This window comes from Bacillus sp. G1(2015b) (genome assembly GCF_001482475.1).
In the GTDB taxonomy this organism is placed as follows: domain Bacteria; phylum Bacillota; class Bacilli; order Bacillales; family Bacillaceae; genus Bacillus; species Bacillus safensis.
The window spans coordinates 172149-229495 of sequence record NZ_LKIC01000012.1; the positions used below are offsets into that span (position 1 = coordinate 172149).

Sequence of the window (57347 nt, forward strand, 5' to 3'; positions counted from 1 at the left end):
ATAGGAACCAATGGAGATTGATTCACCAGTCGATATCCTCCATGTCTGCCATTTTCAACGTAAAAAGCTAAGCCCATTGACTCTAGCTCTTCCATATCTCTTAAAGCCGTCCTTTTAGAAATGCCAAATTCGCATTGTAAATCCTTTAACTGAAAAGAGTGTTTATCACTTAAAAAAATAAGTTCTTGGTTTAATCGTTCTGATTTTTTCATTTGTTTCCCTCTTAAAAAGGTGCCTTCTATTGTCACCTTTATCATTTATACTCAGCTTATCAAAAGAAAAGGAGCATGTACATGCAAACATTAATTATTAACGCGCACCCAGATTTCACTCATCGAGAAAGTTATTCAAACAAACTGCAAACACTATTTTTAGAACAGTTTAAAGAAAGGTTTCCTCATGAAGAACCAACCATTTTGCATTTATATGGAACTGAAATTCCTCGTATCGAAAAAGAACAGCTGCTAGGTATTTGGGATAAGCAAGCATCCGAACAAACATTAACGGCTGCCGAAGAAAAAATCGCCGCTGCGTCATCTGCTTTATTGGCTCAATTCAAAGCACATCATCGAATTGTGATCGTGTCACCTGTTCATAATTTCAATGTGACTTCACGATTGAAAGATTATATAGATAATATCTTTATTGCGAGAGAAACGTTCAAATATACAGAAAGTGGTTCTGTTGGTCTGATGACTGACGATTATCGTGTACTTTTACTTCAAGCAAGCGGCTCAATTTTCACAAATAACGATCGATATACACCTCTGGAATTTTCACATCATTACCTAAAAGAAATATTCCAAAACTTGATGGGCTTTCAACAATTTCATATTGTCCGAGCACAAGGAACAGCGATTTTAGAGCAAGATGCCATCTTACAATCCGCATCTGATGATATGACGAAAACCTTAGAGGAGTTTTATGCACCTAGTTAACTTCTATTTAATCAAAAAGACCCAAAACGAAAAATCGTGCATTTTTTGATAAAAATCACCTTTTTCGTTTTAGGGTGCTATAAAATCTTTCAGTTGATGTACATCGGCGAGACCCCAAGCACTGCGACTTCATTTCAATTACGACATACTTTATTTATGCCACATTCTCAACTGCTAGTAAGACTATTTTTTATAACCAATACTGCCGTTTCACGCGGATGGCTAAGAGGAAAATGATGGCCATACGGAACTAAATCAACCTTACCAAGATGCGATGGAGCAGAATAGCCTTTGTCATACTCCCCCCAAATCATGTGAAGATTATGCTTTGTTGCTTCATTGAAATCACCGTGATCGTTTTTCAATAGTAAATGGCTAAGCTGAACCGTCGTATTTAAAATTCTAGGAGAAGTAAAGCTGTTTCTGATTTTTTCAATATAATGTTCAGGGATACTCTCCGTCCTTTCAAACAAACCATTACTTAATAAATAGCGCTCTATCATTTTAGAAGTTGCTAATTTTAATGTCCATTTGTTCATCCATTGTGGAACATTTAGCGATTTAGCATTTTCTTTAGCAACAGGCGGCTGAAGTAAAGTGATTGAATACTTCTTATCTATGTACCCTTGTCCCAATGCTTCAAGTAAGATAAATGCACCGAATGAATGACCAATGAGATGTGCACCATTTGTCGCTTTCTCCAATAACTTTTTCACTACATTCAAGTAGATATCTAGAAGGTTTTTCTCTCGTTTAAAAGGAGATCGTCCCAAGCCAGGAAGATCCAAGATCCATACAGGTTGACCCGTTTTTTCATGAAGCTCTTGCGCTAAAGGAAATAAATCCTCTCCATCACTCAATAAACCATGTAATAAAATAAACGGTTTCCCTTCTCCTTGTAATTGGTAAAGGGTGTTGTTATCGCATAATGTTCGCTCAAATACATGATAATGCTCACCATGTTGATCCATCATTCGATAATCCAGATCAGCTACTACGGCAGGGATAAAGTTCATGACACTCGTCTTCTTAAACCAATCCCCTCCCATTATGTTTTTCACTGAAGCATTTGAAAATGTTCGTTTAGTCATAAAATTGAGTCCATCAGAAGGAATGTTTGTTATTTTACTTACTCCACTTTTCATTATTGTTTTCATAAGCGGCATTGGGACAGAGATTTTGGGTGCCCTCATATTCATACTTTCCGACATCACACTTAATAATTCAGCAATGTTCGGATCGTTCTCTTTGTCTTCAACAAGTGTATATGTTTGAATAGCCGGCTGTTCGATCCTGAGAACCTGCACAATAAATTTTGCAAACTCATCGTTTGAAATCAGTGGCAGCCTATATCCCTTACCTCCAGGAATCACCGGCATGAGCCCTCTTCGTATACTCGTCACAAGCAAACCTAATCCTGCTATCTGCTCTGTACTCCCTGTTTTACTACTGCCGACTATAGTTGGCGGATTAATGACAGACAGCGGATAACCTAGTGCTGTGGCCTGTTGACGGATATAAAGGTCTGCTAAAAATTTTGTTCTCTCATATGGATTTTTGATTTTCAAATAATTGTTTCCTTCTTTAAACACATCAATGGCAATCCTGCTATTTTCATCATCAAAGGGACTCATATAACCGACAACATGAATAAAATGCTGCAAGCCCTTCAATTGATGAATACTTTTAGCTAATTCACCAATATATTTGGCGCCATTTAAAAAGACGGAAGCTGCCTCGTTACTTGTCGCTTGAATATCCATGGGGCCTCCTGCGTGAATCAGCACATCCGTTTTCAACACCATCTCCATATCTTTAGCACTTAGACCTAAATCTACTTTCGTTAAATCACCTTCAATAAAGTGCATCACTTCCTGTTTTAAAATGCCTCTTTCTTGAAAAATACGTGTTGCTTTACTTTTCGACCTCACTAAAAGAAGAATGTTCATATCCTCTTTGGCTAATTCTTCGACTAATTGCTTTCCAATAAAGCCTGTTCCACCTGTTAAAAATACTGTTTTCATATAAAGTCTCCCTTTTAGTACTACTTAGTACTAATTTGATGTAAAAAAAATGCTTCTTTATCGAAGCAAGTTAAATAAATGATCTGCTGTTTTTGTGATGACAGTGGCATCCTTCAATGTTTCTGAAATAAATAACGCTCCTTCAAGATTTGTAATAAAAAGTGATGCCACCTCATCAATATGAATCGTATTTCGGAATTCCCCGCTCTCTACCCCTTGTTTCAGTAATAGAGAAACTTTCTTTTGTAATCCTGTGAAAAAAAGACCTATTTTTTCTTTTATTTGCGTGGCCTGTGCAGGACTTTGAATATAAAGAGTAATAAATGGACAGCCGCCCTTATACTCTCTCGACTGAACGCCTTGTGATAATTGCTTTAAAAACAGTTGGATACGATCTTCAACTGAAAATTGGGTCTGAGAAATTACGTCGTCTATTGCAGCTTGATACATGTCAATCCAATAATCAACGACCCCTGCTAATAATTCCTCCTTATTAGAAAAGTGATAATACACATTAGACTTTGACACTTTGCTTACACGTACCAATTCATCCATACTTGTATAAGCAAACCCTTTTTCCAAAAATAATGTTGCAGCTACTTCAAGCACACGTTTTTGATTCATTAATTTTACCTTTGTCATAATTAGAACTATACAGTACTAATTTGAATGTTGCAAGTATTTATGTTCGTTTAGAAAAAAGTTAATTCCACAGAAAAATATGATGGCTTTAATGATGATGATATTGGAGGGGTGGACCTGGCTTCACGAATTAAATACATCTGTCGTTTCATCATGAATGTGAGTAAGAGCCATTTGTTGAGGATGATGAACACTGGATACTTCTCCACATTTACATAAAAAAACACAACGCCATGAAGGCTTAATTAACAAGTGGTATCACTCGAAATTAAATGCCTTCAAAAAGCGTTGTGTATCAATGTTTTTTGTTAACCAATAGAACCTTCCATCTCAAATTTAATCAAACGGTTCATTTCAACGGCGTATTCCATTGGCAGCTCTTTTGTGAATGGCTCGATGAAGCCCATGACGATCATTTCTGTTGCTTCTTCTTCAGAAATTCCGCGGCTCATCAAGTAGAATAGCTGTTCTTCTGATACTTTTGATACTTTCGCTTCGTGCTCTAATGAAATGTTGTCGTTTAAGATTTCATTGTAAGGAATTGTATCAGATGTTGATTTGTTATCCATGATGAGTGTATCACACTCGATGTTTGAGCGTGCACCTTCTGCTTTGCGTCCGAAGTGAACGATTCCGCGGTACGTTACTTTACCGCCTTGTTTCGAAATTGATTTTGATACGATCGTTGAAGATGTGTTTGGTGCAAGGTGAATCATTTTCGCACCTGCATCTTGGTGCTGACCTTTACCTGCAAGGGCAATACTTAATGTCATACCACGAGCGCCTTCACCTTTTAGGATGACTGCTGGGTATTTCATTGTCAGCTTAGAACCGATGTTTCCATCAATCCATTCCATTGTTGCATTCTCTTCACAAATCGTACGTTTTGTCACAAGGTTGAAGACGTTGTTTGCCCAGTTTTGAATCGTTGTATAACGGCAGTAGCCGCCTTTTTTGACGATGATTTCAACAACCGCACTGTGAAGTGAGTTTGTTGTGTAAACTGGAGCCGTACAGCCTTCTACGTAATGCACATGTGCGCCTTCGTCAACGATGATCAGTGTACGCTCAAACTGACCCATGTTTTCAGAGTTGATACGGAAGTATGCTTGAAGTGGAGTATCTACTTTTACGCCTTTTGGTACGTAGATAAATGACCCACCAGACCATACAGCCGAGTTAAGCGCAGCAAATTTGTTGTCAGTCGGAGGAATGACTTTTGCCCAGTGCTCACGGAAGATGTCTTCGTTCTCTTTTAATGCGCTGTCTGTATCTTTAAACACAATTCCTAGATCTTCAAGATCTTGTTTCATGTTGTGATACACAACTTCAGATTCATACTGAGCAGATACACCTGCTAAATATTTTTGCTCTGCTTCTGGGATACCAAGCTTATCAAAGGTTTGTTTGATTTCTTCTGGTACTTCATCCCAAGAACGCTCAGAGCGCTCTGATGGCTTTACGTAGTACGTAATTTCATCAAAGTTTAATGCATTTAAATCTCCGCCCCATTGTGGCATCGGCATGTTGTAAAAGTGCTCAAGAGATTTCAAACGGAAGTCGAGCATCCACTGAGGCTCTTCTTTCATACGAGAAATTTCTTCAACGATCTCTTTTGTCAGTCCGCGCTCTGAACGGAAAATGGAAACGTCTTTATCAGAAAAGCCGTATTTATATTCACCAACATCTGGCATTTTTTTAGCCATCCATTTTCACTCCAATCTTATGATTTGCCGTTATCTTCGGCAGATGCGCCTTTTTCAAGCGCCTTCCAGGATAATGTTGCACATTTGATGCGGGCTGGGAATTTTGCCACTCCCTGCAGCGCTTCAATGTCACCAAGATCAATGGAATCGTCGTATTCTTTTCCTTGCATCATATCGGAGAAAATCCGAGACATTTTCAAAGCAGTTTCAATATCTTTCCCTTTAATCGCCTGCGTCATCATTGAGGCAGATGCCATCGAAATCGAGCATCCTTCTCCTTCAAATTTCGCATCAGTGACTTTTTCGTCTTCAATTTTCATCGTAAGACGAATACGGTCACCACACGTTGGGTTGTTCATATCGACGACAATGCTGTCGTTTAACACACCTTTGTTTCTCGGATTTTTATAATGATCCATAATCACTTGTCTGTACAGTGTGTCTAAGTTTACATTAAAAGACATTCGTAAAATACTCCTTTGTCTTACGGAGCGCTGCAATGAGTAGATCAATCTCTTCTTCTGTATTATACAGGTAGAAGCTTGCTCTTGCAGTCGCTGATACACCAAGCCATTTCATGAGCGGCTGTGCACAGTGGTGTCCAGCACGAATGGCGACACCTTCCGTATCCAGAACAGTTGACGCATCATGCGGATGGACGTCGTCTAAGTTAAACGTCACAAGCCCAGCTCGATGCTGCGGTCCATAAACAGTCGCACCGTCAAGCTCCTTAAAGCGCTCAAGCGCGTAAGTCGCAAGCTGATGCTCGTAACGGCTGACTTCCTCCATACCAATGTCATTTAAGAAGTCAATTGCTTTTCCTAGTCCAACTGCTCCAGCAATAATCGGTGTTCCCGCTTCAAATTTCCACGGCAGCTCTTTCCATGTGGAATCATATAGATCCACAAAGTCGATCATTTCACCGCCAAACTCAGCAGGCTCCATATTATTCAAAAGGTCCTTCTTCCCGTAAAGCACACCGATGCCAGTCGGTCCACACATTTTATGCCCAGAGAATGCGAAAAAGTCACAATCTAGATCCTGAACATCAATTTGCATGTGCGGAGTGCTTTGTGCACCGTCGACGACAATGATTGCCCCATGTTCGTGGGCAATTTTGGCGATCTCTTTAATCGGGTTGATGGTTCCTAATACGTTTGAGACATGTGTGACAGCGACGATTTTCGTTTGATGTGTAATTGTTTGCTTTACATCTTCAAGCGATAGCGTGCCGTCTTCCTGTAACGGAATGTATTTCAATGTGGCGCCAGTTGCTTTCGCTGCTTGCTGCCAAGGGATGATATTCGCATGATGCTCCATATGCGTAATGACAATCTCATCGCCTTCTTTGAGGTTGGCTCTAGCATAGCTGATCGCCACTGTGTTTAGTGCAGTTGTTGTACCTCTAGTAAAAATAATCTCCTGGACAGATGAAGCACGGATGAATGCACGAACTTTCTCTCTCGCACCCTCGTATGCGTCCGTTGCTCTTGTGCCAAGGGTATGAACACCCCGGTGGACGTTCGAGTTGTAAGACCGGTAATACTCATTCATTGCATCAATGACCACTCTTGGTTTTTGAGAAGTCGCTGCACTGTCCAAATACACCAAATCATGTCCGTTCACTTGCTGATGAAGGATTGGAAATTGCTCACGAACGTCTTTGATATTCATTATTTTACTTTCCTTTCAATTACAGAAATCAGCTGCTTTTTAACTCCTTCAATCGGCAGTTCTTTCACAACTGGATTTAAGAAGCCGTAAATCACAAGTCTTTCTGCATCTTCTTTGGAAATTCCGCGGCTCATGAGGTAGTACAATTGAATTGGATCGACACGTCCAACAGAAGCAGCGTGCCCTGCTGTCACATCATCTTCATCAATTAATAGAATTGGGTTTGCGTCACCGCGTGCTTTCTCACTGAGCATGAGGACACGTGATTCCTGCTCTGCATTTGACTTTGTTGCGCCATGCTCGATTTTACCAATTCCGTTAAAGATAGAGGATGCTTGATCCTTCATCACACCATGCTTCAAGATATATCCTTCAGAGTTTTTACCAAAGTGGATGATGCTTGTTGTGAAGTTTTCTGTTTGGTTTCCTCGGCCGACAACTACTGATTTCGTATCACCGAATGTACCGTCGCCCATCAGTTTTGTGATGTTTTCAGACACAACGTCTCCATCATTCATCAGGCCAAGCGCCCATTCGATTTTACTGTCACGGCCATTTGCCATTCCACGTCTGTTCACATATACTGTGACACCTTCTGCAAGGTTATCTACAGCGCCGTATGTGACGCGGGCGTTTGCGCCTGTGAATACTTCAGAAACGATATTGAAGATTGCTTCTTCTGGTTTTGCTGTACTGATGTAGTTTTCTACATATGTCACAGCACTATGATCGTCTGCTACGACGATGACATGGTTGAACAATGTCGTTTCGTCATTTTCATGAAGATAAACAGCTTGAATTGGTGCTTCAAGCTCAACGTTTTTCGGAACATAGAGGAAAGCTCCGCCATTGACTAAAGCAGCGTGTAAAGCTGTTAGTTTATGCTCATCCACTTTCACTGCATCTGTCATGAAGTATTGTTTCACTAAATCTCCATGCTCACGAATCGCTGTATGAAGATCAGTGAAGATCACACCTTTGTCTTTCGCTTCAGCTGAAAGAGACAAATAGGCCGGCGTTTGATCACGCTGAATGTAAACTGTCTTATCTGTGTCCTCTAAATCAATAAGAGATTTCACTTCTTCTGGAAGCTCTTCTAATGATCCAAACGGTGCACTTTCGACTGTATGCTGTTTGAAATTCGTTAAATTCCATTTTGAAATATTCGTTTTGTCAGGCTTTGGCATTGGGAGGTCTTCTGCTTTTTCAAGAGCCTGTAAGCGAAGGGAGCTCATCCATGCCGGTTCCTGATGCTTCTCGGAGAAGCTTTTGACATAATCTTGATCTACTGATAATTTCGTTTCTAATGTCATCAATAATCCTCCTAACGCTTACGCTTCTTGACCAACAGTTTCGTCTTCAATTCCTAACTCTTTTTTAATCCAATCATAGCCTTCTGCTTCTAGACGCTGCGCGAGTTCTGGTCCGCCAGATTTCACGATACGACCTTGCATCATGACATGAACGTGATCTGGTGTGATGTAGTTCAGTAGACGCTGATAGTGAGTGATCATTAAGCAGCCGAAGCTTTCGCCGCGCATTTTGTTAATTCCTTTAGAAACAACTTTCAGGGCATCGATATCAAGACCAGAATCGATTTCGTCAAGGATGGCGATCTTTGGTTCAATCATCATTAATTGAAGAATTTCGTTGCGTTTTTTCTCCCCGCCTGAGAAACCTTCGTTTAAGTAGCGCTGTGCCATATCTGGATCCATTTCAAGGAACTCCATGTTTTCGTCCATTTTGCGGATGAACTTCATAAGAGAGATTTCATCGCCTTCTTCTCTGCGTGCGTTAATAGCAGAACGAAGGAAGTCAGCATTTGTAACACCACTGATTTCAGATGGGTATTGCATCGCAAGGAAAAGACCAGCTTGAGCGCGCTCATCTACTTCCATTTCAAGGACATCTTCGCCATCAAGCAAGATGCTGCCTTTTGTTACTTCATATTTAGGGTGACCCATAATTGCAGCAGATAAAGTAGATTTACCTGTTCCGTTTGGTCCCATTACTGCGTGGAATTCTCCACCTTTTATCTCGAGGTTTACACCCTTTAAGATTTCTTTCCCTTCAATCTCAACGTGCAAGTCCTTAATTGTTAATGTCGAAGCAGTCATATATCGATACCTCCAAAATAATCATTATTCTCAATTTATTCTCATTCTAATTTTATAACAAATTAAAACTGAATACAACACATTCACGATAAGCGTGAGAGGATGCTCTCAAAATTCTAACAAAAAAAGCAGGTAGATAAAAGGATTTATGTCGAAAAGACTGTTTTCATAAAGAAAGGGCGGGAAACTGTTCTCCCCGCCCCTCAGCTATTATTAGCCTCTTATATTCATTTTTGCGAGCTGTCTTTTCTCATCTCGATAGGACTGCTCTCGTTTATATTCCACTTTCATCCTTAAGTCATGGTCTCTTTCGTACTCTGCATAGCTCATGCCATGAGCTTGATGCATGGCCTTTTCCATCTCGGCGGTATAGTCCAATCCCAGTGTACTATGGTCCGAACAAATAATAAACCATTCCCTTCCTTGAGTGTAGCTTTATTGTAGCAAACGTATGCGGCTTCACTCAAAAGGGATATGACGCTCTATGACGTCATATTTTCTCACACATTCGGTTGAGAAGTACTCAACTCCTTGATATGGAAAAATACCTTGTTTTCCTTCTTTTAATGCGTCTGTCCTCCAAATTCATCAATACATTGCTGAACGACAGTGATTCCTTGGCTTAGTGCTGCCCCGCCGCCAAAAGCTGCCGCCACGCTCACAACCTCTAGCAGATTCTCTTCTGTCGCCCCTTGATCGAGCGCTCCCTTTGTATGATAAATCATGCAGTATTCATCCTGCGCATGAATACTGATGCCGAGGGCAATCATTTGTTTTTCCTTTTGCGTTAATGAATCGCTTTGAAAGCACTGCTCCGTAAATTCATTAAATTTCTTTCCAACCACCGGCATTTTCTTCTGGAATTCACCCATTGCGGTTTTATAATCAGTCAGTGATTGCTGCATGGATCCGCTCATATGCTGTTCATTCATTTTGATTCCATCCCTTCAGGTCATTTGTACGTTTTTATTATGAGCGAGATTTGAAAAAATACACAAAAAACCTCGCTTTGATAGAAGCGAGGTTGAAATGTTGTTATTCAGATACAGGCAATACTGCACCGTCATATTTTTTGTCGATGAATTCTTTGATTTTATCAGAGTGAAGAACTTCCATTAATGCCTTGATCTTATCTGATTTTTCGTCACCTTTGCGAACCGCAACGATGTTTGCATATGGGTTGTTCTTTGTTTGCTCAAGTTCGATTGAATCTTTTTTCGGATTCAATTTATTTTGGATCGCATAGTTGACGTTGATAAATACAGCATCGCCTTCACTGTTTTCATAAGCTTTCGCAGTTAATTCAGGCGCGATTTTTTTGAATTTTAGGTTCTTTGGGTTTTCTTTAATGTTCTTTACTGTTGCGTTGATTGTATCAACCTTTGGATCAAGCTTGATGACACCAGCATTTTGCAGAAGGGCAAGCATACGGCCTTGTTCAGCTACGTTGTTTGTCATGATGATTGTTCCGCCGTTTGGAATATCTTTTACTGATTTGTATTTCTTAGAGTAGATACCGAAAGGCTCAAGGTGAACCGCACCAGCACTCACTAGGTTATAATCTTTGTTTGATTTATTTTCTTCGTTTAAGTAAGGGATATGTTGGAAAAAGTTCGCATCCACTTCTTTTTCAGCTAACGCTTTGTTGTACATTTTATAATCGCTAAGCACTTTCACTTTTAAATCGTAGCCTTTTTCTTTTAGAAGTGGTTTTGCTTCTTCAAGAATTTCGGCATGCGGCGTTTTTGATGCGGCAACCGTAATGGTTTTGCTTTCACTTGCGTTATTAGATGAACCGCACGCAGCTAAAATACCTGCAAATGCTAGAAATAGTGCACTTAAAATCAATTTCTTCATGAATAAATCCTCCCTTAACGTTTATCAATTTTATTTGTAATCAAATCACCGATTATTTGAATAATAAAGACGATGATCAGAATAAATACAGTGGCTACAAGTGTGACATCTGTATTACCAGATTGGTACCCTTCCACATAGGCGAGGTCACCAAGTCCGCCTGCTCCAATTGCACCTGCAATCGCAGTAGAGCCAATTAGAGCAATGGCTGTTACGGTAATACCTGAAATAAGGGCTGGCAATGATTCTGGCAGCAATACTTTGAAAATGATTGTTGACGTTTTTGCTCCCATTGATCGTGCTGCTTCAATGACTCCTTTGTCTACCTCACGCAGTGCAATTTCGACAAGACGTGCATAGAACGGAGCTGACCCTATGACAAGGGCAGGGAGTGCTGCATTAGGACCAAGAATCGTATGCATTAAGAATTTCGTGAACCCTAGTAAAAGAATAATTAAAATGATAAAAGGAATCGATCTGAAAATGTTGACGACAGCGCCGATGACAGCATTAATCGGTTTATTTTCCCAAAGACCGCCTTTACTCGTTAGAAAGAGTAATAGTCCAAGGATAATACCAATGGCAAAGGCAAATGCCAATGAAATCAGTGTCATATACACCGTTTCACCTGTTGCACTCCAGATGACGTCTAAATCAACGTTCGGAAACCATTTCTCAAACATGTGTCATCACCTCGATTTCAACCTGTTTGCTTTGGATATAGGCGATGGCTTTTTCTACCTCAGTCTCTTCTCCATTAATGTGGATAAAGAGTGTTCCAAACGCGCCTTCCTGCGTTTGAGAAATCTTCCCTTGAAGGATGTTCACATCAACATGAAACGATCGAATGATTTCTGTGATCAGTGGCTGCTCGGCAGAATCACCGATAAAGGACAACCGTACGACCTGACCTTCTTTTACTCGCTCTAGGACGTGCTCGATTGTTTCTTTCGCTTCCTCTGGTTCCGCAAGCTGTTTCACAAATCGCTTCGTCATTTCTTCCTTTGGCTGTCTGAAGACGCGTAATACTTCGCCTTCTTCAACAATACGTCCATTTTCCATGACTGCGACGCGATGACAAATTTTGCGAATGACGTGCATTTCGTGTGTAATGAGCACAATCGTGAGCCCTAGTCGTTTATTAATATCGGCCAAAAGCTCAAGGATTGAATCGGTCGTTTGCGGATCTAGCGCAGATGTCGCTTCGTCACATAGAAGAACCTTTGGATCATTCGCTAATGCTCTCGCAATGCCGACACGCTGTTTTTGCCCGCCGCTAAGCTGAGACGGATACGCATTTTCTTTTCCTTCTAAACCGACCAATTTAATCAGTTCATTCGCACGCTCTCTCCGTTTCGATGTCGGTACACCTGCGATCTCAAGCGGGAACATAATGTTTTGTCTCACCGTTCTTGACCAAAGTAAATTAAAGTGCTGGAAGATCATGCTGATTTCTTGTCTTGCTTTCCGAAGTTTCGCATTCGATACTTCATTGATCCGGTTGCCTGCCACTTCAACAATTCCTTCTGTTGGCAGCTCCAGACCGTTTAATAGGCGAATAAGCGAGCTTTTTCCTGCACCGCTATACCCGATAATTCCGAATATTTCACCTTTATCAATATCCAAGTTGACGTCTTTCACGGCATCAACATTTCCGCTTTTTGAATGATACGTTTTTGATACATTCTGTAAATGAATCACAGTCTGATCACCTGCTTTCTTGCTGAATCTATAGGTTTCCATCACATACGTTATTTATTCTTCTTTCTGTCATGACTCTAGCCTGACGTCAGGTCAGTAAAAAAGACCTAACTGCAACGCAAGCAGAAAGGCCTTTTATGTCAATTACGCCTTTCTCTCATCTTTCAAAGCGCTGCGGCTTTGAGTGAATTGGCACCAATTTCAGCTATGCTGACGGTTGCCGGGTTTCATAGGGCACGTCCCTCCACCTCTCTTAATAAGAGAAAATATGTTGTTTTATGTGATGTTCATGTTTTTACTAACGTAGAATATCATGCTATCTGAGATATGTCAACGCTGTAAATCGCTAATTTCCAAGTAAACAACTACGTTATCATTTTTCGAAAAAAACCGTTCGTCAGCCAAAGCACTGCCTCTAGTCTAAGGAGCGCACGGAATGACCCTTTGACTTTGACTTGTCCTCTGCTGATTAACTGCTGTAAGGACATATCTCCATCTAATAATTGTAGAATCTCTTTCCTCTCGCCATAAAAGATGAGATCCGATAACTCAATTGCAGGTAGTTTCTTCACTTCACCACGTTCATCCACAATCAATGTACAAGAGTCAGTTTCCGCCTCAAATGTAATCTTCAAGGATGATGATGAGAGCAGCGGTTTTAATAATAAACGCTGCCCTGTGTTACCATGGGCTTTCACATTTTCCACATGTATAACCTCCCTGTCATTTGGTTATACATAACATTTCTCTACAAACATCTTCTTGTCCTTTATAAATAACTCGACAAATTTTCAAATGAATTTCTTGAAATATGACAAAAAACCGCTTTATTTAGCGGTTTCAATCATTTCATGAAGATATGGAACTGAGTGAAAGGCATAGCCTTTTTGCACCAATTCTCCTTTTTTAAACAGTAGAAAGCAAGGAACACTCTCGATCTCAAATGCTTTTGCAAAGCCTGGTGAATAGTTTAAATTGTTTTCGTAAAATGGTACATCCGGCTGCATGGCGTCTACGACTGCCAGCATTTTCTTTGCCAGCTGGCATGTTCCGCAAAACGGTGTATATAAGTATAAAAGAAATAAATCGTCCTCTATCTCTTTGAATTCGTGTTCTTCAATCTCTTTCATAATACGTCCACCCTCATAAATATTTCGAATGAACATCAATGTTTGCAGCTAATAGGATAGATGCAATGTGGGCTGACGGTGAAGCGGCCACTTCGCGGTACGTTCTGTCGACAAAAAGATGAAGTGCTTCAGGGAATTCTTTTCGAAATTGCTTCCGCAGTTTGTCGCCTGCATCGTCACTGTCTGCTAATATGTAAACGTCTTTCCCCACTAAATCGTCCACAAGCTGGTCCAGCTTCGATGTACTGATCGTGCCATTGGTGCAAATGATGGTAACAGGTTCACTTATGACTTCTTTCAGTTTTTGTTTGTCTGTTTTACCTTCTACAATGATGACCTTTTCTATCTCGACATTCATCACGATCACCCGGCCCTTTTGACGTTGATTCACTTCTTCCTTAGATTACAATCTTTCATTCAGGTTGTAAAGATTGGGCGCCTCGTCATCAAAAAGACTGCAGTTTTTGTTCACTGCAGTCTCCTCTGTGATTAGCACCACCCATTTTCATCGTCACAGTCTACATATTTTTCTGTCCCATCGGTCAATGTATCCGTTAGACGATAAAAACGATTTTGATCATAGGAATATCCCGATTTCAGCTCATATTGGTTTTCACTAATCATTGTGCCAATCTCTTCATTTTGATGATAAAGCACCATGCCGCTTTCTTTGAATCGTCCAGTGACATGCTCTGTTATATCCACCTGTTCTTTTTGAAAAGACAAATTGGACACCCCCCATAAAGGTAGAGTGTCCAATTTCACATGAATTAGTCTTCTTTTGTCATTTCTTCATATTGCTCAGCAGTCATTAAGTTCTCGATTTCAGATGCATCAGCTGGTTCTACAACGATCATCCATGCTTTTTCATATGGAGAGTCGTTGACGAATTCTGGGCTGTCATCCAGCTCATCGTTCACTTCGACGATTGTGCCATTGATCGGTGCATAAAGTTCAGAAACTGTTTTCACTGATTCTACACTTCCGAAAGGCTCGTCCGCTGTGATTTTGTCTCCTACTTCAGGAAGCTCAACGAACACGATATCGCCAAGCTCAGATTGAGCAAAATGCGTAATACCGATACGCACCTTATCTCCTTCTACTTTGACCCATTCATGTTCTTCTGAATAACGTAAATCTTTTGGTGTGCTCATTCAATACCCCTCCAGTCTTTTCTTACAATCTATATTGAAGATACCACAATCTGAATGAAAGTTACATCATTTCCAGACGCTTTTAAATGTATCTTCGTTAAATCCAACTGTTACTCGTTTACCGTCTGTTGTAATCGGGCGCTTGATCAGCATTCCGTTAGACGCGAGTAATTCTAGCTGCTCGTCCTCTGACATTGCAGGAAGTTGATCTTTCAGCTGTAGCTCCCGGTATTTTTGTCCGCTTGTATTAAAGAATTTCTTCAGCTCTAAACCGCTTTTTTCGTAAAGGGCTTTTAATGTTTCTTTATCAGGCGTCTCTTCGACGATATGTATGCTGTTGATGTCTTTATTCTGTGCTTCCAGCCACTTTTTTGCTTTTCGGCATGTACCGCAAGATGGGTATTCGTAAAAATCTAAAGCCACCATTTTCACCTCCTGCAAATTGTGACAACATTTTATCACAAAATATTTTAAAAACCTAAATGTATGCTTACAAAAAGGTGCGGAGTGATATCCGCACCTTTTAAGCCATCCTTATACGATATATTTCTCTGCTTCAAAGATTCGTTTTGCCACTTCACGCTTTTTGGCGATGACATTGATTGGAGTAAATCTTGTCAGCTTGCGAAGGGCTGACAGGCTCATGCGGAGTGAATCTCCTTCCTCCATCGCAATCAAGGATTCTTTTGCATGGGCTTCAATCTTTAAGAAAGCCTCCTGCGTGAAAATTTGTGTGTAAGCCAGCTTTTGAACATTCTTTTCTGCGCCTGATGCAGCGATTGCCTTTTCCGTACGCAAAATTGCTGATTCAGCAGCAAAAATTTCATTGACGATATCGGCTATGTTCACAAGAATTTCTTGCTCTTTGTCTAAGGCTTTCCCGTATTTCATGGCTGCCATACCAGCTACCATTAAGGCGACCTTTTTCGCATGGGCGAGCAAATATTTTTCTTGATCGAGCGGCTGATCGCCTGGCTCTTCCGGCATCATCATCATTAGCTCTTCCTGTAAAGTCTGCGCTTTTTGAAGCAGCGGAAGCTCTCCTTTCATCGCTTTCTTCAAGAATGTACCTGGTACAAGCAAACGGTTGATTTCGTTTGTCCCTTCAAAGATCCGGTTAATTCGTGAGTCGCGATAGGCTCTTTCGACCTCGTATTCTTGCATGAATCCATATCCGCCGTGAATCTGCACGCCTTCATCCACAATATAATCTAACGTTTCAGAGCCAAGGACTTTACAGAGAGAACATTCAATCGCATATTCCGCAATGGATTGAGCAATTTGTTTGCCGTCTTTTTGCTCTTCGTCACTTAATAGACCCATCCGCTGTTCAAATAATCCAACCGTACGGTAAACAGCACTTTCCATCGCATAGAGCTTTGCTGACATATTGGCTGCTTTTTCACCAATTAAGCTGAATTGAGAAATTGGTGTTTTGAACTGCTTACGCTGGTTCGCATATTCGGCCGACAATTGAATGACGCGCTTTGATGCACCGATTGTGCCGACTGCAAGCTTATAGCGTCCGATATTTAAAATGTTAAAGGCAATCACATGTCCTCTGCCGGCTTCACCAAGCAAATTCTCCTTCGGTACTTGGGCATCTTCAAGAATTAATGTTCTTGTCGATGACCCTTTAATGCCCATCTTTTTCTCTTCAGGTCCCGTTTTGACACCTGGAAAATCCTTTTCGACAATAAAAGCAGAGAAGTGTTCACCATCAATCTTCGCATACACAACAAAGACATCGGCAAATGCGGAGTTTGTGATCCACTGCTTTTCTCCATTGAGGACATAATGGGTACCTGCTTCATTCAGAACCGCAGTTGTTTTTGCTCCAAGGGCATCAGAGCCTGATCCTGGCTCAGTGAGTGCGTACGCCGCAATGGTTTCACCAGAGGCGAGTCCTGGCAGGTACGTTTCCTTTTGCGCTTGATTTCCGAAGAGCACGATCGGCAGAGAACCAATACCGACATGAGCGCCATAGGAAAGTGAGAAGCTTCCTGCTCTAGCGAATTTTTCAGTAATGATTGCTGAACTGATTTTATCTAATCCAAGCCCGCCGAATTCTTCAGGTACATCGGCTCCTAAAAGCCCAAGCTCTCCAGCCTTTTTGAGAAGCCTGACCGAATGCTCAAACTCATGATTTTCAATTTGATCTATATGCGGAACCACATCTTGTAAAATATAATCCTCTGTTGTCTTTCCAATCATTTGATGTTCATCAGAGAAATCCTCCGGTGTAAAGATATGCTCATAATTCGTCTCATCAATTAAAAAGCTTCCACCCTTTTTTACATCTTCCAATGCTTTCATCCTGATTTCCCCCTTTAGATCAATTCAAAAATTCCTGCTGCTCCCATGCCCCCGCCGATACACATTGTGACAATGCCAAATTGCTCGTTTCGCCGTTTCATTTCATGAATCAGTGACAGCGTTAGTTTTGTTCCTGTACAGCCGAGCGGATGTCCAAGCGCAATTGCCCCGCCGTTGACATTCACTTTTTCTTCATCAATTCCTAAATGGCGAATGACTTGAATTGCCTGAGAGGCAAACGCTTCGTTTAATTCAAACAGTCCAATATCCTTCAGCTCAAGTCCAGCGATTTTCAGCGCACGCGGTATGGCTTCAACCGGACCGATCCCCATCACCTCAGGCGGTACACCGCCAACAGCAAATGCTCTGAATTTAGCGAGCGGCTGAAGAGAAAGTGAGGATGCTTTCTCGCGGTCCATCATCATCACACACGCAGCCCCGTCACTTGTTTGAGACGAGTTCCCTGCAGTCACCGTACCTTTTGTCGAAAAGGCTGGACGCAAAGTGGAAAGAATCTCTTCCGTTGTACCTGCTCTCACACCTTCATCCTGTGAGAACGTGAATTGATGCTCTTCTAATTGATATTGTTCTCCTATCCGCCGGTCTGTTACATCAACGGGCACAATTTCATCAGAAAACTTCCCTTCTTGAAGTGCCTTTGCTGCCTTTTGATGACTCCTCACCGCAAAGGCGTCCTGATCTTGACGTGTGACCTGATACTTTTGCGCCACTTGCTCTGCCGTGTGCCCCATGCTCATGTAGTATTCAGGTGCTTGCTCTGCCAAGAGAGCATTCGGACGAATGGAATGCCCCATCATCGGCACCTGCGACATCGATTCGACTCCTCCGGCTAAAATCGTGTCTGCCTGACCGAGCATAATTCGTTCACCCGCATAAGCGATAGACTGAAGACCTGACGAGCAGTAGCGGTTTATGGTGATGGCAGGTACCGTATAAGGCAGTCCCGCTAGTGCTCCAATATTTCGGGCTACATTTAACCCCTGCTCTGCTTCTGGCGTTGCACAGCCGATGATCAAATCATCTATTTGACCGTCGTATTCACCGGCACGCTTTAACGTTTCTTTTACACATAATGCGCCCATATCATCAGGCCGGACATGTTTTAACGATCCCTTTTTCGCCTTCCCTACTGGTGTTCTTGCGCCAGCGACAATGACTGCTTCTCTCATTTTGACTCCCCCTTAGTTACGTAAAGGTTTTCCTTTGACGAGCATGTGCTGCATACGTGCCTGTGATTTCACTTCTCCTACAAGACTTAAAAAGGCTTCTCTTTCAAGCTCTAATAAGTATTGCTCTTCTACCTCTGTTCCAAATGGCAGTTTCCCGCCGGAAATGACATGAGCTAATTTTTTTACGATAGTCATGTCATGCTCTGAAATGTATCCTGACAGTCTCATATTTTCAGCAGCCAAAATCATCGCTGCATAGCCTGTTTCTCCCATGACCGGCACCTTTTGCTTGAGCGGCGCACGATAACCGGCTTCATCAAGAGAGAGCACCAGTTGTTTTGCATCATAGATCAGGTGATCCCCGTTCATACTAATCCGGTCGCTCACGCGGAGCATGTTCATATCCCGCGCTTCCTCAGCTGAAGTTGACACTTTTGCCATTGCAATTGTTTCAAATGTTTTTAGCGTGGCATCCTGTATAGCCGTCTGCGACGGCTTCGCTGATCCTTGCAGGTGACGAAGATATAATTCTTTATTTCCACCGCCCCCTGGAATCAGTCCAACTCCCGCTTCCACAAGTCCCATGTAAGTTTCGCTGGACGCCTGTATAGCCGCTGCCGGCAGACAAACCTCCGTACCGCCTCCTAATGTCATCCCAAACGGTGCGGCTACAACTGGGCGGTCGCTATATTTCACCTTCATCATCGCCTGCTGGAAGCGCCTGATCACAAAGTCAATTTCAAAGAAATTGTCGTCCTGTGCTTCCATTAAAATCAGGGCAAGGTTGGCGCCAACACAGAAGTTCTTCCCTTGGTTTCCGATAACAAGCCCTTTGTAATTCTTTTCCGTTTCATCAACAGCGCGATTGATCATATCAATGACATCTAGTCCAATGGCATTGCTTTTAGAGTGAAATTCGAGCAAGGCGACATCATCACCAATATCAATCAGGCTCGCACCAGAATTTTTGAAGATGACGTCCTGTTTCTTTTTCAATCTAGCTAAAGAAATATGTTTGTCGTTCCCTTTTTCCTGTACGTAAGCCCCATCCTGATAAAACGCACGCTCTCCATCAGCATTCTCTTGATAGAATGTGTCGTGTCCTTTTGACAGCATGTCTTGCACCCATGCTGGGATGCTGTGGCCTTCTGCTTCCATGCGCTCGGCGGCTTTTTTGACGCCTATTGCATCCCACAGCTCAAATGGGCCGTGCTGCCAGCCGAATCCCCATTTCATTGCGTTATCGATGGACTGAATATCATCCGCAATTTCGCCTTTTAGATGCGCTGAATAAAGAAGTACGGGCGCTGTCATATTCCAAAGCAATTGCCCTGCACGGCCATCTTGATAAATAAGCGCTTTCAACTTTGCTTTTGTACCCTTTTGCTGTTTCGCCATCTCAATGCCTGGATCTTTAAGCTTTGTGCGCTCTCCATATGTGAGCGTCACTGGATCAAGCTCTAAAATGACCTTGCCATTTTTTTGATAAAATCCTTGTCCTGCCTTGCTGCCAATCCATCCTTTTTCGAGCATTCTTTCAATAAACTCAGGCAGCTGGAAAATCTCTTTTTCCTTTCCTTCTACCTGTTCATAGACGTTTCGTGCCACATGAGAAAATGTGTCAAGCCCCACTACATCAAGTGTACGGAAGGTCGCACTTTTCGGTCTTCCAATGAGAGGTCCTGTGACAGAATCCACTTCTCCAATGGTGTATTTGTTCTCAAGCATTTCACGCACTGTGACAAGAAGCCCATACGTGCCAATGCGGTTTGCAATAAAGTTCGGTGTGTCTTTAGCTTCAACCACACCTTTGCCGAGTACATCCTCGCCAAACGTTTTCATAAATGACAGTACTTCTGGATCTGTTTCTTGAATAGGAATGATTTCTAAGAGCTTTAAATAACGAGCTGGGTTAAAAAAATGTGTGCCTAAAAAGTGGCGTTTAAAATCATCTGATCGGCCTTCTGCCATTTTTTCAACCGAAATACCAGATGTATTGCTCGAAACGATGCTTCCTTCTTTGCGATGTTCGTCGATGAGAGAGAATACGTGTTGTTTGATGCTGAGCCTTTCAGTGACGACTTCAATGATCCAGTCAGCATCGTGTAATAAGGAAAGGTGGTCTGTGAGATTTCCCGGTGTGATGTATGATAGGTTTTTTGCTGAAGTAAGAGGTGCTGGCTTTTGCTTTAACAATTTTTTCATCGCTTCTTGACTTAATCGATTCCGAACACTAGGGTGATCAAGCGTTCGCTTTTTCGCCGTTTCTTCTTTTGTCAGTTCATTTGGCACAATATCTAGCAGTGTTACTGGTATCCCGATATTGGCTAGATGCGCAGCAATGCCTGAGCCCATGACACCTGAACCAATGACAGCCGCCTTGCGAATATGTTTGCCCATAAATATCCCCCTAAACATTTTGAATGAACAGTCATTCATTTTTTGTCCAAAAAAAAGCAATGCCTCTTTCTTTATCTTAAAAGATTTTCCGAAACAGTTCAATAGCGGATTTCAAAAATTTACACATTCTCATGTGCCTTATTTTGCGGTGTATGAATTAAAGATCAAAGGGAATTGTAAGAATGGAGGTGATGTCCACATGTCTCGTTTGAAGAAAAACCCATCGAAAGCAGGCGTAAGTGCTGCAAGTGTAAAAGGAAACGCAGGTCCATCACAGGAAGCAGACCTAGGCGGGAAAAAAACCAGTCAAAATCAGCAATATAAAAAGAATCAGTAAGGAAACAAAATCGTAAGGAGGAACACATGTTGAACAATCAGCCAATGAATATGCCCCCAGAAGTCATTTCAGTGAAGGATTCCTTGTACTTAGAGGATATGCTCAACTGGAACTTGATCGCCATGAAAAAGGCTCATTTTATGGCCGAGCATTGCCAGGATCAAACATTGAAACAAGAATTAAATCAAGTTGGCCAAATGCATCATCAGCATTACACACAAATTCTTCAGCATTTAGGCAGCTCAGGGCAAGGCCAGTCTACTGGCTTTATGCAATAGGAGGAAAAAACATGGAACAGCAAAACCAACAAAAAATCGGGAATCCACAAACCCCGGTTCCCACAACTACAAACATGAACGATCGTGATTTCGTTACAGATCTCTTGTCGACTGAAAAATACATGACAAGTGGATACAACACAGCGCTCAATGAATTCAGTCATGAATCTCTTTACCAGGATATTCAGCGAATTGCGCTGGAAACACAGAAAACACAAAGACATTTATATGATGTCATGTTCCGATATGGCTGGTATTCTGTTGAAGCGGCTGATCAGCAAAAGCTCCAGCAGACACACCAGAAATTCCAGCAAACACTGACAGATCAATCTCCGTACGGATCATCACAAATGTCATAAGAAAAAAACTGCCAGTCTGATGCTGGCAGTTTTTTAACGGTCTTTATTGGCGCGATGAGCTTCGTTCAACTGTTTGATTCGTTGAATCGTGTGTTTGATTTCTTCTTTTGCTTCCGGATACGTTTCATTGAAATGCTTTGCTAGCGGCGGCATGCTTTTGGCAATATGAGAGTAGATCACCCATTGTTTCACATCTTGTTTCAGCTCGTCTGTTGATTCACCGAGCAGCAGCTCTGTATATTTATCAAGCAAGCCTTCCAGCTTTTCTTCTAATTCTTTTCCCATTGACATTCCGCTCCTTTTTCAGAAAAAAGCCTGACTCTGTGAGACACAGATGTCAGGCTTTTGACATACGATTATCTTGCAGCAAGAAATGTTTCAGCTTGCGCTTGCTGCACAATACAGCGTCCTCTACCGTGCGGAATACATAATGGTGTTCCAAATAGAGGATCTGTTGTCACTTGGCAATTCATATCAAAGACATTTTTCACGAGATCACAATTAATCACTGTTTCTGGTCTGCCTTCTGCATAAATTGACTTGTCTTTAATCGCGACAAGATGATGAGCATATCTGCATGCGAGATTGAGATCATGAAGAACCATCACAATCGTGCGCTGCTCTTTCTCATTTAAATCAAACAGAAGGTCCAAAATTTCGATTTGATGCGTCATGTCTAAATATGTCGTCGGCTCATCTAACAAAATAATATCGGTCTCTTGGGCCAGCGTCATCGCAATCCATGCACGCTGCCTTTGTCCACCTGATAATGAATCAACGGTCCGATCAGCAAGATCTTCCATCTTTGTTGACTTCAATGCGCGATTCACTGCTTCTTCATCTTGCTTCGACCACTGCTTCAGCCAATTTTGATAAGGATATCTGCCTTGCTTCACTAACTGATGCACAGTTAATCCTTCTGGCGCTTCTGGTCCTTGTGGAAGAATAGCGAGCTGTTTCGCTACTTCTTTTGTTGGTAATTTTGCAATGGAATGACCTTCAAGCAGGACAGAACCACCCATTGGCTTCATAAGACGCGCCAAAGAGCGAAGTAGCGTGGATTTACCGCATCCATTACTGCCAATAAATACTGTGATTTCACCCTTAGGGATTGATACATTTAGTTCATCGATGATCATTGTTTCTCCGTAGCCTAAGCTTAAACCTTCAGTAGAAATGGCACTCATTCCGCTCAAACGCTCCTTTTCTCATCCAAATTTTTATATGAAATATCGTCTATGTACAGACGTAAAAGATCACTTATCTCAATTTAGTGTATCAGATTTAAGTGATCTTGAAAATCATTTTCAATTAAAAAATGAGAAAGTCTCGTTTATTTCTTCCTTTGGAATGTACGTTTGGTCCCATCCTCGAGCTTCAGATCGATCTGAATCCGCTGATAATCATCATCTAAATTAAAAGCAGCTAATAGTTCATTTACATACGCTTCATTGATCTTTGCACTAGGAATCGACATATCATTCAGCTTCATCTTCATCTCACGCAAGGCTTCTTCCCCTTCATAGCGGACCCCATTCATATGATCACGAATGATTGCCTCCTCTTTGCCTCTTGCCTGACGGTAGGTTGCTTCGTATAATTCGTTTTTCTGTCCATATTGTACATGCAGATGCAGATGCTGAAATGGCAGTTCCTTCATTTGAACAGCTGACAGACTTTCTGCCTCTGCTTCATGTGTTTGTTGTAATGGTTCAATTGATTGACAGCCGGACAGCATAAAGAGCAGCACTCCTATTTGTCCCGCCTTCTTCCAACACATCATGTGTTTCCTCCTATTTCACAGCATCGCTTTTTATTCTTCTCCAGGCTCCTTTTTGTTATTCAATAAAACATCTCACTATGATAAATTTAAACAAAAAGGAGAACCGGATGATGAAAAAAACAGCCATTGTAACTGGTGCCAATAGCGGCTTTGGCAAGCTCATCACGATGCATCTCGCCAAGCAGGGCTATACAGTGATTGCCGGCGTCAGACAGGAAACCAATGCAAAAAAGCTCGCTGAAGAAATCGAGCAAGCCTCTTTATCCGGCATGATACATATTGAAGCGTTAGATGTGACTGATACGCAGTCGATCCAAGCATTTCAGAAGAAACTTCATGCCTATGCACCTATTACCCTGCTTGTGAACAATGCGGGAACAGCCTTTGCTGGTTTTGCGGAGGAGGTTCCTGTTGACACGTACCGCCAGCAATTTGAAGTGAATGTCTTCGGTGTGATGGAAATGACCCAAGCAGTGCTGCCGTTTATGGCGAGCGGCGCAAAGATTTTCAATATGAGCAGTATCAGCGGATTAATGGGAATGCCTGCACTTTCTCCATATGTATCGTCTAAGTTTGCGTTGGAAGGCTATACAGAAAGCCTACGGATTGAACTAGCTTCGTTCGGTATTCAGGCGGCCTTAATTGAGCCGGGCTCTTTCCAAACAAATATTTGGAATACCTCCATGAACGAGCAAATGATTCAGCCAGCAGAGGGATCGAAATACATAAAACTCTATCAAAAGATGATGGCCCATATTGATACCCAGAAATCCAACTATGGAGATCCTCGTGAAGTGGCAGAGCTTGTTGTTCGATTAGCAGAGAAGAAGCGGCTGAAACGGCTGAGATATCTTGTTGGAAAAGGCGTACGACTTTCATTCACAGCAAAACAGCTTCTGCCGTGGAACATGTGGGAACACATCATACTGCGTACACTCTCTTCAAAAAAATAAGCACAAAAAAACAGGTGGATATGTTGACATCCACCTGTTTTTTTCATTTATTCGCTCTCTGACTGCCCAAGGGTAATATCTAGATTTTTGTTCTTTCCTTCACGGATGACAGTCATTGTGGTTTTATCGCCGACTTTTGTTTCTTTGTAAAGAATTTCTTTCAGCTGAGAGCTGTTCACTACGTCTTTCCCTTTGAACTTGATGATGACATCTCCAGATTTTAAGCCTGCTTTTTGAGCAGGTGAACCTTTTGAAACATCCTTTACGTAAATGCCTTTGCCGATTTGTTTATCAAATAAGCCGAGCGTATTTTCCTGATACGTCTCAGGCACTTGCTCAAGGTCAATCATTTGTACGCCAAGGTATGGACGTTCAACTTTTCCATTTTTCAACAGCTCATCTACAATCGGTTTGACATCGTTACTTGGGATGGCAAATCCGAGTGATTCCACACCGCTTTCGCTGATTTTCAAGCTGTTAATACCAATGACTTGACCATCTGTATTGATCAGTGGCCCCCCGCTGTTTCCTGGGTTAATGGCTGCATCAGTTTGCAGTACATTCATCTCCACTGTACCAGATGACGTATTTGCTTCAACAGTACGATCAAGACCACTAATGATTCCTTCTGTCACAGTACCTGAAAACTGTGCACCGAGCGGATTCCCAATGGCAATGACTTTATCTCCAGCACGAAGCTTAGAAGAATCACCAAAGCTTGCCACTTTATCAATGCCGTCAGCATTTATTTCCACTACAGCTAAATCTGTCATGACATCACTACCGACAAGCTTTGCGTCTTTTGTTTTTCCATCATATAGTGTGACCTTTAATTTATTGGCCCCTTCGACAACGTGGTTATTTGTAATAATGTACGCTTTTTTGCCATCTTTTTTGAAAATGACACCAGAGCCTGTTCCAGCTTCAGCTTCTGTTTGATCACCGCTCAAGCCAAATGAATTTTGTGTAGATTGATAGTTTGAGACACCTACAATGGTGGGCTCTAAATCTTCTACCATATCAGCAACATTTGTGGCATTGGTGATTTGTTTTGTCGAGAAATTATCTGAGGCTGCCGGCTCACTTGATGCGGTCTGCGTTTGCGTGTTGGCAGCTGTATCCTGTGACTGCGGCAAAAGCGGTGTAATGCCAAGTACAAGACCCCCGCCAATAATTCCTCCAAGAATCGGGCTGAGCCATGCCGCCTTCCGCTTTTTCTCCTTTTTTGACGCACGGTCATCCACCATTTGAGGAGAATGGTTCGTCACACTCTCCTGCGCGGCAGATGCTTCGTTTTCATGCTGGTGTAAAACGAGTTCCTTCTCTTTTTCTGGTGCGCCTATTTGTTTCTCATTCTCTTGATGAGTATCTTCTTGATGGTTCATTTCATTGTCTTGATTCGTGTTTTCTGGATGATTCATCTTATTCTCTTCATCTTCTCTTCGGAAATCCATCGCTTGCACTCCTTTACATCATGTTTCATTTCATATGTCTAGATAGGACTCATGTCCTCTTAATGGAAAGATCATTGAAAAATACTTTATGGCAATATGTCAAATTATATAATACTTATTCATAGAAAAAAAGCAAGGTGCGCACATTGATGAAAAGCACCTATTCATCCGCCTTTTGTCTATGCCCTTTTTTCCCTTGACCTTATCATAATCAAACATTATGGGATAATGATGAGAAGAATATGTGAAATTGTGAAAAAAGCGTGTGATTGTTGACATGCCGCCTTTGTATCCCGTTATAATGACGTTGAGAGGATGTGGAAGACTTTGTCGTACACCATTTATTTAGTTGAAGATGAACAAAACTTAAATGAACTGTTAACCAAATATTTAGAGAGTGAGGATTGGAATGTCTCCTCTTTTTTAACCGGAGAAGCGGCACGCGAGGCAATGAACAAGCCACCGCATCTATGGATTTTAGATATCATGCTGCCTGATACAGACGGCTACACCCTCATTAAAGAAATCAAAGCCGCATCACCTGACGTACCGGTCATTTTCATTTCAGCACGTGATGCCGATATCGACCGTGTCCTCGGCTTAGAGCTGGGAAGCAGTGATTATATTGCGAAGCCATTTCTTCCGCGTGAGCTGATCATTCGGGTACAAAAGCTGCTGGAGCTTGTGTATAAAAACAATGATACTCCGCAGCAGCAAAGCGTCACAACCGTTTCTTCTTATGTCATTCATGAGGATGTAAGAGAGGTGTATGAAGAGGGTCAGCTCATTAACTTAACTTCTAAGGAATTTGACTTGCTGCTTTTATTTACACATCACCAAGGACATGCTTTTTCTCGTGAAGATATCCTCGTCAAAATTTGGGGACACGATTACTTCGGGACAGATCGTGTAGTCGATGACCTTGTTAGACGGCTGCGCAAAAAAATGCCCGACTTAAAGGTCGAGACCATCTATGGATTCGGTTATAGGATGCTGAAGGGATGAAGAACAAACCGCTCGCTTTTCAAATTTGGGTTGTGATCTCTGGCATTTTGCTCACCATTTCCATTGTCCTGATCATTCTATTTTCTAATACATTACGTGACTTCTTCACAAATGAAATTTATAAAAATATTGAAAATGAACAGCAAGTGCTGACAGAATATCCATTAAACCGAGACGGCTCGCCAAAGTCGACACCGGAAAACCGCTCCGTGCAGCACATTTTGATTCCGTCAAATGAATTAGATCAAATGGCGCAGTTTTTTCCGCATGCCTTTATTGAGAAAATCCAATCGTTTGTGAAAAAACAAAAAAGCGCAACGAAACGGTATTCTGAAGAGGTGAACGGCCAGCATATCTTTTTTGTCATCAAAAAGGTATCATCAGGCAATACACCATATATTCTTCTATCCTATGCACCAGATTCTTATCGAGACGACCTGTCCTTTACGCTGTTTAAACAGCTGATCTTTATCTTAGGCACCGTTATTTTACTAAGCTGGATTCCATCGATTTGGCTTGCCCGCTATTTATCCCGACCAATCGTTGCGTTTGAAAAACACGTCAAACGGATTGCACAAGAGGACTGGGACGATCCTGTCATCGTTGACCGGCAAGATGAAATTGGCAAGCTTGGTCATACCATTGAAGAAATGAGACAAAAACTCATTCAAAAGGATGAAACAGAACGGACACTTTTGCAGAATATTTCACATGACTTAAAAACACCTGTCATGGTCATCCGCGGCTACACGCAGTCCATTAAAGATGGTATTTTTCCTAAGGGAGATCTTGAACAAACGGTGGAAGTCATTGAAGGTGAAGCGGAAAAGCTTGAGAAGAAAATCAAGGATCTGCTGTACTTAACTAAGCTTGATTATTTATCAAAACAACATCCCGCACATTCTTCCTTCCTACTCAGTAATACGATGCTGGAAGTGGTCGACCGAATACGCTGGTCGAAAAATGAATTGCAGTGGAACGTGGACTTAGATGATGAGGCTGCTCTTGAAGGCGATCCAGAACAATGGAGCAAATTATTTGAGAATGTACTAGAAAATCAACTTCGCTATGCAAAAAGTAAGATTGATATTCAAATGAAACAAGAAGAGGATCAAATCCGCATTGTTATTCGAAATGACGGTCCTCCAATTGAAGAACATATGCTGTCCAACCTATACGAACCTTTTAGTAAGGGAAAAAAGGGCGAATTCGGCATTGGATTAAGCATTGTCAAAAGAATTCTTTCAATGCATCAAGCGTCCATATCTATTGAAAATGATGATCTAGGTGTACGTTATACAATCATAGTTCCAAAGAAGAGACTGTAGGTTTTTGACCGCAGTCTTTTTTAGATGAATGAATACCCATTGAAATCACGGTATGTGGCTTTAATCTTTTTGCCAGCTTGATACATCCATTTCTTTTCAATGGTTGTCTCTTTCGGCATTTTGACTTTTTCTACTTGAATCCCTTTTGTTCGCAAGCGTCTAATCATATCATCAATTTCTCTCATGGAACATCATCCTTTCACATATTTTGACCAGTTGGTCACCTTACTTTATAATATAAAGAATTACACTGTAAAAAACAAGTTACAATCTGATTAATTTTTGAAAACTTTCGTCGTTTATGACCGATAAGTCACATCTCTTTGCGCACGTTTCCTAAGACATTTGTCTCTCGGTAAGAAAGGATGACATTCATATTGAAAAAGAAAGAAAAAATGATCATTGAGGCTGGCATGAAATTATTTGCCAGCAAAGGCTACAACGCAACGTCTGTTCAGGAAATTGCGGATGAATGCCACATGTCAAAGGGTGCTTTTTATCTTTATTTTAAATCAAAGGAAGCACTGCTCATTTCGATCCTTCATTACTATTACGATAAGGTATTTACCCGGATTCATGAGGTTCAAACAGAGGGCGGCACACCAAAAGAAGCCTACCGAAAACAGCTCACTGTCTATTACGATAATATTTTGCAGCAAAAGGATTTTATTAAAATGCAGCTGAGCGACAGGGCGCTTCCACTGAATGAAGAAACGCAGCAGCTCGCAAAACAAATTAGGCTTGCGACCGTCCAGCTTCACATTGATAACATTAAACAAGTATATGGAGATGCTGCTATTCCTTATATGGCTGATTTATGTTTGACGATTGAGGGCATGAGCCACGTTTATTTCGAGCTGGCGATTTTATATGATTTTCAGCTGGAAGCAGAAGAACTTGCCACAACCATGATTCATCGTATCGATGATTTGATGGGCGGTATGATGAAGCGCAATGACCTTCCTCTCATTTCTGTAGATCAAGCGAGCGATTGGTTTGGTCCGATTTATGAACGGTCATTCGATCCGCTCACAGAATCTCTTTTAAAGGAGTTAAGAGAGATTGCTGAATCACACTATGAAGTGAAGGACGAACCCGATTTATTTGAAGCGCTTGGCATACTAGAAAATGAATTAAACAAACAAAAACCAAGACAAGTCATCGTCAAAGGCATGCTGTACCAATTAAAATTATACGCACCGCTTCAAACCAACTCTGAGTCACTTTTGCGTATTTTGAAAGAGGATCATTTGTAAACGCATCACTTTTAATGAAAAAAACCAGGGGCAGCCGCCCCTGGTTTCTTATTTTGCTTTCGGTGTCACCATTTCTTCTGGTTTCACAAATTGCTCGAACTGCTCTTCTGTTAGCAGCTCTAATTGAAGTGCTGCTTCTTTAAGTGTTAATCCTTCTTTGTGAGCAAGCTTCGCAATTTTTGCTGCATTTTCATATCCGATGTGCGGGTTAAGTGCCGTCACAAGCATCAATGAATTGTTCAAGTTTTTCTCAATCGTTTCAAGGTTTGGTTCGATTCCAACTGCACACTTGTCATGGAATGAGTTCATGCCGTCAGCAAGTAGTTCAACTGATTGCAGGAAGTTATAAATGATGACTGGCTTGAATACGTTCAGCTCAAAGTTTCCTTGGCTTGCCGCAAAACCGATTGTGGCATCATTCCCCATGATTTGTGCTGCAATCATAGTTAAAGCTTCACTTTGAGTTGGGTTGACTTTTCCTGGCATAATAGAGCTTCCCGGCTCATTTTCAGGAATGATCAATTCGCCAATTCCACAGCGTGGGCCACTTGCAAGCCATCTGACATCATTGGCAATTTTCATTAAATCAGCTGCAAGTGCTTTTAAGGCACCATGCGCATACGTAATTTCATCATGGCTTGTCAGCGCATGGAATTTGTTTGGTGAAGAATTGAATGTTTGACCTGTCAGCTGGCTGATTTCCTCAGCAACATATTGACCGAATTCAGGATGTGCGTTAATGCCTGTACCAACAGCAGTTCCGCCAATGGCTAATTCTCTCATTTTTTCAGTTGATTCTAGAATCATTTCTTTTGAACGGTCCAGCATGTATACCCAGCCGCTAATCTCTTGGCCTACTGTCAGCGGTGTTGCATCCTGCAAGTGCGTACGGCCGATTTTCACAATCTCTTGATACGCTTTTGCTTTCTCATCAAGAGTTGTTCTTAACTGATCAATAGCAGGCAGCAACTTTTTGTACACAGCTAAAACAGCTGCCACATGCATAGCCGTTGGGAATGTATCGTTTGAGCTTTGGCTGCGGTTAACGTCATCATTCGGGTGAATGCTGAACTCACTATTTTTATCTTTCAAATAAGCAGTTGCTCTATTTGCAACGACTTCGTTCATGTTCATGTTACTTTGTGTTCCACTACCTGTCTGCCAAACAACAAGCGGGAAATGCTCGTCATACTTTCCGCTGATGATGTCATCACATACAGCAGCAATTGCTTCTGCTTTTTCGCTTTCAAGGTTGCCAAGACGCTCGTTGGCAATCGCTGTGCTACGTTTCAAAATTGCAAACGCATTCACAACTTCCTTTGGCATTTTCTCAGAACCGATTTTGAAATTTTCTTTGCTTCGTTGTGTTTGTGCACCCCAGAACTTGTCCTTCGGCACTTTGATTTCGCCCATTGTATCTTTTTCGATTCTAAATTCCGTCATTATGTATCCCTCCATAGCTTCTCATCACTCAACTCTATTCTATACAAAAAACGAAAATCCTTTAAGCGTTTTCAATTAAAATTTTATCTTTATTTTAATTTTAGTTCAATATAAACGCGAACATCCTTCGAATATTTGTATTTTGGGTTCGTTTTTCCGTAGTCCTTTGATGTATAAGTCACCTCATAATGCTTGTCAAACGACTGTAGAATACGGTCGATCTCCTCTTTTGTTCCTGCTAAACGAATCTGTGCCATCTTGTTTCCTCCAAAACCCTCATTCTTTCTTTTACCACAAAATAATGTAACACAGAATATTGTTTTTTCAAGCAGGTAATGCTAAGAAAAAGATTTGAGGCGGGTGATCCGAATGAATCAAACTCCATTAAAAGAGCACTTATACGATAATCTCTCCGTCATCCTTCCACAATTAAAAGAAATGGACGACTTGGTTCATGAGAAAAAAACGCTGCCTCATGGACAGGTTGTTTACTATTTATACATAAAAGAAATGAACGAAACGATGGAGATTCAAACCTTTTTAAAGCTGCTTCTCCAAGATCATACGTCTCTCACAAAAGAGAAGCTGGAATCCAATTTATCGATGATGACCACCCGTTCGGTGAAGACTTCTGAGGAATTGGTCGCTGCGATTTTTGATGGGCATTGCGTGGTACTGATTAACGGTTTTCAGCATGCGTACATTTTAGAAACGCATGGAACGAAGAAACGCAGTATAGGGGATGCTACCTCTGAAACAGTTGTGAGAGGACCGAAAATTGGCTTTATTGAAGATTTAGATACGAACTTAGCTCTTGTGAGGCAGCGCTTGAAAAACCCCAATCTTAAAACCGTCGACATGAAGATTGGTCAAAAAAAGTACACCCAAGTGACCATCATGTACATAGATGGCATGGCTCAATCGTCTGTTTTAAAAGAAGTGAAAAAACGACTCAAGCAAGTCACCATTGATGATATACAAGACTCTGGGGTTCTTGAGGAACTGATTGAAGACAATGTGTACTCTCCTTTTCCGCAAATCCAAAACACAGAACGGCCGGATAAAGTGGCGTCTGCTTTAAATAATGGACGTGTCGCCATTTTTGTTGATCATTCTCCTTTTGTGTTAATTGTACCTGCTTCCCTCGCGACGATTATGCAATCACCTGATGATTATTATGAAAGGTGGATCGCCGCCTCTCTCATTCGGATGCTGCGATTTACCTCTATCTTTCTGACATTATTTTTATCAGCCATTTATATTGCGCTTGTGTCCTTCCATCAAGGACTTTTACCAACAACACTGGCTATTTCGATCTCAAGTACAAGAGAAAATGTCCCATTTCCGCCTATTGTGGAGGCACTCATTATGGAAATAACAATTGAACTGCTGCGGGAAGCGGGTTTAAGGCTGCCAAATCCGCTCGGTCAAACGATTGGACTTGTAGGTGGAGTTGTCATCGGACAGGCGGCCGTTCAGGCTCATATTGTGAGCTCAATCATGGTGATTATCGTCAGTGTGATTGCCCTTGCGTCCTTTACTGTTCCTCAATACGGGATGGGCATGTCGTTCCGCGTGCTCCGCTTTGTGTCTATGTTTACGGCAGCTACTTTGGGTTTATATGGGATTGTGCTGTTCATGCTCGTTCTCCTTACTCATTTAACACGGCAAAAAAGTTTTGGTACGCCTTATTTTTCACCAGATTTTGTGTTCAGCTATAAAAATGAAGACAATTCCATCATTCGATTGCCTTTGAAAAATCAAAAGAAAGGAGAACGATATGGTCAATCATAAAGAGTCGATCACCAGCTATCAGGCAAGTGCCATAATTGCCAATACAACATTAGGTGCCAGTATGATGATTCTGCCAAGAGCAATGGCTCAAGCTGCAGCTACACCTGACGGCTGGATTGCGCTCTTACTCATGAGTGCCATTTACATTGTATTTATTTTTGCGAATGTCCTTATGATGAAAAAAGTCCCCTTCTCCTCTTACTATGATTATACAAATGAGGGTCTTGGAAAGTGGGTTGGCGCTCTTGCTAACATATTGATTATTATTTATTTTCTTGGCGTTGCCAGCTATGAAGTACGGGCGATGTCGGAAATGGTGAAGTTTTTTTTGCTTCAAAACACACCTGTAGCGGTGACAATGATCAGCTTTATTTTGGTTGGACTTTATCTTGTAGTCGGCGGGATTGGTGATTTTGCCAGACTGTGCCCCTTTTTCCTCATTGTCACCTTGATTATCTTATTTGTTGCATACGGACTCAGTGTTCAAGAATTTAAGTTAGATAACCTCCGGCCTGTTTTAGGAGAGGGATTCTCTCCTGTCTTCAAATCCCTTAACGCATCAGCCATTTCGTTTGTCGGCATTGAAATGATATTGTTTATGCCTGTCTATATGAAAACGCAAAAACACACCTTTGCTTATGGCGCAGTCGGCTTTTTGATTCCTGCGATCATCTATATTTTCACTTATATTCTTGTCGTTGGTGCGTTCACGGTGAAAGAAACAGCGACTTTGACTTGGCCGACGATTGCCTTATTTCAATCGTTTGATATACAAGGAATCTTTATTGAGCGAATCGAATCCTTTTTGCTCATCGTTTGGCTTGTTCAACTTTATACGAGCTTTGTAGGATATACGTTTTTTGCTGCAATGGGGTTATCAAAACTCACAAAATTCCCCAAAAAGATCGTGCTCGCGCTGATGGGAATTGTCATCTACTTTGCCGCCATTTTCCCAAAGGATGTTGATACAGTGCGCAATTATTTAACCTATGTAAACCATTTATTTTTCCTTTTATTCGGTATCCTCCCGTTTCTCTTATTTATCATCGTGTTTTTGAAAAGGAGGCGGAAAGCAGCATGAAAAAGAAGAAGGTCTTTGCATTACTCGCCCTTGTTCTATTAAGTGGATGCTGGGATAGTACCAATATTGAGGAGCTCAACATGGCGATTGGTTATGGCTTAGATAAAGGAGATAACGGTCATAAGCTGAAAATATCTATGCAAGTCCTTGTTCCTCAAAAAATTGAACAAGAATCCAGCGTAAAAGACCCAACAAAGATTATTGAAACTAACGGTGATTCCGTACATCAAATATTTCGAACAACGACTCTCAAAAGTCATCGGATTTTCGCCCAGCAGCTGAGGGTGTATTTATTTTCTGAGGAGCTCATCAATGAGAATAATTTTGACCTCGTCATTAATCAATTCATTCGCGACAATGAAACGCGGAGAGGAAGCCTCGTCTTTATGACCTCTGAAAAGCCTGGGGACTTGCTGAAAATCAATGATGATGGGCAGCCTGCTTCTTCTACATTATATGATATTTCGGGGAATACAAAATCGACCATCCGTATGTTAAAGCCTGTTTCATTAGGAGATATTTCTACTGCTATGCAAAACAACGTATCTTTTGCTGTTCCGAAAGTCAGTGTGGATCAAGGGAAATTAATACTCGACGGTGCCTCTATTATTAAAAACAAACGATTTCTCACCGACATCTCTCCGTTAGCCGTGCAGTCATACAACCTGTTGACAGGGGAAGGAAAAGGCGGAGTCATTGAATTTGAATATGACCACAGCATCTATTCTTATGAAATATTTAAACTGAAACACAACATTGAAACGAAGAAAACAGCCAGCGGAAGATATCAATTTGATGTATCCGTAGAACTTGATGGAAGATTATCTGAGGATTGGAATGAGCGTGAGAATGCATTTAATGAGAAGTATCTTCAAGAGATTGAGGGTGCAGTGGAGCGTCAATTAAAGAAAACTGTAAAAGATTTCATTGGGGAATTACAGCATGAGATCAAAGCAGATATTTGCGGGTTTTCTCAAAAAGCGAGTATTGCGTATCCGAAGGACTTTCGAAAAGAAGCGAAGCATTGGGATGAGATTTTTAGTGAATCGGACATTCGTTACAAGGCAAATGTGAAAATCCGTGACTTCGGGACTAAGGGCGCAACACAATCTTTATAGAGTATGTTAAAATGGTAAGAAAAAAAGGGTGTCAATCATGAAACGAGCTTTACTTTCGGCCGGCATTCTATTTTTGATTCTAGGGATACTTCTGTTAATCATTGTATTCATGCAATCAAAAGAAGATTTCTTCATTGAAGCCGACAGCTTTTCAAGCACATTTTTGATCGTGGTTTATTATGGACAAACCCCTGCGCTCCTTCTGTTGGGAGGCGGATTATTCGTCGGACTTTCACAGATCATTGATTTGCAGGAAAAAAAAGCGGCAGCAGCAAAGGAGAGCGTAAAGCTTTTATCCGAAATGAAGAAAACCCTGGAAGAAAAATCGGCCAAGGAGCAGGAGGCTTTTCCAGTTCCTGAGCTCCATCAACTATCCGAACGTCCGATCACAGGACAGAAGGACTAATTTTACGCATGTTCTAGCAGCTTTCACTTGAAAGCTGTTTTTTTATTGAATCAGCTTATGGCGGTGGGCATACACAGCCGCTTGCGTTCGATCTTCCACATCAAGTTTGGAAAGAATGTTGGTAATATGGGTCTTCACCGTTTTAATTGTAATAAATAATTCCTCGGCAATGACCTTATTCGATTTCCCATCCGCAATCAGCTTCAAGATCTCCATTTCTCTTGCTGTTAATGAATCGTGAAGGATAGACCCATTTGATGAATGACGGAGTTTATTCATGACCTTTCCTGCCACTTTCGATTCAAGTCTTGGTTCGCCGATGCTTGCAGATCTGATGGCATCCGCAATTTCTCCTGCCTTGGATGTTTTTAATAAATAGCTTAAAGCACCCGCCTCAATCACAGGATAGACTTTATCATCGTCAATAAAGCTCGTCAGAACAATGATCTTGGCATCTTCAATTTCCTGACAAATTCTTTTCGTTGCTTCTATGCCATCCATCCCTTCCATGACGAGATCCATTAAAATCACATCTGGCCTTAATTCAACGGCTAGCTCTACACCTTTTTGTCCATCTGACGCTTCACCAATGACTTCAATATCAGCCTGCGCCTCTAAAAAGGCCGCAAGCCCCATTCTCACCATTTCGTGATCGTCGATTAAAAGCACTCGAATCATCGAACGTTCTCTCCTTTTCCTTCATCAAAAATGGGAACCTTCACATCAATTTGTGTGCCTTTTCCCTCAAATGACATAATCTCTGCGACACCGCCTACCTCACTTGTTCTTTCTCGAATCGATTCCAGTCCGTAGGAGGCCGTCTTCACATGGTCTGTTTGAAAGCCAATACCATTATCAATAATCTTTAGCTGCACTTGACGGTTTCTTATGAGCAGACGCACTGTCACTTTTGTCGCCTTTGCATGCCTAAACACATTCGACAGTGCTTCTTGCACAATTCGGAAGAGGTGGTCCTCTACTCCTTTAGATAACGGAACATCATCTTCGATTTCCCAATCAATATCAATCGGCTGCTTTGCTTGAAATTCATTTAGCAGCTCAATTAAGCCTTTTTTCAGGTCTTTTCCTTCTAGAGTGATCGGTCTCAAATGAAGCAGAAGAGCACGCATCTCATTTTGTGCATCGCCAGACATTCGTTCGACAAGCTGCATTTGTTTTAAAATCTTTTCGTCCTTTTCCTTCATGCCTTCAAGAATAGCTGAGGTCATCATCGAAATCGCAAATAACTGCTGGCTGACCGCATCATGGAGCTCTCGTGCCAGCCGCTGACGCTCTTCTGAGACAACCGATTTCTTCATTTGAGCCTGCCATTCAGCCCGTTCATTCGAAAGCTTTTGCAAAGAGGCTACTTGCCCTTCCACCCGCTTCGCCATTTCGTTTAATTGATCGGCGGCTAAGCCAATTTCATCATCGCCAAGCGACGGCAGTCTGTATGCAAAGTTTCCATTTTCGAACTTCAAAATCGACTCTACAAGCTGGTCGAGCCTCTTCTTATGCTGATAGCCAAATACACTCGCGGCAGAAATCCCAATCGCAAGACTAACGATGAGTAAAATACAAAAAAACGGTATGCCAAACCAGCGGGTAGAAAGCAGGATCATTGGATCAAGCTGATAATAAAAAAACATCAGCAGTGTCGTCATCGTTACAACACCGAGCGAGACGCCGACTCCAAGACGAACAGATTGCCACTGGATACCTAAATGCAATTTCCTCATAAGTATCTCACATCCACATCTCCGATCAGTAGAGAGATGGAGATTTTCACTTTTCGTTTGCTCTCATCATAATCGTTGGTCATCACATACACTTTACTGCCGAAGCCGCTTCTTTTTTCATCTATGATTTTCATATCACCAATCGCGGCTGAAGCACTCACACATACTTCAATATCCTGCGGTACGTAAATATCCACATCGCCGATCAGTCCGCTAATCACGATTGTGCTCTCTTCTTCTGCAATGATCGCCTTTGATAAATCGATTTTAACATCGCCAATAAAACCTGAAATCGTCAAATCACTTAGTTGAAAAGGCTTTTTCATCAGCCTGACTTCACCGATAAAAAAGTCATGCTCTTTGCGCGGCTTTGTCTGGCTTTTTGTTTTCTTCTGATCGCCCTCTTTTTCAAGATTGACTTTCAGTGAAGGCTTCCCATCGTCTGATGTTTCCTTTTTATCGACATCAAAAACAGGTTTATTTTTCAATAAACGATAGCCCGCATAAATCAAAAAAGCCGCAAATAAGTACCCTGTTAAACTAAATGTAATATTGAGCAGAAATTTTAAGAAGAGAAAGCCGGCAAAAATATAGGAAACTGAACCGAGCCAACGTTTGGATCGTGAGTGCAGCCAATAACCCGCCAGCGCAAAAAACACAGGCCAAAACAGATCTGCTCCGATCCCAATAATTTTGAGAAATAAATTAATACCAAAAATCACCACAATGATGCCTAATATTTGATTCCTTGTAAAACGCAGTTGACTCGCCTCCTTCCTTTCTTTCATTCATTAACGCAGCTTGAGGTTACCACTTGTCATTTCAATATCGACTAAATGTGTCCCTTTTCCCCGCGTACCTTTAAAGCCTCGACCTTCATTCTCCACTTGATCAAAATCATACGAGTGATCGACGCTTCCACTTGTTTTTTTCACCTGAACGTTGAAATCTCCGTCGTCTGGCAAATTAAATTTCGCGCTCCCTGATGTCATCTGAAAGGAGACAGGTGACTCAATTGTATCAAAACTTGCCGTCATTCGGCCGCTTGTCATGCCCAATTGCAGTTTGCCTTTTACATCATTAATATCGGCACGCCCTGAAGTTGCCCCAATATCACTATCCTTCGCATCGATATGCGACACTGCCATCCTGCCAGAGGTTGCTTTGATTTCTACATTTTTTGCTGAAAAATTCTCGGCTGTGAGGTTTCCACTCGTTGATTTGAGTATCACATCTTGAAGGGACAGCTTTCCTCCTCCGTCAATCTCACTGACGCCACTTCCACCTGTAATCTTCACATTTTTATGATAATCTGTTGGAATTTTAACTAAAAGCTCTCCTTTTTCAAATTGAGTGAAAAACAAGAAGCTTTTATTTTCAGCACGAATTTTGAAGGTACCACCTGTTTGCTCCGCATACATTTTCCCTTTTCCATTGACAGCAGTCACGGAAATATCGGAACGATTTTCAGGTTTTACCTTCACGCGAAACCCAGAAAGAGAAATATCTAATTGATCAATCTCCTCTGTTTTTGCTGAAGCTGTTGTCACTGGTTTTTCACGGGAAAAACTTAAATGAAAGAGACCTTCATTTTTGAAAAGCATGCCAATCATTAAAAAGATACCTACAAGTATACAAATTAGACCGATTAATCGCTTCATTCATACCATCCCTTTATCTTCTGACCTTTTCATTATAAGGAAAAGCGAAACAGAAAGAAATCAAATATCGGAAGAAAAAGCCTGCTTTTCTTCCGATGTGATCTCTATACGTTTGCTTGCTGCTGTTCAGGCTTTTTCTCAAGCTTCAGTTTCTGCCATTCTTTTTCAACCTCATCGGCATAGTCTAAATGAGCATATGCCCCTTGATCCGCAAATTGTGCATAGCTGCCTGCTTTTGTTTCCATTTCTTCAATACGGTTCTCCATTCGAAGAAATTCTTTATATGCACTTTCACTGTCTACTTTATTGATGGAATCATTCATATGCTGCTTTGCCTGTGCGGCATTGGCTCTTGCAATCAGTGCCTGTTTCTTGTCTTTTATATCACGCAGCTTCGTTTCTAAGTGCTGTAATTGCTCTTTCAGCTCTTTCAATTGTTTCACAGACTGCTGGTACGCTTCCTGATATTCGTTGTGCTTTTCTTCAAAATACTTCATTTCTGTGAGCGCTTTTCGTGCAAGCTCCTCTTCTCCCGCATGATATGCCATCTCTGCCTGTTTCTTTCGCTTTTCAGCAAATGCTTCCGTCTCTTCTGCTTTTCGCAGGAAGCCTTGCTGAATCGTTTGCTGTTTGATGATGGCATGTTTCGCTTTCGCAACATCATCCTCCATATCACGAACGTATTGATTCAGCATGACACGCGGATTCTCCAATTTATCTAACCCTTCATTGACAGTTGCAACAAACATATCTCTTACTCTTCTTAATACCATTTGATGTTCCTCCTTTTATTTTTTCTTTAAAAAGTCTTCCCATTCTTGATCAAATGACGTGTGAATCGGTTCCTCCGTATTGGGTGCCGTGTTTGGCTCCATATAGGCTCTGCTTGATGATTTTTTGGTAGATTCACCACTAATCATCGACCAGCCAAAATAAAGAAGTACCCCTGCAAATGCGATGCCGAGTAAAAACGGCAGGAATTGCACGACGATCAGTACACCAATGACTGCTAGAATGATCCCTGAGGTTTTACTGCCTTTTTCATATTTTTTAACACCTACATAGATGAGCCATGCCCCAATCAAAACCGGAATCAGTCCACCTAATGAACCACCAAAGAAGATGGATAAACCGACAAACAATAAAATTGAACCGATAATGGTTTTACTTGTTATTTTCATCTTCATGCCTCCTTTCTTGCTCCTTGCTTTAACTATAGTCAAAAAAGAAAGCCGGCAAAACGTGTCACAGATTGATCTTTGATTGCGACTAGAGTCGTAACAATGCTCAGACTGAACGGTTGAATCAAACAAAAAACACTCTTCGAAAAGAAGAGTGTTGTTAAACGTATGGTAGAATCACAGAATAAGTTGTATCTAAATCAAGTCAGAGGCAGGTGTCATACATTGATAAATAGAGATCAACTAGCTGACCTATTTGCTAGTTATTCTTTTCACATACAAGAAATCTATCGTTTAGTCATCCAGCCCCATAGTACATTAAGGGAGTTTAAGACAGAAAGTGCTGGCTTTCTTTTCAGTATTCGCGGGGAAGCTAGACTGAATGTCAATGGAAAAAGCTACAATTTGCAGCCAGGGTCCGTCATCCATGTAACACCAGGATGCCAGCTTGCCCTGCAGGTGATCAGTCAATCAGAATACGAGTATCATTCGCTTTTCTATCATTTGGATTGTGATAAGAAATCTGACTGTGACACTGTTTTCAAGCTGGAAACGGGAGCAAATCCGAGAATCATTGAAATACTCACCATGCTCCATCAGAATGTCCATACACCTGGCGGAATGGGGAAACTTCGAGTCAAAGAATTATTTTTACGCATCCTATATCAAATACTAATGGGCTGTAAGCAGGAAGAGAGCTCTCCTCATGAAAGGGTCATTGAGGAAGCCATCGCTTATATTAGAGGACAATATATGATTCCATTAACACTTCAGGATCTCGCTGAACTGTTCGATATGAACCCTAAAAGCTTCTCATACTTTTTCCATAAATATACCGGACTTCACCCAATTGACTATGTCATCCAGTATCGTATGGAAAGAGCGCTTGAAATACTAAAGGCAGGCAATATTTCGATTCGTGACGTTGCTATGACTGTCGGCTATCCCAATCCGCTATATTTTAGCAGACTATTTAAAAAGAAATTCGGAGTGCCGCCTAGCGCATATATCGCTAAATAAATCTGTCGTATTTCTTCTCAAAACGATAGACGCCAGCCTCATTCCTTAAAGGAATTCCACAGCTCTCTATGAAATAACCAGCCTAACTGCCTCAGAAATTGAAGTCGATCAAGATCATCTCTCTTCTGTCAGTCCAGATTAGATAATAATGCATATGATATTCGCTATTTGTGTATTCGCATTTCACGAGGTCCTTGCTATACTATTCAATGATAATGATTATCAATATCGATTATTACTGACTAATAATCAGCAACGACTGGGAGGCAGATGATGTGAACAAAAAAAGGCAGCTTTGTATCGGATTGTCCTTGTCAGCGACCTGGTTGAAGGGAAAAGGCTGGCAGCATCCGAGCAGCATGGTAGAACACTTATTTTCAACCAACTTTTACGTTGAGCTTGCAAAGAGAGCAGAGATGGCCAAGCTTGACTTTCTTTTTAAGCCGGATGCACTGACACTCCACATAGAGTCATTGGATCACTCCCCTGGCTTTGGCGGTCTTGATCCAACGGTTTTGCTTGCTTCGATTGCTCATGAGACGGATCGAATCGGACTTGTTTCAACTGCCTCGACTACGTTCAATCCTCCCTATGTAGTGGCGAGACAGCTTCAGTCCTTGCACTCGATCAGCAATGGGCGTGCCGGCTGGAATATTGTCACTTCGATCGACGGAGCCGATAATTTTAGCCATTCACCCATGCCAACCTCAGAAGAACGATATAAGAAGGCGATGGAATTTACGGATGTTGTACGCAAGCTTTGGGAGAGCTACCCAAATGAGGCGCTGCTCATCAATCGAGCGACAGGACAGTTTGCTGACAAGGAGAGAATTTCTTCTATTCAACATGAGGGTCATTTCTTTCAAATTAAGGGGCCGCTTAATGTGCCAGCTCATCCGTCAGGAACCATTCCTTTGTTTCAGGCAGGTGCTTCGGAAACGGGGCGGGATTTTGCCGCTTCAACTGCAGATGCGATGTTTGCAGCAACCCCTGATATGGCCTCAGGCATTGAATTACGGAAAGACATGAGGAGAAGAGCATGCAAGCATGGCCGCCAGCCGGATGAGATCCGTGTGCTGCCTGGCTTGTACTTTTTTATAGGAAAAACACGTGATGAGGCGCATGAAATGTATCGAGAGGCTCATTCCCATTTAAGCACTGCACAAGGTTATGCAGCGATACAATCGATTCTAGGTCTCGATATTCGTCACCTTCCCTTAGATCAACCCGTTCCTGCCGATATGCTGCAAGGATTGGATGAGCAGGTACGCAGTCAGACTCATGCTGATTTGCTGCGCAGGTTGATTGTACAAACGCAGCCTACCGTAAGAGAACTACTCTCCAGACCAGAGGTCATTGGATCGGCACACTGGGTCATCGTGGGAACAGCTGAGGATGCACAGAGAGAAATAACCAGATGGTTTGAAGCAGGCGCTTTAGACGGTTTCATTGCTCTTCCGGGCTCAGTACAATCACTAGAATTATTTTTTGACGAATTGGTCCCCTTACTCGTCCAACATGGCTTATTTAGAAGTGAATATATAGGATCCACCTTACGTGAGCATCTGGGGATGAAATAAAGCACGACTACAATAGACAGTTTGAGAGGAGTTTTGAAAAGATGAATAAGAAATTAATGATCATCGGCTTCATTTCCTTATTGATGCTGATCATGGCGGCATGCGGCGGAGGAGACAAGCCTAAGCAATCAACTACTGCCTCCGGAAGCAAAAATGCCGGAATTGAAAATTCAGGTGATGCTGCTACGAAAACAATAGAGTATCTTGGGAAAAAGTATACCATCCCGAAAAAAGCCGAAAAAATCGTCATTACTGGGGCAATGGAAGCGATGGAAGATGCCGTTGTACTTGATGTTCATCCGGCAGGGGCAATATCAGTAGGAGGAAAGTTTCCGAAAATATTTGCTTCAATCACAAGCGATTCCGAATCAATCGGTGAAAAACAGCAGCCAAATTTTGAGAAAATATTAAGTTTGAAACCTGACGTTATTTTAGGCTCCTCTAAATTTCAACAAGTCGTACTTAACAAGTTAGAGAAAATTGCGCCGACCATTCCAATCTCCCATATCGCGACAAATTGGGAGGCTAATTTAGAGCTAATGGCCGAATTAACAGGAAAACAAACGAAAGCAGAGAAAATCCTCACTCAATACAAAACAGATGTCAAAGACGCAAAAGCTTCGTTAAAGGAAAAGCTCAAGGATAAAAAAGTAGCCATCATTCGCATTCGGGGAGCACAAGCCTTCGTATATCCAGAAGATGTGTATTTCAATCCTGTTTTGTATAACGAATTGGGTCTCGCCGTTCCTCAGCCGATTAGTTTGGCAAAGACACAAGAAGCAATCTCTGTTGAACAGCTAGGGGAAATGAATCCGGATTATCTATTTGTACAATTTTCTACGGATGAAAATCAAGAGGCAAGGCAGGCATTTGATGACATGAAAAAGAATCCTGTTATTCAAAACATGACGGCCTTTAAAAAGGATCAGGTTTATATCAATGTGGTACATCCACTCCTTGAAGGAGGACCTGCTTATAGCCGCATCCAGTTTTTAGACGCCTTGCAGCAGCAATTAGAAAATAAATGAGACTGCCTGAATCAGCTATGAAATCATGACTATGGTCATTTTTAAAAATATATGAAGCAAAAGAAGTGGGGCGAATTGTACGATGAAGGACATGGAAGTATATGATGTAACCATTATTGGCGGCGGACCTGCTGGATTGTTTTCCGCCTTTTATAGTGGATTGCGTGAAATGAAAACGAAACTGATTGAATTCCAGCCTTTCCTTGGAGGAAAGGTTCATGTTTATCCAGAAAAGATGATCTGGGATATAGGAGGATTAACGCCAGTTCCAGGCTCGCAGCTGATTGAACAAATTGTTACTCAAGGACTGACCTTTGATCCAAAGGTCGTACTTGGAGAAAAGGTGACCTCTATTTCTCAAGATGAAACAGGTCACTTTGTTCTCCACACCGCATCCAATCAAAAACATTACTCCAAAACCGTCATTTTAGCTGTTGGAGGAGGTATCCTCAAGCCGATTAAATTGGATATTGAGGGTGCAGAACGATTTGAGGTTCAAAATTTACATTATACGGTCAAATCCCTTGCACGTTTTAAAGATAAAACCGTGTTGATCTCAGGAGGTGGTAATTCAGCCATTGACTGGGCGAATGAGCTGGAGCCGATTGCCAAGCAAGTGTATTTAACCTACCGGAAAGATGCTTTAAAAGGCCATGAAGCCGAAATATCGCGCCTTAAAAATAGCTCTGTCCAATGTCTGCTTCATACCTCGATTGAAAAGCTCATCGCAGCAGACGATCATGAGCGGATTGAAACGGTTGTCCTCAAAAATAATCAGGACAATACTTTATTTAAGCTAGCCATAGATGAAGTCATTATCAATCATGGATACGAACGAGACAAAGAATTACTTGCGAATAGTACCATTAAACTAGAGCAGAAGGATTACTGGATTGCAGGAACTCCACTGAGTGAGACGTCAGTCCGGGGCATTTATGCAGCTGGCGATATTTTGCATCATGAAGGAAAATTACATTTGATTGCTGGGGCTTTCCAAGATGCTGCGAATGCAGTAAACCAAGCGAAGCAATACGTAATGCCTGACGCAAGCGCTCGTGGAATGGTTTCTTCGCACAATGACATATTTATTCAAAAAAACAAAGAGCTAATGAAGCATTTGTATACGAAATAAAGTGTTCATTGCACAAGCAAGACTTGGAATCCCTTCTGTGCTTACAGAACGAAGACGTTTAGCACTCTTCTCATTCGAAGAGTGCTTTCCTTATTTAGAACGAAACACGTCGGCACTTCGTTCATATTCAACATCAGCTTCACCAAGCCGATGATTCACGATTCGGGCAGCAGCAAATAAATAATCGGATAGACGGTTTACATATGTGAGCGCAACGGTTGGAATCTCCTCCTGTTTCGCAAGCGTCACAATATGCCGCTCTGCTCTTCTAACGACTGTCCGCGCCACATGTAAAAGAGCAGCACCTTCCTGACCGCCCGGTAAAATAAACTTGGTGAGCGGCGCAGCTTCTTCTACATAGACATCCATTCTTTCCTCAAGGACTGCCACAGAGGCTTCTGTTATTTTGCCCTCTTTAGGTGGTTTCACTGCTGCCAAATCACCGCCGCAGTCAAACAGCTCATGCTGTATAACGATCAGCTCTGACAAAAGGTCCTGAAACAATTCGCCATGCTGCCGTAAATTTGCATGCGCAAGTCCAATGAAGCTATTCGCCTCATCTAATGTGCCGTAAGCTTCAACTCTCACGTCATCTTTATCGGCTCTTCCTCCGATCAAGCCTGTTTGTCCCTGATCCCCGGTTTTCGTATAAAGTTTCAACGGTATTCCCCCTTTTCTACTGCTTTGTCCTTTTAGTATAACCCGAACTAAATAGGATGTAGTTGTTTTACTAAAACATGGTGAATGAATGTCATTAATGAAACAGAAAAGTGAACCATTTGTCCATTATGAAGGCCAACCACCCCTTTTATTTCCTTATAAAATAATGATTGAAGATATAGTTTATAGTGTCTAAAATGTGATTAAGACAAAATGAAGGAGGATGGTATGAGTAAATTTAGTTTATTTAACAAGTTTATGGTACAAGAAGGCGAAAAAGAAAAAATGGTTGATATTCTGTTAGAAGCAGCAGAATCAATGAAGAATTTGGATGAATGTGAAATATATCTTGTGAATATTTCCGAGAATGAACCAAATTCTGTTTATGTTTATGAAGTGTGGGCAAACGAAGATGCCCATCAAGCATCTCTAGGTCATGAAGCTACCCAAACATTAATAAGTCGTGCGAAACCAATTATTACTGGTATTGATAGAATCAATACTTTAATAACACAAGGCGGAAAGGGCATTTCATCTAATTAGAATTCAACCGTCTTAGATATAAAATTAGAACTGGTTGTCATTGTGGCAGCTTTTTTTCTTAAGAACAATTGTAATGACTACACATTTTAGATATGTGTAGTCATTACAATATCAACTGTTTTACTCAACTAACCTAAATATAACTGTACGTTCACTTTTGAATGACTTTCAACTTATGAAGAAGCCCATACACCTTTTGTCCTAATCTTTCGTGTAGAAGGTCAACATCTTCCGTTTCCTGCGTATTGGGTGCAGCAATACAAAGATGATGGATTGGAATGCTTGTTTCTTGCTTTATGATGTGCATAAGCTGACCTATGAGCTGAACAGCTGCGCCGTCTGATAAAGATCGTTTCAGGATAAGCCAAATGTTCAACTTTTCCTGCTGAAGCATGCTGTAAAGGATCATATCGTCTTCGGCGTCTTCTGCAGCGTATTTCGCTAATCCTTTAGCTTGCTCGAAAAACAGCATATCTTCAGTTGGCTCTAACTGATGATGAAGCGTCTTTGTTCCCGTTCCAATCGACCTTTTCCAAAAGAACCCGCCGTTTTCCTTATGTGAGGTAAGGATGCGAAGAGGCTGATTAATGGAAAATGTCATTCCTTCTGAGCCATATGTCCTCCAGCCATCCGCTATGTTTACAATTGATGTTTTAGAAGGGGCGGAAGGTTCAACCATCAGCTGAGGGTTTGCCCTAATTGGATGCTGGAGCGGTGTCACATTTGTTTCATACACACGGTTGATTCGTTCGGTGGTCAAAACGTGATGCGGCAGTCCTAACATGTCAGTCTTTCCTTCATGAAGCAGCAGCAGCCGATCACAATATAAACTAGCAATGTTCACATCATGGAATACGCCAATGACCGTTAACCTAGAGGAAGTCGTTTCTTCTTTAATTAAATCAAGCAAATCTTTTTGATAGGCTAAGTCAAGGAAGCTGGTTGGTTCATCCAGCAATAAATATTCAGGCTGCTGCGCCAATGCCTGTGCCAAATACACACGCTGCTGTTCACCGCCACTTAACTCATGGATGGGTTGATCCTTAAACTGTGCAACACCCGTTTGTTCCATTACTTTTCTGACTACCTGCACATCTTCTTGCGTGGCAGATTGCAGCCACCCTTTTTGATATGGATAACGGCCGAATTGGACGGTTTCTTCCACCGTAAATGAAAAAACTTGATCCGTTTTCTGCGGCAGAACTGCCATCTTTTGCGCAAGCGCCTTTGGCTGATAGGATTGAACAAGGTGACTGCCGAGGCGCACTTCACCGCTCTCAGGGGCTAAAATTCCTGCCATCATTTTAAGCAGGGTCGTCTTCCCGCTCCCGTTTGGGCCGAGTATACCGAGAAATTCTCCTTGCTTTACTTCAAGGCTAATGCCACGAATGATCTCTTTCTCTCCATAGCCACCTCTGATTTCCTTCACTTGAATCATACGTGCGTCCCCCCTCTATATTGACGAATGAGGATGATGCCAAATACAGGTGCACCAATTAACGCAGTAATGATGCCAATCGGTAATTCAGTCGGCTCAATGATGGTACGGGATAACACATCTGCTATTACGAGAAAGGAAGCACCGTTCAACATAGACAAAGGCAGCAGATGCCGATGATCCGTGATAGTTAAGAGGCGGATAAAATGCGGAATCACAAGTCCTACAAAACCGATCGTCCCTGATACCGCTACTGCACTTCCGGTCAGAATCGAGCCCGCCAGCAGCACAATATATTTGCTCCTTTTCACATGGACACCTAATAGCTTTGCCTTCTCCTCGCCATATGTCATGACATTCAAATCTCGCCCCATCAACATTAACGTAAAGGTCCCAATAAGAAAGAAAGGAAGAAAAAGCGCAATATAACGCCAGCCTCTCATGGACACACTGCCAAGCAGCCAATGAATGATCTCTTTTAGATCATCACCTGTTAAAGCAATCATCAATGAAATGAGCGCACCCAAAAAAGAGCTAAAAATCACTCCTGTTAAAATTAAAGAAGAAATGCTCATCCCCCGATGAACAAGACGCGCAAAAAAGAGAACGAGACACAGGGTCACAAGCGCCGTTGTCATACTGAATAATGGCAATGTGAAACTGCCAACAAGCGGGAGCTGCAAGCTAAAAAACAGAGTCGCTACGGCTCCAACTGATGCCCCTTGAGATACCCCCAGCGTATAAGGGTCAGCGAGAGGATTTTTTAATAAACCTTGAAAAGCTGCACCAGATAACGCCAGTGCTGCTCCGACTAATGCCGCTAATATGACTCTTGGCAGCCGAATGTTCATCATAATATTGCGATCGATGGAATCAATGGTTCCAAACTGTATTCCGAATAGTTCATGAACAAATATACGAAGAATAGAAGGAATGGGAATCCCTAAGCTTCCAAAGGAGATTCCCATTCCAATGCTCATCACAAGAAATAAAGCACTTAGTGTATAAGCGATGATCAATTTATTTGAACGTGTCAGGATAGACGCTTTTCGCAAGAGCCTCGACTCCTTCAACCAATCGCGGTCCCGGTCTTGATGCGAGATCCGTATTCAATTGAAAGACTTGTTTTTCTTTCACTGCTTTCATTGCATTCCATCCGTCTCTTTTTTTCAAATCAGCTAAGCTGGAACCATCAATTGTCACGATGACATCAGGATTTCGTTTGATGATCGATTCTTCTGTCATTTTCACCCAGCCAGTTTGATCGCCAGCAGCATTTTTGGCATGGATAACAGAAAGCATTTCATCCATAAATGTATTTTTACCAGTTGTATAGATTTCAGGCGCACCTGACACTTCGACAAAGACAGTTTTTTGTTTGTCTTTTGAAATCGCCCCTGCTTGTTTCTTGATGTCATTCAATTTTGTTTTCATCTCGTCTACAAGTTTTGTTGATGCTTCTTTCACGCCAGCTGCTTCACCGATCATATGGATTGATTTGTACACATCTTTAAAGGAGGTTGCATCATTTACAGTCAGAACTTTTATCCCTGCCTCTTCAAGCTGTTTAAATCCTTCTTTTGATCCCATTTGAGATGCATGTGCTAACACAAGATCTGGCTTTAAGGAAATGACCTTCTCAACATTAAATTCAAGTCCGCCAATCTTCTCTACCTTTTCGACTTCCTTTGGATAATTATCAAAGTCTGATCGCCCAACCATTTTATCTCCAAGACCGAGTGCATAAGCAACTTCCGTATTACTTGGAATTAACGAAACAATTCGTTTAGGCTGTTCTTTGATTTCAACCGTTTTTCCAGCTGCATCTTTAATCGATACTGGAAATGCCGCAGTGGCTGTTTCTTTATTTTGCGACCCTGTTGCTTTGTGATCTGTCTCAGCGCCTGCACATCCTGCTAAAACACCCATCACAAGCAATAACGATAGCCAAATAGCTGTTAACTTTTTCATGAGAGAACCCCCTGGTTTATGTACTGCTTAACGAAATCTCTTTCGTCAATTCTTTTCTAATTTCGGGAATATTATACTACAGTGCAGATAGGTTGTATATGTGATTTCTAAAAGCGTCTTTTCTGTTCATAAAACAAAAAAACAGCCTCTAAAAAGACTGTTTTTCACTCTTCTATTGATTGATTGGTTCTCCATTGATGACGACTTTCTGAAAAGCAGGAGAAACTGCATGCTCTAAAGATAAGGGGTACGCCACTTCATCTATGACACAATCTTTCATTTTAAAATGAGTAACAGGAGAGTGTGCGTATGCGGCTATTTTCACACCATATCGTCCGCCGCTGCTTTTGAGTCCTTCTACTTCAATATGACGTACAACAGGACGGTGCGGACCAGCATCTCCTTCCTCATACATCATGTCGATACAGATCACTTCATGCTTTAGACTTTTGACTGTATTATTTTTAAAATAAATATGTTCAATCGTACCGCCTCTGACAGAGTTGGTTTTAATACGCAGTGCCCGGTCAAGGTTCGGACTGTCCATTACGTTATCTTCTGCATAAACATACTTTACCCCGCCAGAAATCTCGCTCCCGATCGTCACACCGCCGTGTCCATCCCGCATCTCATTTCTACGAATGACGATGTTTTCAGATGGAACCCCTATTCTCCGTCCATCCTCGTTTCTGCCCGATTTGATGGCAATACAATCATCTCCGTTATCAAAATAACAATCTTCGATGAGCACATTCCGGCAAGACTCCGGATTGACACCATCTGTGTTTGGTCCATGCCCAATGATTTTAACGCCGCGGACGATGACGTGACTACTTAATACAGGATGAATTTGCCACATTGGTGAATCCTTCACTGTCACTCCTTCGATTAGAACTTGCTGACATTGGTATGGCTGAATAAAGCTCGATCTTAAATAATGGCCTTCTCCAAACACCCTTTCTTCTACCGGTATTCTCTTTTCCGCCATTTCAAACAAAAGCTGACGATCCCGATCCTGAGAGGGCTGGCCATTTGTCCCATACTTCCAAGGCCACCAATGATGCTCATCCCCTCTGCCATCAAGCGTTCCGGCTCCAGTAATGGCGATATTTTCTGCATGGTGTGCATAAATGAGAGGTGAATAATTATAAAGCTCAACCCCTTCATATCTTGTCAGTACGAGAGGCAGATAATCCTTTGGGTCTTGACTGAATGTCACATAGGCATTCTCATGCAGATGAAGTTCTACATTGCTTTTCAATTCTAAAGCACCTGTCACAAACGTCCCTCTTGGGATCAGCACCCTTCCTCCTTTCAACCGATGTGCATCATCGATGGCAGACTGAATGGCATTTGTAGATAACTCTTTCCCTTCCGCATCTGCTCCATAATGAACCACATTCAATTCACGATCAGGGAACTGCGGCGCTATTATCTGCTTTAACACTTGATCGATCCCGTTTGCTTTTTTATCTTTCTTCCCTTGCTTTGCTAAACGAGCAATTCCGATTCCAGTTAGTACCGTTCCTGCTGTGATATACATCAAATCCCGTTTTTTAGACACTTTCTCATCCCCCAGTCGCCTTAAAGTGTGACACCTGTTTTGAAAATAGCCAGCTCTCTAAAATTGTTTTTTTCATGATTTAACAGCTTCCCACTCGCCACATCAATAACCGTTGAAATGAATTTTTCTAACACGACATCTTCCGGTACATCTTCAAGCAGTTCTCCGGCATTAAAGTCAATCCAGTGCTTTTTTGTTTCATATAAAGCTGTGTTGGTCGATATCTTCATTGTTGGCACAAACGTACCAAATGGTGTCCCCCTGCCTGTTGTAAAAAGCACCATTTGACAACCGGAAGCAGCAAGAGCAGATGAAGCAACCAAATCATTACCAGGTGCACTTAATAAGTTCAATCCCTTTTGTTTTAGCAGCTCTCCATATTTCAATACATCTTTAATATCAGAAGTACCTGCTTTTTGTGTACAGCCAAGAGACTTATCCTCTAATGTCGAAATTCCACCAGCTTTATTTCCCGGGGAAGGATTTTCATATACCGGCTGTCGATGATCCAAGAAGTATTGTTTAAAGTCATTGATCATTTGCACAATATTGTCGAAAGTCGCTTCTGATGCCGCTCTCTCCATTAAAATCGTTTCAGCACCAAACATTTCGGGCACTTCTGTCAGCACCGTCGTTCCGCCTTGTGCGACAATAAAATCGGATAGTCTGCCTAAAAGCGGATTTGCAGTAATACCGGAAAATCCATCTGATCCTCCGCACTTCAAGCCAATTTTCAGCTCAGATAACGGAATGTCTTCACGATGATCTTCTTTCGCCGCATCATAAATTTCCTTGAGTAAAGCGACTCCCGTCTCAATCTCATCTCCTACTTCTTGACTTCTTAAAAATTTCACTCTCGTACGGTCATATTCACCTAATGTGGACTGAAAATCCTCAATGTCATTGTTTTCACACCCAAGTCCAAGAACAAGTACTCCTCCAGCGTTAGGATGCTTCACCGCATTTTGTAAAATGGTTTTGGTATTTTCATGATCGTCCCCAAGCTGTGAGCATCCATAATTGTGCTTTAATACGAGGGCTGTTTCAAAAGGATGGATATTTCCACCCATTTCAGTGGTGAATATTTGGATCATTTGATCGGCGATGCCATTCACGCATCCAACGGTAGGAACAATCCAAAGCTCATTGCGGATTCCGCTTTCGCCATTTTTTCGTTTATATCCTTTAAATGTAAGATTCGTTTTTTTATAGGGGTTTTCTGATAATGAAGGCTGGTATTCGTATTCTAGCTTGCCAGATAAATTGGTTTTAATATTATGCGTATGCACCCATTCTCCAGCAGAAATGGCAGTCACTGCATGACCAATGGGATAGCCATATTTGATAATATTCTCTCTTTGCTTGATATCAGCCAATGCAAACTTATGACCTTTGCCAACGGTCTCTTTTAAGATAATCGTATGTCCTCGATGCTGCAGCTCTTCCCCTTGTTCCAATCCTTTTAAAGCAATACCGACATTATCTGAAGGATGGATGACAATAAAGTCTTTCATGCCTTCTCCCCCTGATTTTCATATTGATGACGCATCATTTGGTGAACAGCCGCACTCATCCCGTGCTTCTGTATGAGGGTAAGCTGATCAGCTACAGCTTGACTCAATCCATTTACATCCGTTAAATCTCTGCCCCATAATGATTCGCATGAAAGGATCCTCGCTGCAACCGTTTCATTGGAACGGTTTTCCCATGCTTCCTTCATGAGCGTGAGCACAGTTTCATCATCCTTTACCCTTCCTGCATGTGCTCTGTAGAAATAAATGAGACTGCTAAGTGAAAACACAAGTTTCATTGGCAGCTGTTCCTTTTGCTTGACATAATCAAGCAATGACGGAAGATTACGGGCTCGGAATTTGGATACCCCATTCAGTGCAATATCCAGCAATTGATGCTTTACAAATGGATTGCAAAAACGATCCCAAACGGATTGTGTATAAAGAAGAAGCTCATCTTGAGGAAGTTCAAGTCCTGGCAGTACTTCCTCCTCCAGCATACGCCGGATGAACGGACCAACATGCTCATCATCCACAGCCTCTTTTACAGTTTCTATACCGCATGAGTAAGCAATCGGCACCATCGCTGTATGTGCACCATTTAAAATTCGTACCTTGCTCATACGATAAGGCGCAATATCCTCTACAAAAAGAACATTTAACCCTGCTTCTTGAAAGGGGAGCTCCTTTTGTACGAAGGCAGGTGCTTCAATGACAAAAAGATGATAATATTCTGCCGTGACAAGCAATTCGTCAATATACCCTTCTTCCTTTTCTACGATTTCAGCCGCTTCCTTAGAGAATCCAGGGACAATCCGGTCCACAAGCGTATTACAAAACGTGTTGGCCTCTTTTATCCATGTCATAAACGCAGGCGGCAATTCCCACTCAGCTGCCATACTGATCACATATTCCTTTAATCGATCACCATTTTGTTCAACCAATTCACAAGGTAGAATGATCAGACCTTTCCGCTCATCTCCAGCAAAAGCTTTAAACCGGTGATACAAGAACGCTGTCAGCTTTCCTGGAAAACTGGCTTGCGGCCGATCCTCCAAACGGTCCTCCTTTTTGAGCACAAGTCCTGCCTCCGTCGTGTTTGAGAAGACAAAGCGGAGATCCGGGTTTTCTGCTACGTGTAAAAACTCCTCGTAATCCGTATACGTACTAATTCCTCTGCTAATCGATTGGATGATCATACGTTCATTCATTTCTTGCCGGTCATGATATCCCTGAATACATAATGTGTACAAGCCATCTTGTTCATTTAAGGCTGCCACTGATCCTTTTCGAGGAGGGACAACAACAGCTCTTCCTTTAAAATCTGTGCAGTCGTTTAGCTTCTGGATGTGCCAATTGATAAATCCTCGCATAAAATTTCCTTCGCCAATCTGCAAAATCGTTTCCGGATACTCAGGTGCCGGGTATATGGCTTTTGATAATCGTTTCAAATGGATTCCCCTCTCCAAGTAATATGCACACGTGAACATTTTTCTAAAAAGGTGCTGATTACTGCACCTTTTTAACTGAATCTCTGATCATCAGCTCTGTGTGAACATACACTTTTTCCATATGATCTTCTTCTTGCTCTTCACCGTTTATTACTGAAAGGATGGCTTCTGCTCCAAGTGCACACATTTTTTCAATCGGCTTTTTCACCGTTGTCAATGCAGGTGTGGTATAGGATGAAAATGCAATATCATCAAAACCAATAATAGAAATATCATTTGGACACGTTTTGCCTTTTGCAAATAAAGCATTCATTGCACCGATCGCCATGTCATCATTTGAGCAAAAGAGCGCTGTTGGCGGTTCATCAAGGGCCAGCAGCGATTCCATTGATTCATAGCCGCTTTTCATGTGATAATCGCCTTTCATCATATATTCTTTCTTCATAGGTATTTGGTGATCAATTAACGCTTGCAGGAAACCAGCTTTTCTTTCTTGAGTTGATTTAAAGCCTTCTTTCCCTTCAATGATGGCGATTTGTTCATGACCTTGCTGAATGAAATGGTGTGCAGCCTGGTAAGCTCCTTGACTATCATCTGCTAATATATTCATGACTTCATGACTTTCTACACGGCGATTCAGCACAATGATGGGAATGCCCTGTTTCTTCACATGATGGATAAACGCCTCATCGTGCTCGCTTTGACTCATGAGCAAAATGCCATCATAGCGTTGTTTATGAATGGTTGTATAATCGTGAAAGTCATCAATTCCTCTTACAAAGAGATTATAATACTCTGTCATGACGCTATTGACACCTTTTAACGCATCCACAAAGAAGCTTGAAGATGTGCCCTCTGTTAAACTCGTAAAAAACAGACCGATTGTAAATGATTTTTGTGATACAAGGCCTCTCGCATGGACATTCGGTGAATAATTCAGCTGTTTTGCAATCAACAAAATCTTTTGTTTTGTCTTCTCTTTAATAAAAGGACTGTTATTCAAAGCCCTTGATACCGTGGTATGAGAGACGTTTGCCAATTTTGCTATGTCTTTAATTGTGACTGTCATGCTATTCCGCCTTTTATGATTTTTTACCATCTTATCATAAAATCGCTTTCATTTTCTTCATGTCATTTTGTTCGGATGCTGGAGCTGCTTCGTCCGGTCAAATTGGAAATACTGTCTGGCATTTTCATAGCTGATTCCTTTCACGATTCCCCCTAACAGATCAAGATCATATGGAACTTCCCCTTTTTCTACCCAATCTCCGATGATATCGCAAAGCAGTCTTCGAAAATATTCATGCCTTGTATACGACAAAAAGCTTCTTGAATCTGTCAGCATCCCGATGAAACGGCTGATCAGTCCAATACTGGATAGAGCCATCATCTGCTCTGTCATCCCTTGTTTCGTATCATTAAACCACCAAGCTGTGCCGTGCTGAATCTTCCCAGGTGCCGTTCCGTCTTGAAAGCTTCCAGCCAATGTGGAAATCACAACATTATCCCTTGGATTCAAGGAATATAAAATGGTTTTTGGCAGTGCCTGTTCTTGTTCTAAACGATCCAATATTCGGCAAAGCGGCTTGGCAATGTCTTCATCATTCATCGCATCATACCCTGTATCTGGCCCAAGCCGCTCAAACATTTTCGTATTGTTGTTCCTAAGCGCATTGATATGAAGCTGCATCACCCAGCCCCGCTCATAGTAAGCCTGACCAAGCTTAATGAATGTTTGTGTTTTAAATTTAATCTTCTCTTTTTCCGTCAATGCATGACCCGACATTTTTTTATGAAAGATGGCTTCCACTTCTTCTTCCGTCGTTTCTTCAAACGTCATTTCGTTAATGGCATGATCTGAGATCAGGCAGCCCTGTTCATGGAAAAAATCAATTCTTGCACGGAGTGCTGTTAAAAAGTCTTGATAGGATTGGATTGGAGTAGATGAAGCCTCTGCCAGTTCGTGAACATACGCTGTAAATAGGTGATTCGTTATATCAAGTGCCTTATCAGGCCGAAATCCGGGCAGCACTTGCACAGTGAATCCTTCTTCCCGCAGTTTTTGATGATGGCAAAGCGAATCGACTGGATCATCTGTCGTCACAACTGTTTCAACGTTCGATTTCACAATGAAGTCTCTTGCACCAAAACCCTCTCCTTGCAGCTTTTCATTTACTTTTTGCCAGATGATGTGTGCGGTTTTTTCGTTTAAAAGTTCCTCAACTCCAAAATATCGTCTCAGTTCTAAATGAGTCCAGTGATAGAGCGGGTTTCCAAGGGTCATGGGAACAGTCTTCGCCCACGCCAGAAATTTCTCATAGTCTGAGGCATCCCCTGTGACGTGTGATTCTGGTATGCCGTTTGCTCTCATGGCACGCCATTTGTAATGATCTCCGTAAAGCCATGCTTCGGTGATATTATGGAAGGTTTTATTTTCATAGATTTCTTTGGGGCTTAAATGACAATGGTAATCTATAATTGGAAGGTCCTTAGCAAACTCATGGTATAGCTTTTCCGCCGTTTGACTGTTGAGTAAAAACTGATCATCTAAAAAGGCTTTCATCAAACTCCCCCATCTCTCTTATAAATAAAAATGATTTGTTCACGTTAACAATTTCATTGTAATCGTTTACAAAATTGATTTCAATCCTAAAACAGGAAAAAACGATCTCCTTTAGAAAAGAAAATCGTTTTTTGGCTATTTTACAGGTGATGATTTTTTTAGGATAATCGCAATAGTTGTTCCAGAGCCTAGTTCACTTTCAACTTGAATATCACCGTCATGCAGCAAGACGAGCTCTTTTGCTATCGCAAGCCCGAGACCAGTTCCGTTCGTTGGATCATTTGTATTTGTCCCTCTGTAGTAGCGGTTAAATAGGTGATCCACCGTTTCCTGTGCCATTCCGCGGCCATTGTCTTTCATTTCGATCCGAACTTCTTCATCTGTTTCAGATAAAACAGCTGTAATATGAGTGCCTTTTTCGTTATGCTTCACTGCATTCGCCAGCAGGTTCTCAATCACTCGTCTGAACCAGGCTTTATCGATCTCAAATATGACACCATCTGTTTGATCTTCAAAGGAGCATGGATAATCCTCAGATGAGGAGCTTCTTGAGAACTCATCCATAATGGAAGCTAAAAATTCACTGAGTTCAACCGGTTTCCGATTAATAGGCAGGGCACCATTCTTCAATCGGTACGTGAGGTTTAAATCCTCAATCAGTGTCGACATGTATTCTGATTTCTCACGAATCACCTGTCCCATTTCCATGACTTCTTCTTTGGACCATTGATATTGATCGGATTCAAGCATGAGTCCATAGCCGTAAATCGTACTTAGAGGCGTTTTCAAATCATGAGACAATCCTGCAATCCATTCTTCCCTTGTGGTTTGAATTTTTCTTCGGTTTGCTTCATTCTCTTT

62 protein-coding genes and 1 riboswitch (2 of these 63 cut by a window edge) are annotated in these 57347 nt (G+C 41.7%); of the genes, 17 read left to right on the plus strand and 45 right to left on the minus strand.

Annotation, left to right across the window (positions count from 1 at the left end; genetic code table 11):
• Positions 1–212, minus strand: partial view of a helix-turn-helix transcriptional regulator gene (locus tag AMR95_RS08875; protein WP_058838123.1) — the beginning only. 721 nt of this gene lie to the left of the window's left edge; 212 of the gene's 933 nt are visible here — the first part of the coding sequence; it begins with the start codon at positions 210–212; the stop codon falls past the left edge of the window.
• A gap of 81 nt (positions 213–293) precedes the next feature.
• Here AMR95_RS08875 and AMR95_RS08880 point away from each other — a divergent pair, with 81 nt between their 5' ends.
• Positions 294–938, plus strand: coding sequence for an FMN-dependent NADH-azoreductase (locus AMR95_RS08880; protein ID WP_058838124.1), 645 nt, complete (start codon positions 294–296; stop codon positions 936–938).
• 167 nt (positions 939–1105) lie between these two features.
• On the opposite strand, the gene AMR95_RS08885 is transcribed toward AMR95_RS08880, so the two are convergent.
• The 21 genes from AMR95_RS08885 to AMR95_RS08980 form a co-directional block, all read right to left on the minus strand.
• A complete protein-coding gene (locus AMR95_RS08885; RefSeq protein WP_058838125.1) occupies positions 1106–2962 on the minus strand; it encodes an alpha/beta fold hydrolase in 1857 nt (618 codons plus the stop codon).
• 57 nt (positions 2963–3019) lie between these two features.
• The gene (locus AMR95_RS08890; RefSeq protein ID WP_058838126.1) at positions 3020–3586 is read right to left on the minus strand and encodes a TetR/AcrR family transcriptional regulator; all 567 of its coding nucleotides are present in this window, start codon (positions 3584–3586) and stop codon (positions 3020–3022) included.
• A 326-nt stretch (positions 3587–3912) separates the two neighbouring features.
• Complete coding sequence (gene sufB, locus AMR95_RS08895) at positions 3913–5310, minus strand: Fe-S cluster assembly protein SufB (protein ID WP_017368012.1); 1398 nt, start codon at positions 5308–5310, stop codon at positions 3913–3915.
• 17 nt (positions 5311–5327) lie between these two features.
• A complete protein-coding gene (sufU, locus tag AMR95_RS08900; RefSeq protein WP_039181277.1) occupies positions 5328–5774 on the minus strand; it encodes a Fe-S cluster assembly sulfur transfer protein SufU in 447 nt (148 codons plus the stop codon).
• Positions 5764–6984, minus strand: a complete 1221-nt coding sequence (locus tag AMR95_RS08905) for a cysteine desulfurase (RefSeq protein ID WP_058838127.1) — start codon at positions 6982–6984, stop codon at positions 5764–5766. The genes sufU and AMR95_RS08905 overlap by 11 nt, the downstream gene beginning before the upstream one ends.
• Positions 6984–8297 (minus strand): Fe-S cluster assembly protein SufD, encoded by a 1314-nt coding sequence (gene sufD / locus AMR95_RS08910; protein ID WP_024423399.1) that lies wholly within the window; start codon positions 8295–8297, stop codon positions 6984–6986. Before sufD ends, AMR95_RS08905 begins: the two co-directional genes overlap by 1 nt.
• A gap of 18 nt (positions 8298–8315) precedes the next feature.
• The gene (gene sufC, locus AMR95_RS08915) at positions 8316–9101 is read right to left on the minus strand and encodes a Fe-S cluster assembly ATPase SufC (RefSeq protein WP_007500355.1); all 786 of its coding nucleotides are present in this window, start codon (positions 9099–9101) and stop codon (positions 8316–8318) included.
• Between the two features lie 213 nt (positions 9102–9314).
• Positions 9315–9449 carry a hypothetical protein gene (locus tag AMR95_RS19495; RefSeq protein WP_254965641.1) on the minus strand — a complete coding sequence of 45 codons (135 nt, stop codon included), beginning with the start codon at positions 9447–9449 and terminating at the stop codon, positions 9315–9317.
• Positions 9450–9664: 215 nt separating this feature from the next.
• Entirely contained in the window at positions 9665–10033 is a 369-nt protein-coding gene (locus AMR95_RS08920; protein WP_058838128.1) for a carboxymuconolactone decarboxylase family protein, read from the minus strand.
• Positions 10034–10136: 103 nt separating this feature from the next.
• On the minus strand, positions 10137–10958 hold the full coding sequence (metQ, locus tag AMR95_RS08925; protein WP_024423400.1) for a methionine ABC transporter substrate-binding lipoprotein MetQ: 822 nt from the start codon (positions 10956–10958) through the stop codon (positions 10137–10139).
• A gap of 14 nt (positions 10959–10972) precedes the next feature.
• A complete protein-coding gene (locus AMR95_RS08930; RefSeq protein ID WP_034280845.1) occupies positions 10973–11641 on the minus strand; it encodes a methionine ABC transporter permease in 669 nt (222 codons plus the stop codon).
• Positions 11634–12659 carry a methionine ABC transporter ATP-binding protein gene (locus tag AMR95_RS08935; RefSeq protein WP_058838173.1) on the minus strand — a complete coding sequence of 342 codons (1026 nt, stop codon included), beginning with the start codon at positions 12657–12659 and terminating at the stop codon, positions 11634–11636. The genes AMR95_RS08930 and AMR95_RS08935 overlap by 8 nt, the downstream gene beginning before the upstream one ends.
• Before the next feature lie 154 nt (positions 12660–12813).
• Positions 12814–12922: riboswitch (SAM riboswitch) on the minus strand.
• Between the two features lie 102 nt (positions 12923–13024).
• A complete protein-coding gene (locus tag AMR95_RS08940; protein ID WP_024423403.1) occupies positions 13025–13366 on the minus strand; it encodes an SCP2 sterol-binding domain-containing protein in 342 nt (113 codons plus the stop codon).
• Between the two features lie 120 nt (positions 13367–13486).
• Entirely contained in the window at positions 13487–13789 is a 303-nt protein-coding gene (locus tag AMR95_RS08945; protein ID WP_024426005.1) for a thioredoxin family protein, read from the minus strand.
• 13 nt (positions 13790–13802) lie between these two features.
• The gene (locus AMR95_RS08950) at positions 13803–14147 is read right to left on the minus strand and encodes a toprim domain-containing protein (RefSeq protein WP_024423404.1); all 345 of its coding nucleotides are present in this window, start codon (positions 14145–14147) and stop codon (positions 13803–13805) included.
• A 131-nt stretch (positions 14148–14278) separates the two neighbouring features.
• Entirely contained in the window at positions 14279–14515 is a 237-nt protein-coding gene (locus AMR95_RS08955; protein WP_039181284.1) for a YusG family protein, read from the minus strand.
• A 44-nt stretch (positions 14516–14559) separates the two neighbouring features.
• Complete coding sequence (gene gcvH / locus AMR95_RS08960) at positions 14560–14943, minus strand: glycine cleavage system protein GcvH (RefSeq protein WP_008347039.1); 384 nt, start codon at positions 14941–14943, stop codon at positions 14560–14562.
• A 66-nt stretch (positions 14944–15009) separates the two neighbouring features.
• Entirely contained in the window at positions 15010–15366 is a 357-nt protein-coding gene (locus AMR95_RS08965) for an arsenate reductase family protein (RefSeq protein ID WP_058838174.1), read from the minus strand.
• 111 nt (positions 15367–15477) lie between these two features.
• Positions 15478–17259, minus strand: a complete 1782-nt coding sequence (locus tag AMR95_RS08970) for an acyl-CoA dehydrogenase family protein (protein WP_058838129.1) — start codon at positions 17257–17259, stop codon at positions 15478–15480.
• A gap of 14 nt (positions 17260–17273) precedes the next feature.
• Complete coding sequence (locus AMR95_RS08975) at positions 17274–18449, minus strand: acetyl-CoA C-acetyltransferase (protein WP_058838130.1); 1176 nt, start codon at positions 18447–18449, stop codon at positions 17274–17276.
• 12 nt (positions 18450–18461) lie between these two features.
• Entirely contained in the window at positions 18462–20849 is a 2388-nt protein-coding gene (locus AMR95_RS08980) for a 3-hydroxyacyl-CoA dehydrogenase/enoyl-CoA hydratase family protein (RefSeq protein WP_058838131.1), read from the minus strand.
• Positions 20850–21048: 199 nt separating this feature from the next.
• Here AMR95_RS08980 and AMR95_RS18825 point away from each other — a divergent pair, with 199 nt between their 5' ends.
• Genes AMR95_RS18825 through AMR95_RS08990 form a run of 3 tightly spaced genes read left to right on the plus strand, consistent with a single transcriptional unit; the run spans position 21049 to position 21823 of the window.
• A complete protein-coding gene (locus tag AMR95_RS18825; protein WP_003212904.1) occupies positions 21049–21186 on the plus strand; it encodes a YuzL family protein in 138 nt (45 codons plus the stop codon).
• A gap of 26 nt (positions 21187–21212) precedes the next feature.
• Positions 21213–21464, plus strand: coding sequence for a hypothetical protein (locus tag AMR95_RS08985; RefSeq protein ID WP_047202428.1), 252 nt, complete (start codon positions 21213–21215; stop codon positions 21462–21464).
• An 11-nt stretch (positions 21465–21475) separates the two neighbouring features.
• Positions 21476–21823: a spore coat protein gene (locus AMR95_RS08990; protein ID WP_039181293.1), complete on the plus strand. Its 348-nt coding sequence runs from the start codon at positions 21476–21478 to the stop codon at positions 21821–21823.
• Between the two features lie 33 nt (positions 21824–21856).
• Here the strand turns inward: AMR95_RS08990 and AMR95_RS08995 are convergent, their stop codons facing one another.
• The 3 genes from AMR95_RS08995 to AMR95_RS09005 all read right to left on the minus strand — a co-directional run bounded on the left by AMR95_RS08995 (position 21857) and on the right by AMR95_RS09005 (position 23603).
• A complete protein-coding gene (locus AMR95_RS08995) occupies positions 21857–22108 on the minus strand; it encodes a DUF2573 family protein (RefSeq protein WP_058838132.1) in 252 nt (83 codons plus the stop codon).
• A gap of 71 nt (positions 22109–22179) precedes the next feature.
• Positions 22180–23010 (minus strand): ABC transporter ATP-binding protein, encoded by an 831-nt coding sequence (locus tag AMR95_RS09000; RefSeq protein WP_008347057.1) that lies wholly within the window; start codon positions 23008–23010, stop codon positions 22180–22182.
• A gap of 146 nt (positions 23011–23156) precedes the next feature.
• Positions 23157–23603, minus strand: a complete 447-nt coding sequence (locus tag AMR95_RS09005; protein ID WP_180272447.1) for a YusW family protein — start codon at positions 23601–23603, stop codon at positions 23157–23159.
• 113 nt (positions 23604–23716) lie between these two features.
• Between AMR95_RS09005 and AMR95_RS09010 the strand changes: the two genes are divergently transcribed.
• A complete protein-coding gene (locus AMR95_RS09010) occupies positions 23717–24559 on the plus strand; it encodes an oxidoreductase (protein ID WP_231746878.1) in 843 nt (280 codons plus the stop codon).
• A gap of 47 nt (positions 24560–24606) precedes the next feature.
• Here the strand turns inward: AMR95_RS09010 and AMR95_RS09015 are convergent, their stop codons facing one another.
• Positions 24607–26013, minus strand: a complete 1407-nt coding sequence (locus AMR95_RS09015) for a S1C family serine protease (protein ID WP_058838134.1) — start codon at positions 26011–26013, stop codon at positions 24607–24609.
• A gap of 327 nt (positions 26014–26340) precedes the next feature.
• On the opposite strand from AMR95_RS09015, the gene AMR95_RS09020 reads away from it, so the two are divergent.
• Both AMR95_RS09020 and AMR95_RS09025 read left to right on the plus strand, forming a co-directional pair.
• Entirely contained in the window at positions 26341–27018 is a 678-nt protein-coding gene (locus AMR95_RS09020) for a response regulator transcription factor (protein WP_047202423.1), read from the plus strand.
• The gene (locus AMR95_RS09025) at positions 27015–28346 is read left to right on the plus strand and encodes a HAMP domain-containing sensor histidine kinase (protein WP_058838135.1); all 1332 of its coding nucleotides are present in this window, start codon (positions 27015–27017) and stop codon (positions 28344–28346) included. Before AMR95_RS09020 ends, AMR95_RS09025 begins: the two co-directional genes overlap by 4 nt.
• A gap of 20 nt (positions 28347–28366) precedes the next feature.
• Here AMR95_RS09025 and spxO read toward each other — a convergent pair whose 3' ends face one another.
• Positions 28367–28531, minus strand: a complete 165-nt coding sequence (gene spxO / locus AMR95_RS19240) for an anti-adapter protein SpxO (protein ID WP_003212782.1) — start codon at positions 28529–28531, stop codon at positions 28367–28369.
• Between the two features lie 192 nt (positions 28532–28723).
• Between spxO and AMR95_RS09030 the strand changes: the two genes are divergently transcribed.
• Positions 28724–29602, plus strand: a complete 879-nt coding sequence (locus AMR95_RS09030) for a TetR/AcrR family transcriptional regulator (protein ID WP_058838136.1) — start codon at positions 28724–28726, stop codon at positions 29600–29602.
• A 48-nt stretch (positions 29603–29650) separates the two neighbouring features.
• Here the strand turns inward: AMR95_RS09030 and fumC are convergent, their stop codons facing one another.
• Positions 29651–31045 (minus strand): class II fumarate hydratase, encoded by a 1395-nt coding sequence (gene fumC / locus AMR95_RS09035; protein ID WP_024423418.1) that lies wholly within the window; start codon positions 31043–31045, stop codon positions 29651–29653.
• An 89-nt stretch (positions 31046–31134) separates the two neighbouring features.
• The gene (locus tag AMR95_RS18830; protein WP_003213147.1) at positions 31135–31302 is read right to left on the minus strand and encodes a YvzF family protein; all 168 of its coding nucleotides are present in this window, start codon (positions 31300–31302) and stop codon (positions 31135–31137) included.
• A gap of 112 nt (positions 31303–31414) precedes the next feature.
• Between AMR95_RS18830 and AMR95_RS09040 the strand changes: the two genes are divergently transcribed.
• The 4 genes from AMR95_RS09040 to AMR95_RS09055 are packed head-to-tail and all read left to right on the plus strand — an operon-like array spanning position 31415 to position 35444.
• Positions 31415–32839 (plus strand): spore germination protein, encoded by a 1425-nt coding sequence (locus AMR95_RS09040; protein WP_058838137.1) that lies wholly within the window; start codon positions 31415–31417, stop codon positions 32837–32839.
• On the plus strand, positions 32826–33920 hold the full coding sequence (locus AMR95_RS09045; protein ID WP_058838138.1) for a GerAB/ArcD/ProY family transporter: 1095 nt from the start codon (positions 32826–32828) through the stop codon (positions 33918–33920). The genes AMR95_RS09040 and AMR95_RS09045 overlap by 14 nt, the downstream gene beginning before the upstream one ends.
• Positions 33917–35038: a Ger(x)C family spore germination protein gene (locus AMR95_RS09050; RefSeq protein ID WP_058838139.1), complete on the plus strand. Its 1122-nt coding sequence runs from the start codon at positions 33917–33919 to the stop codon at positions 35036–35038. Before AMR95_RS09045 ends, AMR95_RS09050 begins: the two co-directional genes overlap by 4 nt.
• A 37-nt stretch (positions 35039–35075) precedes the next feature.
• A complete protein-coding gene (locus AMR95_RS09055) occupies positions 35076–35444 on the plus strand; it encodes a hypothetical protein (RefSeq protein WP_058838140.1) in 369 nt (122 codons plus the stop codon).
• Positions 35445–35486: 42 nt separating this feature from the next.
• On the opposite strand, the gene AMR95_RS09060 is transcribed toward AMR95_RS09055, so the two are convergent.
• From AMR95_RS09060 to AMR95_RS09085, 6 genes are all read right to left on the minus strand, one after another.
• A complete protein-coding gene (locus tag AMR95_RS09060) occupies positions 35487–36122 on the minus strand; it encodes a response regulator (RefSeq protein ID WP_024426015.1) in 636 nt (211 codons plus the stop codon).
• Entirely contained in the window at positions 36119–37183 is a 1065-nt protein-coding gene (liaS, locus tag AMR95_RS09065; RefSeq protein ID WP_039181324.1) for a two-component system sensor histidine kinase LiaS, read from the minus strand. The genes AMR95_RS09060 and liaS overlap by 4 nt, the downstream gene beginning before the upstream one ends.
• Positions 37180–37971 carry a cell wall-active antibiotics response protein LiaF gene (gene liaF, locus AMR95_RS09070; RefSeq protein WP_185847158.1) on the minus strand — a complete coding sequence of 264 codons (792 nt, stop codon included), beginning with the start codon at positions 37969–37971 and terminating at the stop codon, positions 37180–37182. The genes liaS and liaF overlap by 4 nt, the downstream gene beginning before the upstream one ends.
• A gap of 3 nt (positions 37972–37974) precedes the next feature.
• A complete protein-coding gene (gene liaG / locus AMR95_RS09075) occupies positions 37975–38844 on the minus strand; it encodes a LiaG family protein (RefSeq protein ID WP_039181325.1) in 870 nt (289 codons plus the stop codon).
• Positions 38845–38948: 104 nt separating this feature from the next.
• Entirely contained in the window at positions 38949–39617 is a 669-nt protein-coding gene (gene liaH, locus AMR95_RS09080; protein WP_058838141.1) for a stress responsive protein LiaH, read from the minus strand.
• Positions 39618–39632: 15 nt separating this feature from the next.
• On the minus strand, positions 39633–40025 hold the full coding sequence (locus AMR95_RS09085; protein WP_047202415.1) for a hypothetical protein: 393 nt from the start codon (positions 40023–40025) through the stop codon (positions 39633–39635).
• 225 nt (positions 40026–40250) lie between these two features.
• Here AMR95_RS09085 and AMR95_RS09090 point away from each other — a divergent pair, with 225 nt between their 5' ends.
• The 4 genes from AMR95_RS09090 to AMR95_RS09105 all read left to right on the plus strand — a co-directional run bounded on the left by AMR95_RS09090 (position 40251) and on the right by AMR95_RS09105 (position 44785).
• Complete coding sequence (locus AMR95_RS09090; RefSeq protein WP_047202494.1) at positions 40251–41045, plus strand: AraC family transcriptional regulator; 795 nt, start codon at positions 40251–40253, stop codon at positions 41043–41045.
• A gap of 275 nt (positions 41046–41320) precedes the next feature.
• A complete protein-coding gene (locus tag AMR95_RS09095) occupies positions 41321–42625 on the plus strand; it encodes an NtaA/DmoA family FMN-dependent monooxygenase (protein ID WP_058838142.1) in 1305 nt (434 codons plus the stop codon).
• Positions 42626–42666: 41 nt separating this feature from the next.
• Positions 42667–43653, plus strand: coding sequence for an ABC transporter substrate-binding protein (locus AMR95_RS09100; RefSeq protein WP_058838143.1), 987 nt, complete (start codon positions 42667–42669; stop codon positions 43651–43653).
• A gap of 82 nt (positions 43654–43735) precedes the next feature.
• Positions 43736–44785, plus strand: a complete 1050-nt coding sequence (locus AMR95_RS09105) for an NAD(P)/FAD-dependent oxidoreductase (RefSeq protein WP_058838144.1) — start codon at positions 43736–43738, stop codon at positions 44783–44785.
• 90 nt (positions 44786–44875) lie between these two features.
• Here AMR95_RS09105 and AMR95_RS09110 read toward each other — a convergent pair whose 3' ends face one another.
• The gene (locus tag AMR95_RS09110; protein WP_058838145.1) at positions 44876–45445 is read right to left on the minus strand and encodes a cob(I)yrinic acid a,c-diamide adenosyltransferase; all 570 of its coding nucleotides are present in this window, start codon (positions 45443–45445) and stop codon (positions 44876–44878) included.
• Between the two features lie 228 nt (positions 45446–45673).
• Between AMR95_RS09110 and AMR95_RS09115 the strand changes: the two genes are divergently transcribed.
• Positions 45674–45988: a putative quinol monooxygenase gene (locus AMR95_RS09115; protein WP_039181343.1), complete on the plus strand. Its 315-nt coding sequence runs from the start codon at positions 45674–45676 to the stop codon at positions 45986–45988.
• A gap of 151 nt (positions 45989–46139) precedes the next feature.
• Here the strand turns inward: AMR95_RS09115 and AMR95_RS09120 are convergent, their stop codons facing one another.
• The 9 genes from AMR95_RS09120 to AMR95_RS09160 form a co-directional block, all read right to left on the minus strand.
• A complete protein-coding gene (locus tag AMR95_RS09120) occupies positions 46140–47426 on the minus strand; it encodes a heme ABC transporter ATP-binding protein (RefSeq protein ID WP_058838146.1) in 1287 nt (428 codons plus the stop codon).
• Positions 47423–48481 (minus strand): FecCD family ABC transporter permease, encoded by a 1059-nt coding sequence (locus AMR95_RS09125; RefSeq protein WP_058838147.1) that lies wholly within the window; start codon positions 48479–48481, stop codon positions 47423–47425. Before AMR95_RS09125 ends, AMR95_RS09120 begins: the two co-directional genes overlap by 4 nt.
• Complete coding sequence (locus tag AMR95_RS09130) at positions 48447–49397, minus strand: ABC transporter substrate-binding protein (protein ID WP_058838148.1); 951 nt, start codon at positions 49395–49397, stop codon at positions 48447–48449. The genes AMR95_RS09125 and AMR95_RS09130 overlap by 35 nt, the downstream gene beginning before the upstream one ends.
• A gap of 172 nt (positions 49398–49569) precedes the next feature.
• Positions 49570–50961 (minus strand): glycoside hydrolase family 28 protein, encoded by a 1392-nt coding sequence (locus AMR95_RS09135; RefSeq protein WP_058838149.1) that lies wholly within the window; start codon positions 50959–50961, stop codon positions 49570–49572.
• A 20-nt stretch (positions 50962–50981) separates the two neighbouring features.
• The gene (locus AMR95_RS09140) at positions 50982–52475 is read right to left on the minus strand and encodes a UxaA family hydrolase (protein WP_058838150.1); all 1494 of its coding nucleotides are present in this window, start codon (positions 52473–52475) and stop codon (positions 50982–50984) included.
• Positions 52472–53923 (minus strand): tagaturonate reductase, encoded by a 1452-nt coding sequence (locus AMR95_RS09145; RefSeq protein ID WP_058838151.1) that lies wholly within the window; start codon positions 53921–53923, stop codon positions 52472–52474. Before AMR95_RS09145 ends, AMR95_RS09140 begins: the two co-directional genes overlap by 4 nt.
• Positions 53924–53981: 58 nt before the next feature.
• Positions 53982–54992, minus strand: coding sequence for a LacI family DNA-binding transcriptional regulator (locus tag AMR95_RS09150; protein ID WP_058838152.1), 1011 nt, complete (start codon positions 54990–54992; stop codon positions 53982–53984).
• A 57-nt stretch (positions 54993–55049) separates the two neighbouring features.
• Positions 55050–56486 (minus strand): glucuronate isomerase, encoded by a 1437-nt coding sequence (gene uxaC / locus AMR95_RS09155; protein ID WP_058838153.1) that lies wholly within the window; start codon positions 56484–56486, stop codon positions 55050–55052.
• 135 nt (positions 56487–56621) lie between these two features.
• Positions 56622–57347, minus strand: the final stretch of a protein-coding gene (locus tag AMR95_RS09160) for a HAMP domain-containing sensor histidine kinase (RefSeq protein ID WP_058838154.1). It continues 1029 nt past the right edge of the window; the window shows 726 of its 1755 coding nt (coding positions 1030–1755); its start codon lies beyond the right edge, outside the window; its stop codon occupies positions 56622–56624.

Excerpts from the sequence above, each read along its gene's own strand:
- AMR95_RS08880 (WP_058838124.1), top strand. The coding sequence starts at position 294 with ATGCAAACATTAATTATTAACGCGCACCCAGATTTCACTCATCGAGAA.
- AMR95_RS08885 (WP_058838125.1), bottom strand. The coding sequence starts at position 2,962 with ATGAAAACAGTATTTTTAACAGGTGGAACAGGCTTTATTGGAAAGCAA.
- AMR95_RS08890 (WP_058838126.1), bottom strand. The coding sequence starts at position 3,586 with ATGAATCAAAAACGTGTGCTTGAAGTAGCTGCAACATTATTTTTGGAA.
- sufB (WP_017368012.1), bottom strand. The coding sequence starts at position 5,310 with ATGGCTAAAAAAATGCCAGATGTTGGTGAATATAAATACGGCTTTTCT.
- sufU (WP_039181277.1), bottom strand. The coding sequence starts at position 5,774 with ATGTCTTTTAATGTAAACTTAGACACACTGTACAGACAAGTGATTATG.
- AMR95_RS08905 (WP_058838127.1), bottom strand. The coding sequence starts at position 6,984 with ATGAATATCAAAGACGTTCGTGAGCAATTTCCAATCCTTCATCAGCAA.
- sufD (WP_024423399.1), bottom strand. The coding sequence starts at position 8,297 with ATGACATTAGAAACGAAATTATCAGTAGATCAAGATTATGTCAAAAGC.
- sufC (WP_007500355.1), bottom strand. The coding sequence starts at position 9,101 with ATGACTGCTTCGACATTAACAATTAAGGACTTGCACGTTGAGATTGAA.
- AMR95_RS19495 (WP_254965641.1), bottom strand. The coding sequence starts at position 9,449 with ATGCATCAAGCTCATGGCATGAGCTATGCAGAGTACGAAAGAGACCAT.
- AMR95_RS08920 (WP_058838128.1), bottom strand. The coding sequence starts at position 10,033 with ATGAATGAACAGCATATGAGCGGATCCATGCAGCAATCACTGACTGAT.
- metQ (WP_024423400.1), bottom strand. The coding sequence starts at position 10,958 with ATGAAGAAATTGATTTTAAGTGCACTATTTCTAGCATTTGCAGGTATT.
- AMR95_RS08930 (WP_034280845.1), bottom strand. The coding sequence starts at position 11,641 with ATGTTTGAGAAATGGTTTCCGAACGTTGATTTAGACGTCATCTGGAGT.
- AMR95_RS08945 (WP_024426005.1), bottom strand. The coding sequence starts at position 13,789 with ATGAAAGAGATTGAAGAACACGAATTCAAAGAGATAGAGGACGATTTA.
- AMR95_RS08950 (WP_024423404.1), bottom strand. The coding sequence starts at position 14,147 with ATGAATGTCGAGATAGAAAAGGTCATCATTGTAGAAGGTAAAACAGAC.
- gcvH (WP_008347039.1), bottom strand. The coding sequence starts at position 14,943 with ATGAGCACACCAAAAGATTTACGTTATTCAGAAGAACATGAATGGGTC.
- AMR95_RS08970 (WP_058838129.1), bottom strand. The coding sequence starts at position 17,259 with ATGAAAGCATTGGAAGATGTAAAAAAGGGTGGAAGCTTTTTAATTGAT.
- AMR95_RS08975 (WP_058838130.1), bottom strand. The coding sequence starts at position 18,449 with ATGAGAGAAGCAGTCATTGTCGCTGGCGCAAGAACACCAGTAGGGAAG.
- AMR95_RS08980 (WP_058838131.1), bottom strand. The coding sequence starts at position 20,849 with ATGGGCAAACATATTCGCAAGGCGGCTGTCATTGGTTCAGGTGTCATG.
- AMR95_RS18825 (WP_003212904.1), top strand. The coding sequence starts at position 21,049 with ATGTCTCGTTTGAAGAAAAACCCATCGAAAGCAGGCGTAAGTGCTGCA.
- AMR95_RS08985 (WP_047202428.1), top strand. The coding sequence starts at position 21,213 with ATGTTGAACAATCAGCCAATGAATATGCCCCCAGAAGTCATTTCAGTG.
- AMR95_RS08990 (WP_039181293.1), top strand. The coding sequence starts at position 21,476 with ATGGAACAGCAAAACCAACAAAAAATCGGGAATCCACAAACCCCGGTT.
- AMR95_RS08995 (WP_058838132.1), bottom strand. The coding sequence starts at position 22,108 with ATGGGAAAAGAATTAGAAGAAAAGCTGGAAGGCTTGCTTGATAAATAT.
- AMR95_RS09000 (WP_008347057.1), bottom strand. The coding sequence starts at position 23,010 with ATGAGTGCCATTTCTACTGAAGGTTTAAGCTTAGGCTACGGAGAAACA.
- AMR95_RS09005 (WP_180272447.1), bottom strand. The coding sequence starts at position 23,603 with ATGTGTTGGAAGAAGGCGGGACAAATAGGAGTGCTGCTCTTTATGCTG.
- AMR95_RS09010 (WP_231746878.1), top strand. The coding sequence starts at position 23,717 with ATGAAAAAAACAGCCATTGTAACTGGTGCCAATAGCGGCTTTGGCAAG.
- AMR95_RS09015 (WP_058838134.1), bottom strand. The coding sequence starts at position 26,013 with ATGGATTTCCGAAGAGAAGATGAAGAGAATAAGATGAATCATCCAGAA.
- AMR95_RS09025 (WP_058838135.1), top strand. The coding sequence starts at position 27,015 with ATGAAGAACAAACCGCTCGCTTTTCAAATTTGGGTTGTGATCTCTGGC.
- spxO (WP_003212782.1), bottom strand. The coding sequence starts at position 28,531 with ATGAGAGAAATTGATGATATGATTAGACGCTTGCGAACAAAAGGGATT.
- fumC (WP_024423418.1), bottom strand. The coding sequence starts at position 31,045 with ATGACGGAATTTAGAATCGAAAAAGATACAATGGGCGAAATCAAAGTG.
- AMR95_RS18830 (WP_003213147.1), bottom strand. The coding sequence starts at position 31,302 with ATGGCACAGATTCGTTTAGCAGGAACAAAAGAGGAGATCGACCGTATT.
- AMR95_RS09040 (WP_058838137.1), top strand. The coding sequence starts at position 31,415 with ATGAATCAAACTCCATTAAAAGAGCACTTATACGATAATCTCTCCGTC.
- AMR95_RS09045 (WP_058838138.1), top strand. The coding sequence starts at position 32,826 with ATGGTCAATCATAAAGAGTCGATCACCAGCTATCAGGCAAGTGCCATA.
- AMR95_RS09050 (WP_058838139.1), top strand. The coding sequence starts at position 33,917 with ATGAAAAAGAAGAAGGTCTTTGCATTACTCGCCCTTGTTCTATTAAGT.
- AMR95_RS09055 (WP_058838140.1), top strand. The coding sequence starts at position 35,076 with ATGAAACGAGCTTTACTTTCGGCCGGCATTCTATTTTTGATTCTAGGG.
- AMR95_RS09060 (WP_024426015.1), bottom strand. The coding sequence starts at position 36,122 with ATGATTCGAGTGCTTTTAATCGACGATCACGAAATGGTGAGAATGGGG.
- liaS (WP_039181324.1), bottom strand. The coding sequence starts at position 37,183 with ATGAGGAAATTGCATTTAGGTATCCAGTGGCAATCTGTTCGTCTTGGA.
- liaF (WP_185847158.1), bottom strand. The coding sequence starts at position 37,971 with ATGAAAGAAAGGAAGGAGGCGAGTCAACTGCGTTTTACAAGGAATCAA.
- liaG (WP_039181325.1), bottom strand. The coding sequence starts at position 38,844 with ATGAAGCGATTAATCGGTCTAATTTGTATACTTGTAGGTATCTTTTTA.
- liaH (WP_058838141.1), bottom strand. The coding sequence starts at position 39,617 with ATGGTATTAAGAAGAGTAAGAGATATGTTTGTTGCAACTGTCAATGAA.
- AMR95_RS09085 (WP_047202415.1), bottom strand. The coding sequence starts at position 40,025 with ATGAAAATAACAAGTAAAACCATTATCGGTTCAATTTTATTGTTTGTC.
- AMR95_RS09100 (WP_058838143.1), top strand. The coding sequence starts at position 42,667 with ATGAATAAGAAATTAATGATCATCGGCTTCATTTCCTTATTGATGCTG.
- AMR95_RS09105 (WP_058838144.1), top strand. The coding sequence starts at position 43,736 with ATGAAGGACATGGAAGTATATGATGTAACCATTATTGGCGGCGGACCT.
- AMR95_RS09115 (WP_039181343.1), top strand. The coding sequence starts at position 45,674 with ATGAGTAAATTTAGTTTATTTAACAAGTTTATGGTACAAGAAGGCGAA.
- AMR95_RS09120 (WP_058838146.1), bottom strand. The coding sequence starts at position 47,426 with ATGATTCAAGTGAAGGAAATCAGAGGTGGCTATGGAGAGAAAGAGATC.
- AMR95_RS09130 (WP_058838148.1), bottom strand. The coding sequence starts at position 49,397 with ATGAAAAAGTTAACAGCTATTTGGCTATCGTTATTGCTTGTGATGGGT.
- AMR95_RS09140 (WP_058838150.1), bottom strand. The coding sequence starts at position 52,475 with ATGAAAGACTTTATTGTCATCCATCCTTCAGATAATGTCGGTATTGCT.
- AMR95_RS09150 (WP_058838152.1), bottom strand. The coding sequence starts at position 54,992 with ATGACAGTCACAATTAAAGACATAGCAAAATTGGCAAACGTCTCTCAT.
- uxaC (WP_058838153.1), bottom strand. The coding sequence starts at position 56,486 with ATGAAAGCCTTTTTAGATGATCAGTTTTTACTCAACAGTCAAACGGCG.